This is a genomic window from Candidatus Hinthialibacter antarcticus, from assembly GCA_030765645.1.
Taxonomy (GTDB): Bacteria; Hinthialibacterota; Hinthialibacteria; order Hinthialibacterales; family Hinthialibacteraceae; genus Hinthialibacter; species Hinthialibacter antarcticus.
Genome location: JAVCCE010000007.1, coordinates 1 through 57,671, shown reverse-complemented (window position 1 = coordinate 57,671; position 57,671 = coordinate 1). Strand labels below are relative to the sequence as shown.

The window sequence follows — 57,671 nt, the reverse complement described above, 5'->3', positions numbered from 1 at the left end:
CGCTTTATCTCGATTTGAAAACGGGCGTTACTAAAATACGTTCCCGGGGGGAAGAATACGAAATATGAATCTCAACTTAGACTTCTCAAACTCCAACCATCGTATTCCTGACATGACGTCAAGCGCGAGCCGATTGTTGTCGCTGCTGCAAATGCCGCAAGTCGATCCCGGCGAAGTGGTTCATGAAATCGAAGCCAATTCGCTAGCGCATCAATATGCGTTGCGGGTGGCGCGAGCGTTGCAACCCGCTGGAGACGCCGACGGGCAGTCGCTTCTCTCTGTGATGGAAGCGTATTCGCCTTACGAGTGCCTGGAGTGGGCGCTCGCAGGCGCGTTGCAACCGATGCTGATGCCTGACGAAGACAACGATGTCCTAAGCGACCTCTATCTCCATTCTCTCGCGACGGCGTTTTGCGCGCTCTTATTAGCGAAGGAATGTAAATGCCAAGCGCCCCGTTTTCTATTTCTGTCTGGACTCATGCATGACGTGGGCTTGGCTGTTTTAGTGAGGAACCTCGGCATTGATTTCAACACAACCGTCGAACTTGCCGCTGAAGAAGTGATCTCCATTGATGAAGCCGAGCGCAAGCGACTGGGGTGCGATCATGGCGAGGTGGGGGCGGAATGCGTCTCAAACTGGAGCGGGATTCAAGCCATGATTGATGTCGCCAAATATCACCATCGTCCCGATCAGTATGAAGGCCCCCATCAGCGCATTCTCGATCTGGTACATGTTGCGGATACGCTATCGCGCATGGTCGGCATCGGCATCGGCAACGAAGGGCTGGCGTTTCATACGTCGGTTGACGCCAAAAAGCGCATCAGCTACACGCCCGAGGTCGAAGAGAATGTGGTGTATTTTCTCCTCGCGGGCATGGAAGTCTTGCATGAAGAAATTTGCTAAATTGGCTGATCGTCCGCTTCGGTTTTTGCTGGTGACAGTGTTGGACAATTGGGGTCGTCGCTATTGAGCACCTCATTGTATAAATCAACATACTGCTTGGTAATTTTTTCCATTTCGAAGTGTTCCAGAATACGCTGGCGCCCGGCTTTGCCGATAGCGGCGAAGCGTTTGGGGCAGCGCAAAATTTCGATGGCGCTCTCCGCCAAGCATTGAATATCGCCCAACGGCGCCAGAAACCCGGTGACGCCGTGCTTGATGACTTCGGGAACGCCGCCGACGCTGGTCGCGACCACGGGCACTTCACATGACATCGCTTCCGCAATGGTGAGACCAAACGATTCAGTCTCAGAGGTCGAGAGCAACAGGTCGGCGTTACGCAAGGATTCAACCACATCCTGCTGCGGCCCGGCGAACTCTACTTTATCCACAAGCCCCAGTTGCGCCACTAGCATCTCCGCTTCAGAGCGGTCGGGGCCGTCTCCAACTAACACCAGCCGCGCCTGAATGACGTTCGAGATCAAATCAAACGTCTTGATAACGTCGATCACCCGTTTGACGGGGCGAAAGTTGCTGATGTGGATAATTCGCTTCTCGGATCGTTGCGCCCGGTCTTCTTCTGGGGACGGAGAAAACAAGGCGGAGTCGATTGGGTTATAAATGACATGAATGGGTTTATGAATTTCAAATTGGCGTTCGGTCATATCTTTGAGATAACGGCTGACGGCGGTAACGGCGTCGCTCCAATTGAGGCTGTATTCAACCGCCGGTTTGTATTGCGGCATCTGCCCGACCAGGTCGGTGTCGGTGCCGTGCAGTGTGGTGATGACTTTTAATTTTTCGTTTCTTTTCGAGCAGATCATCTGCTTGGCCAATAGCGCCGAAGTGGAGTGAGGCACGGCGTAATGGACGTGCAGGATATCCAACGGCGCGACGGCGTTCGCTTCGTAGATGCTCGTCGCCAGCGCCAGGGTATAAGGCGGAAATCGAAATAACGGATAAAACGGGATGTCGACGTGATGAAAGTGAAATTTCTCGGTTGCGCCTTCTAATTTGTGAGGCACGTCGTAACTGAAGAAATGAATTTCATGCCCCATGCGGGCGAGTGACTTGCCTAAGTCGGTGGCGACAATCCCGCTGCCGCCGATGGATGGATAACAAACAATACCGATTCGCACGCTTACTCTCCTTGGGCGCTTTGTTGCAACAACTGCATGGACAATTCAAAGCAATGAATGAAATGGTCTAAGAGTCCGGTCATTTCTTCGATGATGCCAGTATATTTGTCGTGCATACAGCGCAAAAAGGCTTTGGGTGATGGATCCGCCGGGCGGACGTGACGCTGTCGGCGGAAGTATAAGTATTGTACCGCATTGCCCAGGCTGGCGTTAAAAATTTCTGGCTCCACCATTTCGATCCAACGCTTGTCGAATGAATTCCATTCGTTTTCAACGAGAGCGCTGTCTAGTTGCGGCTGTTGCAGCAGGCCCGTCCATTGGCGTAGTTGTTCATCGAGTTGTTTGTTTTGTTGTTGCGCTTGTTTGAGTGCATTCAGACATTCGTTGCTGCGCGCCAGCGCGTCTTGGATGGAGATGGACGGCTTATTGGCGCGGTACGAGGCCCAGTGGTTTGAAACGCCCGGTTGGAGGGCGTATTTATTCAGGGCGTCTTGCAATGTCATTTGGACGGCGCCTTCAAATTTTGCGCCGCCTTCGGTGGCGTCGATGATGGTTGCGTCGCATTCTCCGATGGCTTTTTCCAATGCGTGAATGTATTGCTGAAACGGGACCGTTGTCGGGACCGGGTCGCCGTCATAGCCGGGTACCAGCATCATCTTGCCCGATTCTTCCGGCGCTTTGCCTTCTTTGCCGCCGATGTTGATGGTGCCGTCCGTTTGCATGGCGTCGATCCGGCGTGAGACGGCGGCTTGGGCGGCGTGGGTTGTGCCGCCGCGTTTGGGAAACGCATAATCAAAGCCAACCAATATGATGGGGTCGCATCCCAGTAATAAAGCAACATTGAGCGCGATGTGGCCGACGTTCATTTCACGTTCGCAATACACGCCGTCTTCATCCAAGTTGAAAATATGGCTGATTAACGCAGACTCACCGTCATACAACGGCAGCAAATAGGGGTGATGGAGAAATTTGCGCGTGATCTGATGGTTCGCTTCCGGGTGGAAGCCCAAAAATGCGTTTCCCAGCGAACCGATGGTTTCAAAATGGCTGAAATTTAGCGGCGTTGGGTCGCCGGTAATCACGGCGTCGGGTTCAACGCCCAGTTGTTTGAAGGTGGATTGGGCCGTGTCGACAATCAACAGCGCCGCCCGGTCATTGAGTTCTTTGAGCAGCCGCACATTATTGTCTAGAGACGGCCCCGCTGCTGAAACCACCGCCGGGTAGCCCTTCAACAAACCTTGCAGCGGGGGCAGGGCATACCCGCGCACCATCGCAGGAAGGTTCATTAAAATGTTGAATTGGTTGCGGCCCTGGCTCTCAAACGTCGTACGAAGGTTGATCTCGTCATGCGTCAGCGCATCAAGAATTTGTTGACGCGTTTCTTTGTAGTAGTCGCTAAAAATGCGCAACGAAGGATCATGGTTTAGTATTTTGCAATTGTGCAGAATAATGTCCGTCCGCTTTTCGCCGATGAGTTCGGGAATCTCTTTGGGTTCAGCGCCGACAATCCATTGAACGCCGTTGCGCATGAACAGAGGCCGCAAATCCATCGCTGTCATTGCGAGTTTGAGAATGCGCGGGTCGCGCTCAATGATGAATAAAAAACGGATGTCTTGATCGCTTTGTTTTAATAACGCTAACAGATGAAAACCAAGGCCGCAGCCCATCACGATCACGTTTGTGGGGTTTTGAAACGCGATAGATTCCGCCCAGCGCGTTGCTTCGCGCACCGGGTCATATTCACTACAGAGCGGGATGGGACGACCGCCGTCTTGCGCTTGCCATTGAGCGGCAACGGTTTTTGTTTTTGAGATGGAGACTTGAACCGGAAGGTCCTCCATCGGCAATTGACGCAAATGCGCTGCCAATTCAGGGTCTTGTCGTTCAAGTAGGGATAAATTGGATTCAAAATACGTCTGGTTCAAAATGCGCGGCTCCCCTGATTCTGGCTACGATGAGATTCAAAACGGCGGGTCACTCTTCTTCGAGCAGCGGGACGAATTCGCGCTCATCCGGGCTTACTTTAGAGTCGCTGCTGCCTTCCAGGACGCCGGTGATATTCTCAGACGATTGTCCTTGCAACAATACGATCTCAACGCGGCGGTTTAAGGCGCGGTTCTCCGGCGAATCGTTTGGAAAGCGCGGGCGGTCCATCCCGCAGGATTGAAAACTTAATCGTTCTTCTGCGACGTTGCATTGGTCGCGTAAAAATAACATGGCGCCATAGGCGCGCGCTTCCGCCAGCCGCCAGTTGTCTTGAAACGGCAATTCCGGCGGAACCATGGTGTCATCGGTATGGCCTTCAACGCTGATCCGCAGTTTAGGAAAATCATTAAGGATATCGTTCGCCAATGTTTTTAGAACTTTTTGGCCTTCTGGAGACAAGACGGCAAAGCCCTGGTCATACAATACGCGCCCGGTGATGGAAAAACGTACGCCCTCTTTTACGCCTTCGACGATGACTTCTTTCGACGCTTCGTCGGCGACGAGAATCGAGCGCGCGCGCTCCGCGATGGCTTCTTTTGCGCGTTCAACGTCGCGGGTGCGTTGGACGGGTTCCACTTTTTGCGGCGCAGTCGAAGTGGAGGGGACGAAGGACATATTGTACATATTGGGAATTCGCCCTAACGCCCCTTGGATCGAGGAAATGGCTTGGACGAATTTGACTTTTTCCATGGTGGATAGAGAAAATAACAACACAAAGAAGCACAACAACAACGACATCATGTCGCTGAAGGTGCACATCCATTCCGGTGCGCCGCCTTTTTTCTCTTCTGGTTTTCTGCCCGCCATCTTAACTCTCTTCGGTTGCTTCGGGTTCTTGAATCAGCGCAGGGCTGATTAACGGTGTTCTTGGATTCTTTTCGCTTGTATCTTCAAAGGTGGTGCCGAAGCCTTGGTCCGTTTGAATTAATGTAATTTCAACGCGGCGGTTCAGCGAACGACCAATCGCCTGATTGGGGTCGACGTCGGGCAGCGGTTTTGTATCGGAGAATGATTCATACGAAAATCGGCGTTTATCCACCCGGTTTCGCTCGCTGCCAGTGTTGACCAGAAATTCGAGGACGGTATAGGCGCGGTCCGCCGCCAGCCGCCAGTTGTAGTCAGGATCGCTGCGACGTTTTGTGTTGTCGGTGTGCCCGTCGACTTTAATGGGGTTATTCGGAAACTGGCTGATTTCGTCTGCAATAAATTGTAACGCTAAAATCCCTTCCGATAGCAACTCCGAATTGCCTTGCGCGAACGAAAAGTCTCCCGACAGGCGAAAGGTGATGCCTTGTTCCGTGCCCGTCACTTGAATCATGTGGTCCAGGTTTTTTGATTTGACCTTTCGCGCTTCTTCGCGGGTGATTTCTTCTTTGCCGTAAAACTGCTTGCGCACAGGCTGGGCGGGGCGCGACATCTCCGGCTGCGTTTTTTTATCGGGAATGGGCGGAACCACATACGGCGCGGGCATGCCTCCAAACGCACCTTTCAAGGACCCCGACGCTTGGATCAGTTTCTTTTTTTCAATGGTGGAAAGAGAGAACAGAAGCACAAAAAAGCACAGCAACAACGACATCATGTCGCTGAATGTACACATCCACTCAGGAGCGCCGCCTTTTTTTTCTTCCGGTTTTCTTCCTGCCATATTATCTCTTGGCTACCGCTCGCTGTTCAGAATAGGTTTCACTTTCAATCAGCAGTCCTAAATTTTGCTCGAATGAAAAATACCATCATCATTTTACTTAATCTTCACGCGGCGGGCGCATACTCGGCGCCAAAAACGCCAGCAATTTCTGCTCTAAAATTCGCGGGTTGTCGCCGGCTTGAATCGACATGATGCCTTCGATGGCGACTTCTTTAAGTAGAATCTCGTCCGCAGAGCGTACTTTTAGTTTACCCGAAACAGGGATTGCGAATACGTTGGCGATGACCGCGCCGTACATGGTCGTCAACAGCGCCAGCGCCATCGAAGGGCCAATGGCGTTTGGATCGGCAAGATTTTTCAACATCTGCACAAGCCCCATTAGCGTTCCAATCATGCCCATCGCAGGGGCAATCGACCCCATAAAGTCGAGAATTTCACGGCCTCCACGGTGACGGTCTTCAATAAACGCGAGTTCTGTTTGCAGAATGTCTTTAATTAATTCCGGTTCAACGCCATCGACCGCCAGGCGTAGGCCGGTCCCGATAAAATCGTCTTCGATTTCGTCCATTGAGCCTTCGAGCGCCAGGATGCCTTCGCGGCGGGCGCGTTCAGCAAAACTAACCAGGGTGCTGACGGTGTCGAGTGGGGAGAGTTGTTTGAAAAAAAACGCATTCTTCACAACGCCGCCCATGCCCAACACGGTAGGGATGGGGAAATTCACCAGCGTAAGGGCGAAGGTGCCGCCGATAACTGTCAATGCTGAAGGAATATCAATAAACGCTCCGGGCGAACCACCAGCGATCATTGACGCCGCAATCAGCCCCAGGCACAACACCATTCCTACTACTGTTGATAAATCCATCGGTTACTCTCCTGGATGGAAAATTTTTCGTTTATATTCGACGCAAAGCTGTCCAATTTCTTCCAACGATTCTTTTACGATATATTTACGTCCGGTCGCCATGGTGATGACAGTGTCAGGCGTTTCTTCGATTGTTTCAATCAACTCAGAGTTTATGCCAAACTTTTTGTCATTCAATTTCGTAACTTCGATCAAGGCATTACTCCTGACGGGAACACCGGGGATGGCCGCTTGGATCTCTTTGTGCGTAATCGGCTTGGAAAATTCAATTTCCAAATTGTTGCGAATCCGTTGTACGCGCTCGGAATCAATGGGATCTAATACCATTGGGCCGCCGTTTGGCTTCTCCTGAATTTGAGGTTACCATCTATTTGATAAATCGAATGTTACATTCAATTAAGTATTATCGGTCTTAATTTGCGCGAATTGAATAAGAATTCAAAGAATTTTTCTCAGAAGATGAGGCCATCAAGCGCGTCATCTTCTCACTATACCCGCCTTGCGGCAATCTTACTACAATCTGTCTCCGATTTTAGGAAGAAGATCGCCCAAAAAAAAGGAGGGCCTCGAAGACCCTCCCGTTTCTGCTTGTTTCTATTTCACTCTAACTTATTGTTTCAGTCGCAAGGTTTCCTGAAGAATCTGGTCGCCGGTTGTAATGATTCGGCTGGCGGCTGAGTAGCCTCGCTGCGCAACGATCAGGTTGGTGAATTCTTCCGCCAAGTCGACGTTTGAGAGTTCCAATGCGCCGGAATTGATGACGCCTCCCTCAATTTCCGGCTCGATAAAGACTCGCTCGCCTGAGTTTGGCCCCACGGTAAACAAGGTTGCGCCTTCTTGAATCAAACCGCCGTCGTTGGTGACGTCAGCCAATAGAATTTGCCCCAATGTTTGTGAATCACCGTTGGTAAAGACGCCGATCACCTCGCCGTTGCCAGCAATACTCACGTTATCAAGATTGCCCACCGGGCGCCCATCTTGGCTTTGTAACTGTGCGGTTGAATTGGCGCTGAAATATGTGATGCCGCTCAGGTCCAGCCGGAACGCGATGGGATCGACGCCGCCATTGGCTGGATCGGAGTTGTCTGGGTCGAAGGTAATGTTCGGCGTTAAGTCAGTGTCGCCGTACGTGTCAAAACGTCCGCTGGGGTCAAAGATCAATTCGCCGATGGTTTGCGTGGGCAGCGTACGGTTGTCGCTGGGGACGACGGCTTGGAAGTTGACGGTGCTGCGCGTTAAGCCGTCTTTTAAGAGCGTGTTGGTTTCAAACGCGGTGGTGTCGGTCCCACGGGCGACGATGCCCACGGGGACGCCGGATGTACGGTCAACGCCGGTTGTTCCGTCAAAATCGGCTGCAACGCCGTATCCGCGTTGATTGAAGATAGCGCTGAATGCTGTGACTTCAGGGTCAAATGCCTGGAAACCGTCAAAACTCTCAGTCGTTAAGGCGTCGTTGGTTGCGAGTACGCCCGAACTTAACGCGACCAGTTGAACGCCTGAGTCGTCAATTCCTGTTGGAGGCGTGGCGGAGGGATCGCCCGTCGCATCAAAGTTGCCTTCGTAGTCGGTGTTTCCAATGGTGAACGCATCTTGCAGGTTGGTGGCAAATGGATTTGCATTGGCGATAAATCCTGTGATGCCGCCGCCGTCGGTGAAATCGGCATCCACTTTACCGTCTGCGATATCGTCGGTGGCGTCTGCTAAGGTGCCGCGACGGTCGATGGTGCTAACCCGCACCGTCCGGGTCTCGGCGGCGAGATCAAGCACGAGGCCCATCTGTTCCGCGCCGCCCGCCGCTGCGATCAAGTTTGCTGTGATGGTCGGGTCGGTCGAGGCCGAAGCGCCTAAACTGCCGTCTTCACTATTGAATGCAAACGAACCTTCGCTTGTCAACGAAACCGTGATCTGCGGGATATTCGCCGGGATGGCCAGATTCGCTGGAATGCCGCCTGTGAAGCCTGTGGTCAATGGGTCCAGTTGGTCGATATTCGCCGCAACCTGGCGGATGGCGGAATTAATGCGTTCTTCAATATTGTTTCGGATATCTTCTGTGGTTGTGGTTTCAGAAAAACCTGCGTCGCCCAACAAACCGCCGCCTGCATTGCCGGTGCTGGTAATGTTGAGGAATGAATCGCCGGTCACGTCGATGCCTGCTGCGGAAAATTCGGCGCTGACCGCGCCGTCCGCGCCGATTGGAACATTAAACGCGCCGCCGTTGAACGAGATGGCGCCGTCGGTCAGGCGTAGGGCAATGAGGTTGTCATTGGCGTCATTAAAACTATAGATGCCCTGAGTGGCGACCATGTTACTGACCTGGCTCGCGGTAAACACGGCTGTGTTCGTGGCCGAATCAATGATCGGGTCGCTATACACAACCTTGGGCGGAACCACACCGCCTTCAAACATAAACTGTCCGTTTGAATCGCGCAGTTGACCGACTTGAGTCAACGACTCTGCGGGCGGGTTTGCGGTATCAGCGGCGAGACCCACATTAATGGTGTGTGAGGCGCCTTGCGAGTCAAACACGTCAAGAGAAGTGGTTTGATCGGCCTTGCGGATCGAATTGGTTTGAATGGTTTCGCCCGCTTGCACGTTTAGCGTTTTGGTGTAATCAGGATTGTCAGAATCGAAAGAGTTAATAAACAAATTGCCGACGGCGCGGTTAGCGTCTTCCGGCGGTTCGTTTTGGCTCAGACGTTCGCCGACGCCCATACGGATTCCCGCTAGAGTATTGTTGCCGAAATTATTAAAGATGAACGAACCCGAACCGGTGTCGTACGTTACTTTGATATCAGCGGACTTGGTCGGATCGATATCACGCATCACGGTTTCAAAATAGTCATTTAATGCGGTTTCGACGTCTTCGATTGTTGTGGTGCTGGTGACGCTCATCAAAACGCCGTCGCCGAAGCCGATGTCTTGTTGAGTCAGATTGACCGGGCCGTCTACATCATTCGGCGGGGAACCCAATTCAAGAAAACCGGTTTCAAAGCGAATGGTATCGCCGTTGATAAGCCCGAATGGTTGACCGACGTTATCGAACAACCCTTGTAAGTTTGTTGTTTTTTGTGCGAGTTGAATGTCGATGTCTTCATTGGGGTCGCCAATGCGTTTGTCGAAGTTGCCGGACGCGATCACGTTTTCGGTTTGCTTCGCCAGCGACTTGCGGTCGAAATCAATGTTTAATTCGCCGGGCGCTTCGGTTGTTTGCAACTGACCGTTTTCGTCCGACGAGCGTCCGATGAGACGAAGGCCTGTTCCTGGATCGACGATGAAACCTTCGTTGTCAATCGAGAAGTTTCCGGCGCGGGTCAGAAATTCTTGCCCGGAGCCGTTGCGCAAGACGAAGAACCCTCGGCCTTCAATCGCCATATCGAGCAAGCGCCCGGTAGTTTGAGTGCTGCCTTGCGTAAAGATGGTGTCGACGCTGCCGACTTTGACGCCAAGCCCGGTTTGACGCGGGTTGATGCCGCCCCGGTTGCCAGTGGCGCCTGCGCCCGAGAACATGGTGTTGTAGAAGATATCGTCGAAGGCGACGCGGCTGCCGCGAAACCCGACGGTGTTGACGTTGGTGATGTTATTGCCGATTACGTCAATATTTCGGCTTTGTGCGTTAAGGCCGGTAAGCCCAACAAATAGCGAACGTACGGTCATGATTCAAGACCTCCATGTCTTTGGTCTACGACTTGCCGGTCCATCCTGGACCGTCTGGCTGCACAGTGGTTTGGCGATTGCCAAACGAAATAAATTCAATATAAATTCGCGAAAGAGCGAACCCTCGCGCGTAAATGCCTTTTTTATCCGTTACTGGGTTCTGGCGAGAATACGGCGTACACGTTGCCCATCTCGACTGGTTGTCCGTTTATCATCAAGACGGGCGTACCGTCGACAAAATTCACGCCTTCAATTTCACCGCGCAGATAACTGGGCAGAGCGGTGGTGGTTCCATCTGTACCGGTCGATGCGCCGATTTGAATTTGATACACGCCGCCTGCGAGTTGGTCGCCGCTGGTGTTGGTTCCATCGAAGGTGTAATCATGCTGTCCGGCCCCATCAACCGAAACCAGGTCCGTAAACACAACGCGTCCCGTTTCAGTGATTGCTTCAACGGTATAGGTTCCCGCGCCGGGCGTTTCAAAGATAAATTCCAATTCATTGCCGGGTGAGTGATAGATGTAATCGGATTGCACCGCCGCCTCTTTGCCGATCATCGAAAGCGCTTGAGTGGTGGCGTCGCCCGTTTGCGATGCCACCAGTTGTTCGAGCAAACTGGTTTGATTGGTCGATTGTTCCAGCTCGCTAAAGACGGCCAATTCAGAGACGAACTCCTGGTTCTCCATCGGGTTTAACGGGTCCTGGTGCTGCAATTGAGCAACCAGCAGCGATAAAAAATCGTCGCGGTTGACAATGTCAGAGCCGATGGAACTTGTAAGCCCGTTCGCGGCGGAACTGCTATTGACTGATGATGCGGCTTCGATAACCATGTTCGTTTCCCTTTATCGCTTGTAAGCGCCCTCTATGTGGTTTGACGCCAGTTGTTCCAAGTGTTCCAGTATTCGTTCCAGTTCCAGCGCTGCCCGTTTGGATTGCGTTTGCTGCCGGATTGTGGATTGTCTTGCGATCCTTTTTGTTGCGCGCTGCGTTCTTCTTGTGAGCGTTCGCGTTGTTGATCGCTTTGCTGACGCGCATCGCCCGGTTCGCGGATAATATTGATACGTTCTACTTTGATGTTGTTGTCGTCTAAGGCTGATTTCAATAAGTGGATGTTCTTTTCTAACATGGCCTGAGTCGCTTCTTTTTGCGCACTCAAGTTGGCGGTCAAATGTCCATGGTCCATCACCAGTTGCACCGAAACGCGGCCCAGCGATTGAGGGGTCAGGCGAATGGTGACGTCGCTGCGCTCAGCGCTGATGGCCCCTTTGACGCCGCGCACGATTTGTTGGTTCGCGGCTTGTTGGACTTTGTCGACGCGGTCTTGGAACGCGCTAGTGGTTGGGCTGGCCGACTTCACCGGCGCTTGGGTTTCGACCGGGCGGCTCTGCGCGGCGGTTTGCGTCATGTTGGACTGTTCAACGCGGGCGTTGCTTTCAGCCTGTGAGGCGCTGCTGGCTTTTGGCGCCGCAGTGGGCTTGTCGGACATCGCCTGTAAAGCGCCTTTGTCGAGTTCCGCCTTGGCTGCTTGTTTAAACGAACCATTTTCTTTTTTAGATGATTTATCTTGTTGCGCCTGACCGTTCGAAGCGTCGCTATGTTGCTTGGCTTGCGCATCGACTTTGACGACTTGGGCGTCTTTCAATACTTGGCTGGCTTTGGGTTCAAGTTTCGTCTCTTGTTTTGGCTCAGATTTATCTAGCAATATGCGTAACGCGGCGTCATTCAGCACGCCTTTGCTGGTGTCACGCAAGTCGTAATGGGTATTGTCGTTGGACGCCAGTTTTACTTCCGCATTGATAACCGGCTTGGCGATTGTCTCTGCATTGGTTTTTGTTTTCGCATCTACCGTCGATTGTGATTGCTTTCCTGTGATTTCAGACGGTGCGTTGCGTTGATTTTTTAACTCGCCCTGGAACAACTCTTTTTTGATATCAGCGGGCGTGCGGGAGAGGCGGCTTTGTTCAATTTTAGAATCTAACGCTTCGCGTCCCGATTGAATTTCGCCTTCTTTTCTCATCAATAGCGCTGAATCGGTTTGGTTTAAGCGCGTTTTTAAAGACTCAATGCTTTCATTTTCTCGTTTGCTTAAACGGGTGACCGCCGCCTCAACATTTTTTTCGCTTGAAGTTAACAAGGCGTCAGTTTTTTCGTTGCCTGTCAACAAGGCTTTGCCTTCAGCGGCGAGCGGTTGTTGTTTAGAAGTAGTTGTATGATCTGTTTGGATTTTTGTTTTCGTTGCTGTTTCTGTTTCGGCTTTTTCTAAAGCAGACTGAATTTGCAGCGCATGAAGGCTCGCGTTTGTGTTGTTCGTTTGGTTTGGCGCTGGGGTTAATACGCCCTTGCCGTTCTGTACTGACAGCGTAAACAGGTCACCATTTTCGGAACCTTGAATGAGAAGTGACGCCAGCGAAGTCTCGCCTTTTTCAATTGCTTTGGCTTGCTTTGCGTCGATCAGGCCTTGTTTTTGGGCTTCGCTGAGCAGTTCTTTCAGGTCTTCCAAAGAGAGGATGAAGTGACCGTCTTTATCTTTTTTTAATGATTCGAGGGGGATTTTTAAATCGCCGATGGCGAGAACCGGTTGAGAATCCGAGTCGTCTTTTGTATTGCGTTTTGCGGACGTCGCTTTTAGCGATTCCGAAAACAGATCATGAAATGAGACGCCGCCGTCTTTTGAATCGCTTGACGGTTTCGGCGTCGATTCTGATATAAGCCCCGTTTGTATTGGCAACAATTGGGGGGCTGCTAACTGTTCCATATCAACCATCCTTGGTTTCATTCGAGGCGGCTCCGGCCTCGCCAATACACCTAATGAATCCCATAAGAATGCAATCACGGCGCCAATGGCGCGATCAAAATTCAATTTGGGAAGAAAAAATGGCAACCTATTGATTTTTAAATGGTAAGTGAACGGTTTGCATAATTGGGAAAGAGGCGCTAAAAAAGAAAAAGGAAAATTGTTCCCCATTGGTTTGAACCAAGAAGGGAAAATTTTCCGTATGAGTGCAGTAGTCGTAAGACCGTTAATTCGCTGTGCATTATGAGTTATCGTATTCGCAACCGAAGACTTTAGACATAAATGAAAAAAAAGTGAAAACATCTTCAAAACAGACCGCCCATAGCCAAAAGCCTACGCCCGACGAGAAGCGGGGACTTGAGACCCCTGTGCAGTTTTGCCCCGGCGTCGGGCCGGGCCGCGCAAAAGCGCTTGAGAACATGGGCGTCTATACCGTGCGCGACCTGTTTTGGCATTTGCCGCGCGGTTACGAAGATTTCGTCCATGTGACGGACATCGCCAGTCTGCCGCCGAATGGCATCGCGACGGTGGTCGCGACGGTGACGTATGTTGAAAGCCGAATGCCGCGCGGACGCAGCCGCGTACGCCACATCTTGAACGCGACCGTCAAAGACGATAGCGGCGAATTAGAAGTGGTTTGGTTTAACCAGTCGTATTTATCTGAGCAAATTAAACAGGGAACGCGCCTGCGTTTGCATGGAAAAGCCGAAGGCCGCGCGCCCTTTATGAAAATGTCATCGCCGAAATTTGTCGTACTCAGCGATGAAACCGAAGAGGAAGCGGGCGATATCCTCCCGCTGTATCCGCTCAGCGATAAATTGACGCAAGGGGCGATACGCAAAATTGTGAGCAAGGCGATGGAGCGTTTTAGTTTGTATCTTGTGGAATGGATGCCCAGCGCGATTTTGCAAGAGCATGGCTTCCCGTCGCGCATGGAAGCGTTTCGCATTTTACACGCGCCGCAGGCGGGGGAGGGCGCGCCGCTTGATTCGGCCCTGCCGGAAGAGTCGTTGTTATTTAACACGATGGATGCAGACGATGACGAACCGGAAGCGTTGTTACCTGAGGGCGAGATCAACACGCCTTGGGAGAACGCCCGCCGCCGCTTGGTGTTTGAAGAATTATTTCTTCACCAATTTTCGCTGCGGCTTGTTCAAGGCAAACTAAAACAATTCACCGGGATCTCTCATCCCGCGCCGAACCCTGAGCCCTTTGCCGAAAACCTTGACGCGATTGAACTCGAAATAAAACAACCTTGCGCCTGGCCTGCGCGTTTTGTCCAAAACCTGCCCTTCGCCTTAACGGACGAACAGCGGAAAGTCTGCCGCGAAATTCAAACGGACATGCTGGAATCCGCGCCGATGAACCGCTTGCTGCAAGGCGACGTGGGCTCAGGCAAGACGGTGGTTTCGGTTTATGCGATGGTGTTGGCGGCGGCGGGCGGCTGTCAGGCGGCGTTAATGGCGCCGACGGAACTGCTGGCGCAACAACACGCGGCCTCGATCCGCGCATTCACCAAGACCATCCCTGAATTGCAAACGGTCGTGCTTACCGGCGGCATGAAAGCCGCTGAGCGTCGCGCGGTCCAACAAGCGTTGAAAACCGGCGGCGCCCAATTGGTGGTTGGAACCCACGCCTTGTTTCAGGAAGACGTTGAATTCGACCGTCTGGGGTTGGTCGTTGTGGATGAACAGCATAAATTCGGCGTGGAACAACGCGAGCGTTTGGTGAAAAAGGGCGAGCATCCCGACTTATTGGCCGCGACCGCGACGCCGATTCCCCGAACGCTGTCGCTGACGGTTTACGGCGACATGGATATTTCGACCATCGCGACCTTGCCGCCCAACCGCCCTGAAATACGAACGCGCTGGACGCACTGGATTAATGAAAGCAAGGTATGGGGCTTCGTGGATGAAAAGATCGCGCTGGGTCAGCAAGCGTATATTGTGTGCCCCATCATTGATCCCTCAGAAACCCAACCCGATTTGCCTTCAACCGAAGAGGCCTTCGAGGCGATTACGGAAAAGCATTTAACCAACCGCCGCATCGCGTTGTTGCACGGCAGACATTCGCCGCAGGACAAACAGGCGATGATGGACGCAGTCCGCGCGGGCGATCTCGACGCCGTTGTCGCGACCACGGTGATCGAGGTCGGCGTCGATCTGCCCAACGCAACCATTATGGTGATTTTGGGCGCCGAGCGTTTTGGCTTGGCGCAATTGCATCAATTGCGCGGGCGCGTAGGGCGGGGTACGCAAAAATCATACTGTATCCTCATTACGCCGGAACGCTTGTCGCCTTACGCGGAACAACGCATGCGCCTGATGGAAGCAACCCGCGACGGGTTTCGTATTGCAGAAGAAGACTTAAAACTGCGCGGCCCCGGCGAGGCGTTCGGCACCAAGCAAAGCGGGCGTATTCGCTTCCATCTGGCTGACCCCATGCGCGACGGCGAGTTGTTGCAGGCGGCCAATCAAACGGCGCATGACATGTTCCAGAAAGACCCGCGCTTAATCGACCCCGCCCACGACAACATGAAAAATGAAATCCTATCGGCGTATGGGCGAATCGCGCTGCGCCGCCCGTCGTAAATGAATTGAGCATGTAAGAAAAATGGTACTGAACAAAAGAAAGCGCTTGAATTGGCGCCGGATAGCGTCTTCGATATAATGAAACAGAAGCCATTTGAATTCTATTGGCTCTTGAAGAGACGGCGGCGCGTTCATGGATGACCGATTACAACATCTGATTCAACTGATTCGCTCGGGCAAGGCGTCTGAGGCGGAAGCGCTGGTGGAAGACATGCGCAGCTGCCAGGAAACCTTGAAATCGCTGCAATCCCGCACCCAGCAACTCGAAGAAGCCGAGCGTATGCGCACCGAGTTTCTTGCGCTGATCTCGCATGAGTTGCGTACGCCATTGAATGCAATCATCGGTTACAACTCGCTTCTGGATGACGGCGTCTACGGCGATATGAATGAAAAGCAACACAAAGCCGTTCAGCGCATCGACCGAAACGCCGCCCGCTTGCTTTCGCTTATCAATCAACTGCTCGAACTCAACCGCTTAGAGTCCGGCGCGGCTTCTGTCTTTTATGAAGAGACCGACCTGAAAAAAATTGTGGATGCCGTGCTAGACGACTATCAGGTAGTGGCGGAAGAGAAGGGGGTCGAGTTTATCACCGCCTACCCCCGGCGCGACGTCTATGTAATTAGCGACCCCGCCAAACTGGGAGAAATGATACGCCAGCTGGTTTCCAACGCGGTCAAATTCACTCAAAAAGGGACCATTCAACTCAAAATACATCCCAGGGAAACACATGTCACGCTCGAAGTCGCGGATACCGGTTCGGGAATCGACGAGTCAAAACGCGAGAAAATATTCTGTTTGTTTGAACAAGCCGAGCCTATGGTGGCGCGGCCCTGTCAGGGCGCCGGGCTGGGACTGGCGATTGTCCGCCGCGTGGCGGACTTGCTTAAAATATGCGTTGAACTCGAAAGCCGAATCGGCGAAGGTTCAACATTTCGGTTGAATATCCCGGTCAAAAAAGAACAGGTAAAGCCTGCGGCGCAAGTCGAAGAAAAAACGGCGCCCCAACCGACCGAACCTGAATCAGAAACCAAACCCTATGAAGCCGGGAAAGCCGGTTCGGTTTTAATTGTTGACGATGATCCGTACATGGTGGAAGTGTTGTCTGATTTTCTCGAAAACCGGGGGCATTATCATGTCGATAAAGCCTATAGCGGAATGCATGCCATGTTGAAATTGACGGAACATAAACCGGATTTTCTTTTTGTGGATTTATTAATGCCGAATATCAAAGGCGAGCGCGTCATTGAATATTGTACTCAACTTTGGCGCCGTTCCGTCAAGATTGTCGTGATTACCGGCAAGAAACTTTCCAGCGAAGAGCGCGACGCGTTATTGCAAAGCGGTGCGTCAGATATCCTTCTCAAAGGCGATCTTCAACAAGGGTTTGCTGAAACCATCGAAGCCATCATCCCCATTCCGTCAACGGTTTAATGTGTTTCTATTCGACGGGTGGTTCCTTCGGCTCGATCTTCGGGGCTGGGGCTGTTTGAAGAGGTAATTTCTTAACCAATTCTCGATAAGAACGCTGCATCGAATCCAACAAATCATCATTGATTTCAATGCCTGCTAACGAGTAGGCGTATAGCGCTGCGCCAAAAATCGGTTCTAATTTGGGCGGGTTGACAGCGGCGCTTTGAATCAAATACATGATCTTGCGGCGTAAGAGTTGGTTGTAATATGAACTGTGTAACAACAATCCGCCGCCCATCACCACTTGCACATTTTCTTTAAAGTTTAAACGTTTATGCAACGCGTCCACGCCCAGCGCCAGGGTGTCGGCTTCTTGATTGAGGATGGCGTCCGCTGCGGGGTCGTCTTCATTGGCGGCGCGAATCACCAGCGGCGCCAATTCTGCGACGCGGCGCCGGGTGGCCTGGTCTGAGTTGATCCATACAACCAGTTCGTCGATGCCTTTAAGTTCGAGATGTTTGAGTAAGACCGGGCCGAGCGTCGTTTCGCCTTCAACGCCGTCATGGCTGCGCAGCAGGGCGCGGATGGCTTCGATCGCGATGCGATACCCGCTGCCGTCATCTGAGACGGCGGGGCCGTATCCACCGACGCGCCCGGTTTGACCGTGATCGTTCTTGCCGAACACCATGGAGCCGGTCCCGGCCATCACCAGGATGCCGCTGTCAGACATGGCGCCGCTGGCGAGCGCGATTTCGGCGTCGCTCACTAAAACATAAGGCGTCTCGGTGAAGATGTTGTCAAATAATGGAGAGAGGGTTGACTTGTCTTGCTCCCGGGCTGAACCTGCCAGACCGAGGCAGGCGGCCTTACATTCACGGGGACCGGCATGGGCCGCTTCGAGCGCTTCTTTGAATAACTTGCTGATGACGCGGGTGGCTTGTCCGGCGCCGACTTCGTGATAGTTGACCGAAGGGCCTCGTCCGACATGGAGCGTTCTGCCGTCGTCAGTGGTAAGAATCGAACGGCAATTGGAGCCGCCCCCGTCAACGCCAAACACGTAAGGCATGTTTATGAATTTCCCCGAAGCGATTTATTTTCGAGTTGAAGAATCTTCATCTTCATTTCCAGGTCTTTAATCTGGCTTTCGTAATTGGTTTTCATTGACTCAACCTGGCGCTGATATTCTTGGCGTTCTTGTTCGAGTTTGGTTTGCCATTTTTCGGTGATGACCCGGAGTTCCGCCTGAGAACTTTCTTGTGCAGCAGGCTGGAGGGCCGTTACATTGACCGGGGCCGCCGTCAATTTCGCTTCTGGGTCGTTGGGATTTTCAGCGGTTTGAGCGCCGCCCAGAGTGATGTTGCTTAGGTCTTTGGCTTTGCCGGCGAGTGACTCCATACCGCCTTGCATGACCCAGCCGACGATTAACAGTGCGATCACGCTGACCAAACCCAACGTAAACAGCGCATTGCCGCCGCCCGATTCCTGGTTACGGGTTGTTTTGTTGCGTCCCCTCTGATTCATGATCTGGCTCCTCCGTATTGGACGTCGCATCTTCGCTCAGATCAATCTCGATGGTATGCCGGTCAACGACTTTGAAGGGCAAAATCGCGGTAAAGAAATCCATGGGAAACGTCAGATAGGCTGGCGCTTTCAAGTGGACGTCTTCGACCCGGCGGCCAAATTCGGGATGGTCGAGCGTGAGCCGGTGTTTTCCGTACCAGTCGACCTCGAATTCGGTTGGAGTGACGCCTTGGGGCTGGTAGTCATAATGCACCTGCGCTCCAGGCGGCGTGGTTTCTACCCGCACCAGAGTCGTCAAGCATCCCTCAACCGAAATCAAGCAAAACGAAAATACAACTAAAACGAGACTACGACTGGACATCCGAAAGTCTCCGATCATGAGTATTACAGCCGATATAATGTTGCGTGTCAACCGAGTTTCTAGAATTCAGGCTAAAGTTGGCTGTCTATTTTTAACGAAATGAGTCCCATACTTGTTTTATCAATTCAAGGTCATCGACTGATTCGATCCTTACTTTACCGATGCTTTCAGGAAAAATAAAGCGCAATTTGCCCGCTTTGACTTTCTTATCGCGAAACATGGATTCAATCAGCGCATCCGCGTCGATTTTGGGCTTTTCCATTGGGAACCCCGCTCGTTCAATCAAGCGTTGCATGGATTGAGTAACTTCGGGCGGCGTGATTCCGAGTTTTTCGCCAAGCAGCGATTCAGCAAGCATTCCAATTGCCACGGCCTCGCCGTGCAGATAGGTTTCGTAGCCGGTCAGCGCTTCGACAGCGTGACCGATGGTATGGCCGAAATTCAAAATGGCGCGGACGCCGCTTTCGCGTTCATCTTGTTCGACCACATGGGCTTTGATGCGGCAGTTCCAGGGGATGATCTCGCCGTACGCATCGACATCTACGTCAAGCAGAGCGTCAAGCGTTTCATCAACGCGCGCGAACAACGCGGCGTCGGCGATGACGCCATGTTTAATGACCTCAGCCAGTCCAGCGCGAATTTGGCGCTTGTCGAGAGTTTTCAGCGATAATGGATCAATCAACACCGCATGGGGCTGATGAAAGGCGCCGATCAGGTTTTTTCCGCCTGCGTGGTCGACGCCGACCTTGCCGCCAACGCTGGCGTCAACTTGCGCCAGAAGCGTGGTTGGTACCTGAATGAAGCGCAGCCCGCGCAGATACGTCGCCGCGACGAAGCCCGCGATGTCGCCCGCGACGCCGCCGCCCAGCGCGATCACGCCGCCGTCGCGTTCGGGGCGCAAGTTCACCATTTCGTCATAGAGATACGAGACGGTTTCGAGGTGTTTGTGGGTCTCGCCAGCGGGGAAGTAGATCAATTCTGCCTCGAAGCCCGCATTTTTGAGCGAATTTAATACGCGTTCGCCGTAGATGGGCGCGACAGTATCGTCGCTGATGATCGCCAGCGGCGAGTGAAACCCGAGTGATTTGGCGTATTCGCCGACTTGGTCGATGACGCCGGATTCGACGGTGATGGTATAGCTGCGGTCGCCGAGTCCGACCCGGATATTGGTTTGAGACTGTTTGGTTTCCATAATCCTGCTTTGATTAATGTTCATCGGGAGGATTTTTCACTCATGCGAAATACCCGACTTGCGTGTCAATTGCGAGGGAGCATTAGCGACTGCGGCAATCCCTAAGTTTAATGTAAAACGAGATTGCTTCGCTTCGCTCGCAATGACACAACGCGAGTCCACCCTATCAATTACTGTCTATTTAAGATGGAAGGGAGTATATCACCGGGCGCGGTTTCATTCACCCTGCGTTGCATTTTTCATCTGCATTCATTTATGATACAATGTTGAAAGCAAGTTGACGGGCGCCCAATGTTCGATTAACTTGCCATCCACGTGGACTGTCCGCGCAGTATCTGCACCGGCCTAAGTTTTCCCCCGGTTGTTCTTTCTTGCGCTTACTGTATTCCGCGAAATCCGGTAAAGGGGTTTTATCATTATGTTCGTTCGTACCCATTCAGCCGCATTGCTATTCTGCGGACTGCTGGCGCTTGTTTCCATGCCGTTTGGATACAGCCAGGCAGACGCGGCCCAGCCGCGTGAAAATATTGACGTTTGCAAGGTCAATGGCAAAGCCATTACCGAAGCCGAAATCATGGACGAAATTGATCGTTTCATGACGACCAAAGGCGGTCAAATTCCGCCGCAACTGAAACAGAACGCCTATGTGATTTTCTACGAGGAATCCGTGAAACGATTAACCCAAATGACGCTGCTCGAACAAAAAGCCAATGAACTAAAGATTGAAGCGCCCCAAGAAGAAGTCGACGAGTTTATCGATAGTATTAAAGAACAAGCCAAAACCGAAGACGCTTTCCAGGCGATGCTCGCGCAACGCGGCGCCACCGAAGAAGAACTGCGCAAAGATTACGCTCAACAACTGGTTTACCAAAAAGTGCTGGAATCAGAAGTTAAAGAGCCTGCAGAGCCGACCGACGAAGCCTGCAAAGAATTTTATGATTCCAACTCGCAATATTTCCAAACGCCCGAACAGGTGCAAGCCTCTCACATTCTTCTGATGGCCGATGAAAAAGCCACCGACGAAGATCGGGCCAAAGCCAAAGAGCAATTGACGGACATTCGCAAGAAGATCGAATCGAATGAGATTGCCTTCGCCGATGCGGCAAAAGAGTTTTCCAAATGCCCCAGCGCGCCTCAGGGCGGCGATTTGGGATGGTTTGGCCGCGGTCAAATGGTGAAGCCGTTTGAAGAATCCGCATTTGGCATGAAAGAAGGCGAAGTGAGCCAGATCGTCGAAACTCAGTTTGGCTATCACCTGATTCAACTCAATGGCAAGCGCGAAGAAGGCGTCACGCCGATTGATGAAGTGAAACCCCAAATCTCAGCGCATTTGAAAAATACTGAAATGCAAGCGAATGTGCAAAGCTATATCGAATCGCTGGAAAAAGACGCCAAAGTTGAAACTGTTATGAGTGATGACGATTGGAAAAAACGCCACGCGGCAAAAGCCGATCCTAACGCGAGTTCCTCTCCGACGATTCAACTCTCACCAGACGAACTGAAGTAATGTCTGAATTCAAATTGATGACTAAAGGGCGCAGCATCTGCTGCGCTCTTTTTTTGTGTTTAAGGGCGTGACTGAGCCAATTAGTCTGACAGAAAGCGGGCGTTGGCCCAGTCGGCGTGGTCGTGGTTGGGCGAGTCGCCGCCGTCGGTCGCAATTAAACGCAGTTCGGCAATGCCTTCGACATTGAGATACACGCGGCGCGGCGGATCAGTCGCGACCATCATGGGGCTTTCGTACAAGGTCGCGCCGTCGCCGATAATGATGAATTGTACGCTGGACGGGACTTCTTCGCCGACCTCGTCATCTATGCCGATGTACGTGATAAACGCCTTCGCTGTTGAAGGGACGGGCACTTTCAATTCCGTGGCGGCATGAACGCCGTAACCGCGCGCAAACCACCGCTCACCGATCATCAGGCTGTTGCCGTCGGTCGAAGCGTCCCGCTGGGGTTCGGCCCAATACCAACTGACGACTTCAACCTCCAAGTCGGATATAAAGACATCCTGCGGCGGAAGCAGGCTCCAGGCGCCGACCAGGGCGAATGCTGCGAGAACGGCTAAGAGGGGAGACAGTGCGTTTTTCATAACGCGAATCGTATGAGTAGATCGCGTAAATGGTCAAGGCGCGCGCATTCAATCTGGTGCGGGCGCATGGTATTCTTACTGTTGAAGTCTCAAAAAAAACGTCATTGCCTATACAGCAACATCACAAAGATGGGGGGAGGGCGAGTCTCCCGACGAGCCGCTTTGTTTCGAGGCATTTTCTATTATCGCGGCTCACCAGGAGGTTCGCCCTCCCCACGCTTTGGTCGCTAATTCTTCCTTGCAAAGACAATGATGAAGTGCTGGAGATTGACATGAACGTGAAAACCAAGGGCTACGTCGCCCGCCATAAAGACGATGTCATCCCGACGCCGTGTCCGTGCGGCAGCGCGACGCGAATCATTACCCGCGACGATACCCCGGTCGCAGGATTTCATATCACCCACATCCAGGATTCCAAACGGCATTACCACAAAAATACGACTGAGATTTATCATATCCTCGAAGGCAAAGGCGTATTGGAGATTGGCGATGACGCCGTTGAACTGACGCCCGGCGTCACCGTGCTCATTAACCCGGGGACGCCGCATCGCGGCTACGGTGATTTCAAAACGATTGTCGTGCCGGTTCCGGCGTTTGACCCCGGCGACGAATATCTTTGCGACGAGACCGAGTCGTAATCGGTATGGACGAACGCCATTTTGAAAATGGGACTTTGCTGCATTGCTCTTGCGAACATCTGGCTGAATTGCCGCCGGATGAAATTGCGCTCACCGTAACCAGTCCGCCTTACTGGAACGCCATTGATTACGAACAGCATTCCAAAGACCCGTCGCAATGGTATCGCACCCGCGATGGAGGCCCTTACGAAGGCTACCTCGATGAAATGCAGGGCGCCTTCGAGGCGGTATTGCGCGTGACAAAACCCAGCGGGTTCTGTGCCATTATCATCGGCACGGTTTTACACGAAGGCAAACATTATCCCGTGCCCTCTGACGTAACCTCGCGGCTTCAGCAAATTGGTTGGGAGTTCCACCAGGATATCACCTGGAACAAAGTCACTGGCGGCGTGAAGCGCGCGCGGGTGACCATTCAGCATCCATACCCCGGTTATTATTACCCAAACATCATGACGGAAAGCATCTTGGTTTTCCGCAAGCCCGGCGAGCAACCCATCTACCGCAATCGCAGCAAAGAGGAACAGGCCGCCAACCAGATTGAGATTGATGATGTATTTAAACGCGACATCGCCAATAATGTCTGGCACATTGCGCCGATTCCGCCCAATCAAGCGGTGCATCCATGCGCGTTTCCTGAGGAGATTCCCTATCGGTTAATTACGTTGTATTCGTATCGCGGCGATACCGTGTTAGACCCGTACATGGGCGCTGGAACGACGCCGAAAGTTGCAAATGCGTTGGGGCGCAAATTCATCGGTTATGAAATATCCGAGCGCTATTTTTCCATCTGCTGTCAGCGAATCGGTGATCCGTTGCAGCTCCGAAAACTGCAACTGGTCGCGAAATTTGACAAAATCCCTCATGCAAATCACTTACCCGATCAGGCCGAATTGTTCTCCATTGATGAAACAAAAAAGGGAACATAGCAAGCTATGTCCCCTTATGGTTTGGTTCTTTTATGAATTGAAACCGGCATGAAAACGCTGCAGCCGTTCGGATGCGGTTCCTTTACACTTTTCCGTCTTCAACCAATTTGACCAGTTGTTTTTGTACGCTGACCGGGTTGGCGGAATGATGTTCAAATAGACGCTTGTTATTCTCTTGGGCGTAATTCACTGCTTGTAAGATGCCCGGGTCAGAAAGCGCGTCTCCTGAAAGGGTGAGTATCAAATCGCATTGGTCGACCAGTTCGGTAATTTCTTCAGGGCTCATTCCATTCAATTCGCCGTGCCACTCAGCGGCGCCGCCGACTTCTTGAACGATGCGTTGGTAGTCTTCGCTGTGGTCGCTTTCTCCGCCCAGTAAGAGAATCTTTTCTCCATTGAACACTTTATGCGGGGTAAAGTCGTCTTCGCCGCCTTCGTCGAGTTCGCTCAATACATCTAGATCAAGCGCATCGCCGATGGCGCTGTCGTCTTCTTCATCACCCTCGCCGTCTTCGTCTCCCATGTCGAGATCTAAATCGCCCAGTTCTGATTCGTCGAATTCAAGACTTTCTTCGCCGTCTTTACTGTCTTCACCGAGTCCGAGTTCACTCAGCGCATCATCTGTCAGCGAATCGTCGCCGAGAGAATCGAGGTCTAAGTCGCCTAGATCATCGAGACTAACATCTTCTTCTTCGCTTTCGGTCGGTTCCGTTTCAGCGGTTTCGGTTGTTGCTTCATCGGGGCTTTCTTCCTCGACATCAGCGTCTAAGTCGAGTTCGCCCAAATCGAGCGAGTCGAGGTCAAGTTCTTCTTCGGTTTCGTCTGAAGCGGTTTCTTCTTCCGGTGCTGCGTCAGTTTCATCCCCTTCGCCATCGACGAGGTCTTCGAGGGCGCCTAGGTCTAGCGCGTCATCTTCCGGTTCTTCTTCGGCGTCTACAGCGACGTCTTCTTCGATTTCGCCAAGGTCGGATAACCCGATGTCATCATCTTCGTCATCATCGCCTTGCAAGGCGATGGCGGCCATCAGATCGTCTTCATCAATGTCTTCGGTGACAGGTGATAATTCTTCGGATTCTATTTCATCTAACGAAATGGTTTCTTTTGAAAGGCTTTCTTCCGGTTCCGGTTCGGGGGCCGGTTCAGGCTCTGTTTCGATTTCCGGTTCGGAGATAGGCGTCGGCGCTGCTGCGACAGGCTCTGCCATGACCGGAGGCGCTGCTTCCAATGCGCTCAGGCGTTCTTCCAGTAACTGAATGCGGTTTTGCAATTCGACCGCTTCCTGACTGGTTGCGGTTGGTTCAGCGGCGGCGCCGTCTTCATCGACCAACACTTGCATGCGCGGGTGTTCGTACATGCCGATGCCAATGGTCTGGCCCGCAAACACAACGATGCCTCGCGAAAGTAACTGCGCATCAGGAACAATCTCGATGTTTTCGCCGTGAATCGTCGACAGAGCGGATTGTAAACTCGCCGGAGACACAATCACGGGAGCATCGCTAGGAACAAAGTCTTCATCCGGGGCTGTAATGGCGCAGCTCGGCCCTTGCAACACGCGGACGCCGCATTGCTTGCCGACCACAACAATTTTATCGTCGCGGGTCAGCGTTTCATCAATCACCAACTCGACCGGTTCTTGAAAAACGCGCTCACACGCCTGCTGCAACGCGCTTAACGGAATCGGGACGCCGCCTAGTTCGACGCTTACGCTTGAATCAAATTCAAGCGGGCTATCGCTGTCGGTTGCGTCAATTTCAAACTCGCTATCGTCAGCCTGACTGATTTCGTGTTCTTGAAACGAAGCGATCAGCGAATCGACGTCTTCAAGCGTATGAATTACATCATCATCTTCGTCGTCATCTGAAACGGCTTCGCCCATAATATCAAACGAGAGGTCGCTTTCGTCTTCTGCTTCTGGAGTGATTTCATCGACCACTTCTTGATTTAAGGCTTCTAAATCAATATCGCTAAACGAAAGGCCTTCGGAATCGTCGTCTTCTTCAGAAACATCAAGGATGGTTTCCGTTTCATCATCTTCAAGATCAAACGAATCTAAAACAATGTCACCATCGTCGTCGTCTTCTTCAATTAATTCTAATGAGGGGTCATCTTTTAACGAATCGATCAGTGAATCGACTTCGCGGGAAATTTCTTCTTCCGAAAGAATGTCCTGTGCGTTTTTTTGAGGAACCTCAGGCTCCGGTTCAACTTCTGGTTCTTCGGGGTGTGGATGGCTTAAATCAATTTCGGGCTCTTCAGGCGCGGTAATATCTGATAAGAGTTCACTGACGGCGATCGGCACGTCAATCATCTCAGATTCGGCGCTATCGGATTGGTCGTCTTCGGGTTCGTCGAATTGCTGCACCAGAGAATCAGCCATGGTTTTCGCAGCGATTCGGTCGTCGCGCATCAACGCCCATACGGTGTGCGCCAGTGTGCGTCCCCGTTCCATAAACTCAAACGCGACGCCGCTACGCAACTCTTTCGCTGACATCGAGCGCACTTTTCGCCGTTGTTTCAGTGACGCGCGGTCTAGTTCATCCAAGACGGACAGGCCGTCTTCATCTTCGTTCAGAATTGCCTCAACGGCGGCCTCGTAAGGGTCCTCGGAGGGAGAAACTGTACGCAGTATGCGCCGCATTTCATCAATAGCAAAGCAATTGCGAAGCACGAATTGGAGTTCGGCCGTTTGCATGATTCCACCTCTGTTTCGTTCTCCCTAAAACGTGATCCCTCGGCACGCTTAAAGATTCACTTTTTCTCTTTAGATTGGCGCGTCGCTGCGCTGTGTTCCACCGCTTTTTGAACGCGAGGGTGCGCTAAAACGATGATTGCGCCCACTTGTAATGCATTCACAAAAATAAATAAACCGGGGCTTGTCATGTGCCGGGCTTGAATCTCTGTTTGAGTAAACAACGCAAACGCCAAGGGCCAACACAAAATAAGCACGGTAACAATCATATCCAAACTCAGTAATCGCCGCAGATTGTGCAACGCCCACATTCGGCGCCGCAGCATCCAAATTGCACAAATGATTACTGTGTTCCAAACAATTATATTATAGAGGGTAAAACCCAATGTTCGTACTGGATAATTTTGAAATTCATTAAAAGTCTCTTGCCAGGCAGGGCTTTGCGTGGGATCAGCCATCCCCAGCGAGAACGCGAGATACGAATATAAGCCAAACAAGCCGTCAATTACGCTCACGGCGGCGATATACAAACACAGCATTGCTGTGATCTGCATTAAAAAATAAGGGCCTTGATGGTCTGAATCTTCCACGTATCTATCCTGTAAATAAACGCCTTCCGCTGTCGCCAGCAGAGCAGCGTCTCCTGATAAGCAACCGAAATAGCGCTCAAATCGTTTCATAACCATTGTAAAACGTTCAAGCTGCGGATTCCATACCACGCCGCAGCTAAATCGAGAAAATAATAGTCCTTACCCTGTTGCATTATCGGACTAAAAAATACAATCTTTAAAACTGACTTGAACAAAATTACCCGATCATCACAAAAATCAACGGTCCAGAACGTCTGCACCGTCCTCTAAGGAAGCAAAATGAAGGTTGGATTGGCCATCACTGGAGCAAGCGGTACGATTATTGGATTGCGCGTGCTTGAAGAACTCGCGGCGCGGCAAATTACCGTCCATTTGACCATTTCTCCGAATACTGTACACGTCGCCCGCCTCGAACTGGGCGTCGATATTGACCTGGAAACCGGGCATATCCAGGGATTCGACGACAAATTTTACGAGTGGATCATCTATCATCATCACACTCACGTTGGCGCGGCGCCCGCTTCCGGTTCGTATGATTTGAACGCGGTCGCCATCGTGCCATGCAGCATGGGGACGATGGGGCGCCTGGCGTCGGGAACGTCGGAAAACCTGATCGGGCGCATGGGCGACGTCGCGCTGAAAGAGCGCCGCCCGCTGATCCTGGTTCCACGTGAAACCCCATACAGCACTATCCAATTGCAGAATATGTTGACCTTATCGCAGAACGGCGCCATCATCTTGCCGGCCAGCCCCGGGTTTTATCATCGCCCTCAAGCCGTGAACGACATGGTCGATTTTATCGTCCAGCGCGTGTTGCAACATCTCGGCGTTGAAGCCAAGACGCTGATCGGCGGAGGCTGGGGCGAACTCGACCCCATTTCAACCAAGACGCATTTGCGAACAGGTCAGGATGCTGATTAACAAAATAAGCAATTACTTAGGCATGGTGCGTTTTTCGCACACCATTTTCGCCCTGCCGTTCGCCTTGATGAGCGCATTCGTCGCCGCAGACGGCCCGCTGCAATGGAGCGTCGCGGGGTGGATTTTACTTTGCATGGCGTCCGCCCGCACCTGTGCGATGACCTTCAACCGCATGGTTGACGCGAAAATTGACGCCCAGAATCCCCGCACGAAAGATCGGCATATCCCAGCGGGCGCTGTTTCAATGACCGAAGCGGGTGTGCTGCTCATTATCTGCGTTGCGTTGTTTTTCTTTGGCGCGTGGATGCTCAACCCATTGGCGCTCTTGCTTTCTCCCGTCGCGCTGGTGATCGTTTGTGGATACTCCCTGTTTAAGCGTTTTAGCGCGTTCTGCCATTTTGTGTTGGGGCTTTCGCTGGCGATTGCGCCCATCGGCGCTTGGATCGCGGTGACGGGCGGGTTTGCGCTGCCGCCAGTCTTGCTGGGCGCGGGCGTCTTGCTGTGGGTGGCGGGCTTCGATGTGATTTATGCGCTGCTGGATGAAGACTTCGACAAAAAGATGGGCTTGCATTCCATTGTGGTGCGCTTCGGAAAACAAAACGCCTTGCGCATCGCTTTCGTTTTGCATGTCTTCAGCGTGATTTTTATCGGCGCATTTGGCTGGACAGCGAATTTAGGCGGCTGGTTTTTTCTGGGCGAAGCCGGGTTTGCGGGCTTGATCTTGTTTGAGCATCTGCTGGTGCGTCCCGATGACATCGGCCGAATCAACATGGCGTTCTTCAATGTAAACGGCGTTATCAGCATCGGGCTGTTCGGCTTTACCTTGCTGGACTTATTTCTTTGATCGCTGCTGGCGTCTCCGCGTAAAAATTTTCTGCTGACCAACCGCTTTCCATTCTTGCATACTCTGATATTGCGCCCGTTTGCGCGACGGCGGCGACGTGCGTTGTACGCCGAGTTTACCCAATCGCGCTCGCAAGTTGCGGCGGCGATTTCGTGTACGCGCATCGACCTTGGGTTGAGTTGCGTGAAGTTGTTTTGGTTTTGACTTTACCGGAGAACTCTCGCCCTCGTCTTGCGAGTTTGTGAGTATTTTCTTTTCAATTGCCGATAGTTTGCGCCCGTCGCCGACGAACAGCGCGTATGGCGCGTTTTCTTCGAGAAGTTGCGCGATGATAACGGTCCCTTTGGGAAACTCGCGCCATTCGTCCGTCGTTTTAAAAATGCACAAATCGCGCTTGTTGCGAATCGCGCCTTCTTCGACTGCAAGGCGAATGGGGATATCGGTCACCGGTTCCAAGTCAAAGGAGATGCACGGCGGCAGGTCCGCGTCAAAATGGCCGGATAACCAGCGGCGCTGTTTTTTCTTAAATTCAAAATTGTCTTCGGCGTTTCCGCCGAATATTGATGTTTCTTCTGTCATTCAATCTCACCGTTTTATTGAGCAATGGGCGACGCAACGCGCCGCCCATTGGGTTGATTCATTTTATCGTTTCATGGCCCATCACAAAGCCATGCGGTATGATGGAGTTATTTCACGGCTGATTTTTCGACCTTGACGCCTTTGATGCTGATGTTGTCGATGCAGCCGGTGTCGTCAAAATTGCCAAAACCGATGCGCCCTGCTTTGAGGGTGTCGTCTTTGGCTTCGAGCACGGTGTTTTCCATATCGTCAAAGTAAACTTTAATCGAGCCGGATTCCGTATCGCGTACTACGCGAATGTGATGATAGGTGTCGTCTTTCCATTGCAAACCCGGATTGGTCTTGGTGCAAATGTTTTTACGCGGCTCGCCGTTCACGATCATAATCTTATTGGCGTTGGGATCGGTCGGCGGCGCTGGCGCCATGTGGACGTAGTAAAAATGGCTGGAATCTTGTTCATTAAAGAAGACGCACATATCGCGGTGGCCGTAGTTGCGCCCGGTTGATTTGAGGCGCACGTCAATCACGCAATCGGATACATACAGGTCTTTGATCCAGGCGATGTTGTGCGGCGAGCGCACCGGCGGTTCATATTCGCTCATTTTAAATTGGCAAAGCACTTTGCTGCCGCTATCGTCTTCAACGCGCCAAGCGCTGGAATCGGTAAACTCCCAGCCGTCAGCGTTGCCGTCTTCAAAGTCTTCCGTATAAATCTTCGGCATGTCGTCAGCCGCAAAAGCGCTAAACGAAACCAACGCAACAACAGCAAGCATCCCTATCAGTTTGAAGGCTTTCATTACAATATCCTCCCGCTAAATTTTAAGGTTAAACGCACACTTAACAATATCATATTTCGTGAATCCTTCGTAGGCGGGCGGCGATAACGTGCATTTTTGATGCGAGCGGATATAATCCCATCTGCAAGAAAATTGAACGAAACGAAATTGAGACATGACGGATAAAAGCGTTTTACTTTTGATGAGCGGCGGCGTAGACAGCAGCGCGGCGGGCGCCATGCTGTTGGAGCAGGGCTTCCGAGTGGTCGGCGCCACCATGAAGCAACTTGACGTAGAGCCGACCCGCGAAATGAGCGGCGGCTGTTGCTCGTTCGGCGATGTGCGCGACGCCAAGCGTGTGGCGTCGTCATTGGGCATCGACCACTACACCGTCAACACGGCGCCGGAGTTCAACCAGAAAGTCATCATCCCCTTTATTAAAAGTTATGAATCCGGTTTCACGCCGAACCCATGCGTTCGCTGCAATAGTTTCGTCCGGTTTGAAGAAGCCTTCGACCTCGCCAAGCAATGGGATTGCGACTATGTCGCCACCGGGCATTATGCGCGTCTCGAAGTCGACGCCGAGGGCGAGCCGCATCTCTCCCGCGCCGCCTACCGGGAGAAAGACCAGAGTTATTACCTCTACGGCGTTCGCAAAGATTTATTGAAGAGGATCCGTTTCCCGCTGGGAGAATTGACCAAAGCCGAGGCGCGCGGTCATGCCAAAAAACTTGGGCTGGTCACTGCCGACAAAGAAGAAAGCCAGGAAATCTGCTTCACGTTGGGGCGTTCGTATAATGAATTCCTCGCCGAGCATATCGAAAGCGAAGAAGGCCCGATCTTGAATCAGGACGGCGCCGAACTCGGTAAGCACAAGGGAGTCGCGTCATACACGGTGGGGCAGCGCAAAGGCCTGGGGCTGTCGGGCGGGCCGTTTTACGTTACGGCGGTCGACCCCAAACGAAACGCCGTCATCGTTGGTTCAATGGAAGACTTGGGTGAAAGCGCCGTGACCGCAACCTCAACGCGTTGGATTCACGAGCCACAAGTCGGCGAGAAACTTCAGGCTAAGATTCGCTCCCGCCACGAACCCGCGAACGCTGTGGTGAATGAATGCGGCGGCGGCTTCGTTTCAATTGAATTTGAAGAGCCGCAATACGGCGTTGCGCCCGGACAAGCATTAGTGTTATTTCGCGATGATGAAATCCTCGGCGGCGGCATGATTATCAAAAAATAATCATTGCTGATCGTTGATTACGAGGCCGCAGGGAAATGTAGGGTCGGCTTTTTGTCCTTTCCTATTGCAATTCTTTACTTCTTTGGTCAAAATTCACGCTAAATCCATTCTAGGGGAACAGGCCTTTGAAATCCGCCTTCACACTGATTGAACTTTTAATCGTCGTCGCCATTATTGGAATTCTAGCGGCGATTGCGGTCCCTAATTTTTTGAACGCTCAAGTCCGCGCCAAACTCGCGGCGACGTACGGCTCGATGAAATCCATCCAGACGGCGATCGCCGCTTACCAGGTCGATAACAACAATGTCCCCGTTGATTACGGCCCTGATGCGCAAACGGGACAAACGTATTATGCGCTGACGACGCCGGTCGCGTATCTTTCCAGCATTGATCCCTTTCGCGATATTTTCAAAAGCCATAATGAAGAAGACGACGGGCAGTATTTCGCTTACGGTTCCGGCGTCCACATCGGCAGCCTGGGCGACGCCGAGCGATTGGCAAAATTCAAAAATGCGGGCGTTGAGTATTTTCTGTTTGGCTGGGGGCCGGACCGTGAACCCAATTGGCCCTGGGCGCTATTAGCTGAAACGCTGGTTCTCTTGAAAGACCCTGCTCACGCCGGGCCAAATCAAGACGGCGGTATTTTTTATTCGACCACCAACGGGCTGGTTTCCTCCGGCGATATTATTTCCACCAACGCCCGCATCTATCAATAACCTGGGGAGCCTCTCATGTGGAAGCATTGTTTTTTGGGAGTATTTTTTGTCGTCGTATTTGCTCACGCCGGATTTTGCGAGTTGAACGTCAAAGACCACGAATGGCCCCTGCATTCTCGTACGCATGAAGGAACCCGCTTCTCGCCGCTCGATCAAATCAATAAAGGCAACGTAGCCAAACTCGAACGCGTCTGGACGTATCGCACTGGCGACTTCGGCGAGGGGCGTGGGCATTATTTTGAATGTACGCCGCTGATGATCGACGACACCGTCTATGTCATAACCACGCTGTCGCGGCTGGCGGCGTTGGATGCAGTCACGGGTGATGAGAAGTGGATATTCACGCCTGACCCGCCGTTATCCGTACATGAAACCGGCGCGGGCGGGCTTGCCAGCCGGGGCGTCGCTTATGGCGTCTGGGGCGACAAGCAGCGCATCTTTCATCCCGTCCGCGATGGGCGCATCTATTCCATCGACGTAGAAACGGGCATACCTGATAATACGTTTGGGACAAACGGATATATCAATCTTCGCGCTGGGATGCCGGACGGCGGCGGCTATTTGTTTTTGAGTTCGCCCCCTGTCATTTACGGCGATTTGATTATTCAGGGCTTCGGCGTCAACGACTCCAGCAAGAAGTTGCCGCATACGCCGCTCAAGGCCTACAACGCGCATACCGGAAAACTCGCCTGGACGTTTAACACCGTTCCACAAGGCGATGAACCCGGCGTCGAAACTTGGGAAGGGAACTCCTGGCAAGGACGCGGCGGCGCCAACATCTGGTCGATGATGAGCATCGACTATGAGCGCGGTATGTTGTTTCTGCCCGTGAGTACGCCCAACCAGGATTTCTACGGCGGCGACCGTCCCGGCAAAAATTTATACACCGATAGCGTGGTCGCGCTCGACGCCAAGACAGGCAAACACATCTGGCATTACCAGACGGTTTATCACGATCTTTGGGATTACGACTTGGCGGCGTTGCCGGTTTTGGCTGATCTGAATATTGATGGCAAGAAGGTACCTGCGGTCGTCATGGCGGGCAAGACGGCGTTCATTCATGTCTTGAACCGCTTGACTGGCGAGCCGTTGTTTCCCGTCGAAGAACGCCCGGTCCCCCAGGGCGGCGTTCCCGGCGAAAAGCCATGGGCGACGCAGCCGTTTCCATCGAAGCCGCCCGCTATTTCACGCCAGATTATGACCGAAGATGATATCAGCCATTTAGACGAAGCGACTTATGACCATGTGAAATACCGCTGGGAAAAGTTCGACCACCGAGGCATCTTCACTCCGCCGTCAGAGCAGGGAACCATCGTTTTTCCCGGACTGCACGGCGGCGCGAATTGGTCGGGCGCGGCGGTCGATCCAAACGGTATGATGTACATCAATTCAACCGAACTGCCGTGGGTCCTGATAATGAATGAAAACCCTAATCCTGACGCGCCGTTTCGCTATCGCTTAAAAGAAGCCTTTGCGTTTCGCGACCAAAACGGGTACCCCGCCGTTACGCCGCCTTGGGGCGAATTAATCAAAGTGAACCTGAACAAAGGCGAGTTCGTATGGCGCAAGCCGTTGGGCGAATTTGATGAACTGACGAAAAAGGGGATCCCCATCACTGGCCAGGAGAACTTTGGCGGCGCGACCGTGACCGCTGGCGGTCTCGTTTTGATCGCCTCCACGATGGACGGGCGCATTCGCGCGTTTGATGAAAAGACGGGCGACGTCCTATGGCAAGACCAAATGCCCTGCGCGGGTTATGCGGCGCCGATTACCTACTTGGGCGCTGACGGAAAACAATACGTTGTGATTTGCGCGGGCGGCGGTGGAAAAGTCGGCTCAAAGATTGGCGACTACGTCATCGCGTATCGTCTGAAATAGGCTTCGGCGTCTAAGGGCCTTTACGGAGAATGTCGCCATCAGAGATGATGCCGTTGGTCGCATCGTAGACGAGTATGTCTTCCGGTTTGCTGGAGGCATTATCAAAATCCTGGTCCGGGCCGAAGCTGAAAATGAAGTATGCGTGAGGGTTGCCCCGGTGAAGCACTATGTTGTCTTTGGTCGTGTAGACGTAAGGAAACGGCGGGCGATCCTGAAACAGGCGCTTCACCAATGGATCGTTAATCTGCGTCTCGCGCGTATGGAAAATGTCAGAGAAAATTTCTGAAATATACGGAACCGGCGTGGTCAGCACGGATTGAATGCGAATCTGATCGTAGAGCGATTCGTCCCGTTCAAAGTAATCGTTTCCATCGAGTGGATAGCTGTTGTTATCAGTCGAGTAGGCTTCTAACGCGGTGACCAGGGTTCGCATGTCAGCCAATGCGCGGGTGGTTTTGGCTTTGATTTGCGCGTGTTGAAAGTTCGGCATCGCAATCGAAGTCAAGATGCCGATAATGGCGACCACCACCAGCAATTCAATTAATGTAAACGCCTGAGTCATTGTCTTCATTGCGCGGACCCGTTCTTCGAGAAGTAAAAACTCTCTCTACTTTAACAATAGTCGATTCAGCCCCAAATGCACAAAAATTATTCGAGGTTTCTACAGCGGCGCACGAGTTCCGCGACTGGCTGTATATTTGTTATGCGCTCAATTTCGTCGCTATATTTTATTGAGACCAGCGTCAATCCGCATCCCGGCAGCGTGGTTCCGGCTTGATTGCGGTCTTTTGATTCGAGTATATCCCGCATGGATTCCGGCGTGCGTTTTCCCAAACCGACATCGAGCAGCGTCCCGGCAATGATTCGCACCTGATGGCGAAGAAACGCCTCTCCGACGACCCGCAGCCGAATCAAAGGGCGCTCATCAAAAAATTCGAGGCGGCGTAAGGTCCGAACCGGGTTGTCTGCATCGCAATGGAGACTGCGAAAGGCGTTGAAATTATGATGGCCTTCGAGCAGAGAGGCCGCTTCGCGCATGGCGTCCAAATCAAGCGGTTCACGCACCCAATGGCTATGCTTGCGCCAAAAAACGCTGGGGAATTGGTCGTTATAGATTCGGTAGCAATATTCGCGCTCGCGCGCGTCATGGCGGGCGCTCCATTCGAGCGGCATGTCATGGATGGCGTAGATCAAAACATCGCGCGGGGTGATGGAGTTGACGCCGCGAATGATATTGTCGTGAGTCAGCGTGGTGTCCGAGCGAAAGTGCGCCACGTGTTGTTCGGCGTGAACGCCCGAATCCGTCCGGCCGGATGAATATAGCACAATGGTGTGATTGATGATGCGTTCGACCGCCTCTTTCAGCGTTCGTTCGAGCGAGGGGTGGTTGGGTTGGAATTGCCACCCGCAGTAATTGGCCCCATCATATTCTAGATCAAGACGTATGTTGCGCATTCGTTTCCCGCTTCGCCTTTAACTGTCGGCGAATTCGACCACAATACGAAAATGTTATATTGGACTTCGCTCAACCGTTGTTCATTGAGTGCGTTATTCTGGCAACCACTATAAAAACTACTATAAGGCTGATTTAAGCAGAGGTGAACGTGTTGGATTACCGTAAGCGTCAATCAGGCGCGATAAATTATCTGTACGGGTTATCTATTTTTGTTTTCTATGCAGCATTTTGTTTGTTGTCTTCAAATGCGGCGGGCCAACAAATTGCGCCTCCGGTGGGGGCTTCGGCGGCTTCAGCTGCATCGGCGTCGGTGACGTTTTTCGTCAACACCCAACAATACGAATTCTCAAACCCGGCCCTTGATCCCACGCCGGATTTCAAAATAAAAGTTTCAGAACCCCGCGTTATGATGGGGCTGATTAGCGTCCAGAGTTTTATCACGACGATGCGAACCATCCCGGTGTATCAAGGCGGTTTCTGGGTGCAAAACGCGACCGGACAAATGTTTAGCCCGTTGCAAATCGCGGGGTTGGGTGAATGCAAGATGGTGCGTCACGCCATCGAAGGCAACCGCCTGGTGTTGGAGTATGAAGAAACCGTGTTCGGCGCCGTATTGCGCAAGCGCTATGAGTTCCGCCTGCTGGGGCGGTCGCTGGAGATCGCCCTGACGGATGTAGGAGGCCCTCAGCAACAAGCGCGGTATATCGGCTTTTCGTTTGGGCCGACGCGCTATGTCGGGCGCCCTAAATTTGTGTCTTTTCCCACCTCGCCGTTGCCAGCGCTGCAATCACTGGGGCGCTTTTATTTATCGTTATACGTTGATCCGTTTCGCAGCAACGTGAACCGCTTTACCTATTCCGCCCGCCGGGAAAATTCACGCAGCTTTTACGCCTCGAATACCCCGGCATGGATCGAGACCAACGAAGGCGAAACCGCCGAGCCGCTCAAAGTGGTCGGCTATGTGACGGTAAGCGAAAACCCGCTCGACGTTGCGCCGATGCGGCCTGCAACGCTGACCCCGGATTCACGCGACTTGCGGCGGCGCATCGCCTTGGATTGGAGCGAGACGCCTTTTATTCCGCTTGACCGGGGGTATGTGACCCAAATTCGCCGATGGTCGGCGCCCACCTCCGGGCCGGTCGAACTGAATGGGACCGTGAAACTTTCCGGCGGCGATCAAGCCCTGTTTGAAGTGATTCTAGAGCGCCCCGGCGACGCGCCGCGTTTGTTGTTCTCTCAAATGTTGGATGCTAAAACAAAACCCGCTACGGGTCTCAAGGGGACGTTTCCTCTCGCGCAAAACGATCAACTGCTGTTCGCTTGCCAGTCGCCTGCCGTCATGCAAGGCGGCGTTGTCGATTTGCGCGTTCAAATGCAACAGGGAAGCGCGCGCTATGACAGCATGGACGATTTTTCTTCCACACAGGGGCATAACGGCTGGTACTACGAACAAAAACACAAACAAGGCGCGTCGCTTCTTCTCTGGAACCCGACCGTTCAAGCGTGGGAAAGCCCTGACTCGCGTTCCACGCAAGGCGCATTCTCAATGACGGTGCGCTCCGGCCCCAAGGGCGATGCGTTCCCGACGGCGGCGCAGTTTCTCTCACGCCTCAATGATGTCGGCATACTCAATCCGATGTTCGTTTTGCGCGATTGGGACGCTCATGCCGTCGATGCGATTCAAGATCACGAAATGAGTGAAGAAAAATGGGGATCGAACAGCGTCCTGCAAAGTATCGACGCTGCGTTGACCGCCTCTCAAGTGCGGGTGGAGTATCAATGGCCGCCGCATCCGCTCAAAAATTTTAACACTTTGAGCCAGTTGACTATTGTCGACGCCAACGAAGGCAGCGACCTCGCGGCGTTTCTAGTGTCTGACGACGAAGAAGAGGCCGAAGCGGAACCGGAAGCCGAAACGCCTTCGGCAAAACCGACCGCGAGCGTTCCCCTTCTCGGCGCTCCCGCTTCTTCTGCAACGGCAGAGGCGGTTCCGGCTGCCGATGAGCGTTTTACCCGTGGGTTGTACCGGTTTGTTGAAAACCGGGAACATGCGCCGCTGCTGCCAAGCGTGGCGCCGTTGCTGGTGGATGACGCTCTTCGCAATCAACGTCCCGCCCGCCCCATCGTTGGGTTTGGCGGGTATGCAAAATTTTTAGGCGAGGATGACGGCGCCGCCTGGCAGGACGAGCGCTTTTTTCCCTTTGATGAATATTTGACCGCAACGGCGGCCTTTGGCCGGGTCCCGCATATTTCAGACCGTTTGTGGAGTGCGGGAGGCGGACCGAGTGACGTTTTGCGCCGTATGATCGAAGCCGCCTCGTTGATGCAGCCTGTGATGAATGAAATTCTCGACCCGCTCAATGCGGTGTTGAGCATCCAGTATTTCAACGATAAAGACGAGGCTTTGGATGTACAGCAGCTGCTCTATCTGCAAAATTTTTCCAAAGCGGGTGAATACAACCGCATCCATATCCAGTACGTAAATGGCATGAACGTCTATGCCAACCGAAGCGACGCCCCTTGGACGGTCAACGCGCCGGGACTCGGCGTCGACGCCATTGCGCCGGGCGGTTTTCTCGCCCGCAACGAACGCACCAGCGTGGCGTCGCTGATTGCCTTGCGGGGTGAACGCACATTTTCCGTCTGCGTTTCGCCGAACGCTTATTTCATCAATAGCCGCGACGGCGCCTTGCTGCGGGTTGGTGAGTTTGCAGGCGACGGCTTGTGCAAACTGTCTCTCAGTCCATTCAATTCTCATTGGGACGTGGCGTTGAGCGGCGCCCATGAAATATCGAATTCCGAAACGCTATTGCCAATTCTCCGCGCCAACCATCGCGTTGACGCAGCGATGAAATGGACCAGCGCTTCGACCCTAACGCTCAACCTGCATGAAGCCGAAGATGAAGTCTGCATGATTGAGTTGTTTGATTTGCCGCAAGACAAAATCGAAAGCGCTCATGCAAAAATCCAGCGTCTTTCAGGCGAAGAAATAGGCGTTCCCTTGGATGTCGTTTCCAGCGGCGGTCAGCGCGGGTTGCGCATCGTCGAAGTGGCGCCGGGCGACCGCCTGGTCATTTCGTTTGAGTGACGCAACGGATTTCTATAGCCTAATGGGCTGTATTTGCATTAGAATGACGGTAGTCAAAAACCGGAGGGGAAATCGGCAGTTGAACGCCCATCGTTTCATTTTGATTTTTGTGTGTGTGATTGCGTTTGTCGTGGGCGATGCCGCATTCGCGAAGACGGCGCGTGTGATTACGCCGCTGTCGCCGCCGCCCGCGCCTGTCGAAGCCGGGATGCGCATCCTCCAGCGTGTGTTGGTCGCGCAAGGGTGGGATGTTCAATCGGTGCAGGGGCCTGCCGCCGCCACAGACTCGCCCGCTCTTGAAATTGTCGTCTCGCCGTTCAATGAGCAACTCTTTCCCGCTGAGCAGGTCAATTCCGTCGGACAGGTTGTTGATAGCGCGCCCGAATCATTCCATGTCATGCGCTTTGAGCGTGAGGGCGGGGTTCGCATTTACGCCATCGGCAGCGACGATGTCGGCGCGTTGTATGCGGCGCTTGATCTGGCTGACCAATTCGAGACCCACGCCGAATCGGATGACGTGGCGTCCCGCGTACAAGAACGACGGGCAACCACCTCGGCGCTTTCGCGCGGCGTTGCGGCGTCGATTCCGCGCCAGGCGTTAGAAGACGCGTTTTCCTGGTTTCATTCAGAAGCCTATTGGGACGGCTTTTTCGAGCGCATCGCCCGGTGCCGTTTTAATCGTTTGGCGCTGCGCGGCGTGGTTGATGCGCAACAAGGCCCGTCTGATCTGTTGCCGTATTTTCAATCGTCTTCGGGGCGGGTGGATGACGCAATCGCGCAACGCAACCGTACCAGCCTCAATCGCATTATTGATATTGGCCGCGCATACGGCGTTCGCATTACCTTGGAGTCGTTTATCGCGCCGGGCGAGTATCCTACTGCAAAATTAAAAGAGATGGTCAGTACGTTTTTGAAAGCAACGCCAAATCTGGCGGGCTTGGGCTTTGCTCCGGGTCAGGATTCTCCGCAAGCCCGCGAAACTTACGTGGCGTTTTTAGAAGGAATGATTGACGCGGGCGCGAAACTGCCATTGACGATTTCGACCCACAACGCCGACTTCAATCTTGCGCAGGCATTGACCCGCGCCTACCCGCACGGGACCGTCGCGCATGTGGCGTTGAATGCGGTCAAACTGGGATTGGATTATATCTCGCCGAACGCGAATTCAACCTGGAACTATATCGCGCCGCCGCGCCGCTATTCGTTGCTGTTTCACGTTCAACCCTACGAACTGCATCAACTGACGCCGTGGGCGGACATCCGGCTGATGCGCCGCGTTATGCAGGCCGCGCATTTTAACGGCGCCAACGGCTTTCTGATCGAAATCGAAGCGCCCGCCGCGCCGCATCGCGCCCCCGACGCGAAAACTGCGCCGCCGGATTTACGCTACGCCCAATGGATGCACGACCGCGACTGGTACGCCTATGAAATCTGGGGCAAACTCGGCTACAACCCCGACGAAGAAGAGGCTGTTTTCGTCCAGGCGTTTCAACGCCGGTTCGGTGCGCAAGCGGGCGGCATCCTCTATCAAGCCGCGCAAAAAGCCAGCAGCGTCTTGCCTGCGGTTCGCAAATTGTTGCCGCCGAATTACAGCGCGGTTCAAACAACGCCGCTGGCGATGTCTCCGCCGCCGTCGATTACTGCTTGGTTAGAGCGCCCCGTTTCAAATTCATTTGCTGTGCGTTCGTTGCAAGAAGAAGTTGAGACGCTCGCCTCCAAACGCATTGATGGCCGCGCTGCGCCGCGTACCGAACTGGTGCAGGCGCTCCAATCCGCACAAGAGGCTGTCAAACTCATCGGCGACGCTGGACAATTGTTAAACCCGCAATCCAAACAGTCCGACGGCCTACTCAGCGATGTGGATATCCGCCGCTATCAGGAATGGCGTTCTTGGCAATTGGATTTTGAATTGACCGCCCGGCTCGCGCAGTGTTGGCTCGACCAACTCGACGCCGCCGTTCAATATGGGCTGTATGGCCTCACTGGCGACGCTGCCGCGCTGGTGGTTGCAACCGAGAAAAATACCTCCGCCGAAACGGCTTGGCGCGACTTGCAGGCTTTCACTCAAAAGAACTACCGCTTTGTTCCTGTTCCGGGGTTAGAAGGGCTGCACGAAACCCACTGGAGCGCACAAGACGGCCCCTTTCAAGCAGACCGCGACCTCATCACCCAGCGTTTCACTCAGTGGTCAGAGTTAACCTCCTGGAACGGCGCCTTGGGGCATTGGGCGGTTCGGCGGACCCCCCCGCATGAGCCCTTTTTGGTGACGGCGTCTTTCCCGCCCAAGGCCGGGTTGGAGGGCGTCAATCTCGCCTATCGAAACAGCGCGGGCGTGACCCGGCAAATTACGATGGACCCGACCCGGGTTAGCGGCGTGTACTATGCGCAGATACCATCCGACCTGGTGGTCGCGGGCGGCGTGCAGTATTTTTTCGTTGGAAAGGCGGCGGGGCAACCGTTTGAGTGTAACAACCCTGCGACCGGTAAGCCTTACATCACTGCCGTATCGCATGACGACCAGCCGCCAAAATTAAATTACCTGCGTCATTCGATGAATCCTGAAAAGACCCAAGTCACGGTGATGGCTGATCTGCTCGATTTAATGGGCATTGCGGAAGCCGCGCTGCTGTGGAGACCGGCTGCGGGTTCCAGCGATTGGCTGCGCGTCCCGATGGAGCGCGACGATCCGCAGTTTTCCGCCTCGTTTCCGTTGACGGGCGCGGGAGCGCTCTATGCGGTTGAAGTCATCGACGTGCTCGGAAACGCCCGCCGTTATCCCGCCTCGCCCAACACGCCCTACAACATGATCGAACCCTTTGTGGAGTGACCTTAACCGGTTGAAAGGCGCTACTCTTCTTTTTCGCGGCGGTCCATCGAGGCCATGCGGTTTTTCTTTTCGGGGTCTTCTTTTTCCTGCGGCTTGGGCTTGTCTTCAACAAACAATCCACTTTTGAACGACTTGTGCACTTCGCCGTGCATGGAGCCTTCGCTCTCAAACTTCGTCAACGACGATTCAATCATCTTCTGTTGAACTTCGACCAGGCTCTGTTGGCATTTGAGAACATCAAACGATTTGCGGCGCTGTTCATATTCAGTTTGCAGGGTCCGTTTTTGTTTGACGAGTTGTGAGGAGCGCGGGTCGTTGGAATCAACTTGGGCCGACTTTGTTTCAATTTCGACCATCATGCGTTCATACTCGCCAATGAAGCCCGAAAAATCTTTTTCAAGCACTTCGCCTGTGTAAGACAATACCTCCATCTGAAACTTCAGTATCATCTCTTGTTTTCTAATCATTGCCTGCTGCATCGGCGGCATACGGCTAAAATCAAACGAAACCACCCGCTTGGCCTGGTTGTAGGCTTTCATATTGTTGTTAATGGCGTGTAGAATTTCAGGCGCGTATTTAGGTTCGACAACTCCAAAGCGGATCAAAATTAACGACCGAATCATGTTGGGAACGACCGCTAAAACCGGATACTTGCTCATGTGTCCGTTCAGGATGACTTCAAGTTCACGATATTCATTGGCTGTTCGGTCCAGGGCGCGTTTATTTTTCGCGAAGCGCTCCTTAAACACGGCGACTTCTTCGCCATTGCGTTTTTTCTCTAACTGCATGATGAAATAATTGGCAATTTCAAGCAAAAGATAACTAGAGGTTTCGTTAAACTGGTTGGCGTCGAATGCTTTGTCTAACACCCCCATGAAGAAGTAATAAAGCGGGTTTGTCTTCTCCATGGTTTCAAGACATTTCTGCATCGCCCGAATTTCTTCCGGGGCGTATATCATCGAAATTTCATGATAAAAAACAGGCGGCGGGACGTGATTTCGCGTCTGTGGAATATAGTCAATCAGGCGAATCCTGACCGAGATGACGCCCTGGGTGCTGTGAATGTAGAGTTGGTTGTATATGTCGAGAATGGATGAAAAGAACGCCGCAATTTCTTTTGGCGACTTGCCGCCGATATGCTCGTCGAGGTTCTCCATGATCTGATGAAGTTCATCGCGCTTTGCCTCAATCAACCGCGCCGCGTCGTCAAATCCATCATTCGGACTGTCTTCGTTAAATTCATCGAGGTCTAAAGACTGGTATGTATGAAACAACGCTTCACGTAAGGTTTCCTGTACGTTTGCGTTTTTCTGTATCCGTTGATATAAATCGCCGAGTGTTTCCATCGTTGAAGGCTTCCTGTTAAAGTCAAATATACAAACATATCCTACATGCGGCGCACACGATTACACAGGTTTTATATTGGTATAAAAAACGGAGCTTGATCGCTCAAGCTCCGTTGAAGGTAAGATTGTTGATTCGGTCTTTTTATCTATTATGAACGCCCAACGCGGACAAAATTAAATCGCCCGATGAAACCAGTCCGTTTGATGCGTCATAGAGAAATGTAAGCCTACTGCCTTCCATGCTTTTCAACGCGTCCATTGAGCCTGCGTTCCATCCCATATCAAGGTCGCGGTCAGGACCAAAACTGATTACCACATATCCAACGCCCGACTCGGCGATGTATGGCACTTGGCCATAATCATAAAACGTCAGGTCGCACGCCGCGCCAATCGCACCCTCCGCGCCTTCATTGGTGAAAAAGTCGCGGAACATTTCCAAACTGCTGACGTACGCGATTGGCGTTGTCAGTCTGGCGTATGCTTGCCAGTCTACGCAGGGGCCGCCCGGATCGGGAGGGTGGGCGTTGCGATCCAATTGATACATCGAAAATCCCGTGCTGGCGGTACGAAAATCAGCCTTGACGCGAGTGATTTTCGCCCGCATTTGCGCGTTCAAAAAGTTAGGGACGGCGATCGCCGCTAGAATCCCGATAATAGCTACAACGATGAGAAGTTCAATCAGCGTAAATGCTTTTTTCCGATTCATGGCTTACCTCGCCTGGATAATGTAATGTTCACAAATTAAATATAGTTCAGCCTACTGATAAATGAAGCCGAACATGTTGTATTTATCTTCGTTTACGATTTGAGATTCAGTGGAACATTCAATTGTGTGTTATAAAATACAGGCGAGAGAAATCTCGCCTGTATAGGTCAATCATGAATATTCTATAGCAATTAGTTGATTCTCTGCACGTTCTCGTTGTTGGTGCCGCTGTTAAATAAGAAGATTTCGCCAGCGCTGGTGATTCCATTTGACGGTTGGTAGGGTTCAAGCGTGTTGGTCGTGTTGTCCGTTCCAGCCGAGGGGCCAAAGGTAATGAAAACGTAGCTCCAGGGAGTAAAATTACTGACATAGTTTGATAGCGCGGCGAGGTTCCAGTCATTATGATTATTGCCGGCTGGTTCTTTGATTTCAGGGTCATTGTCCCAATAGGCGTAATACTGGTTGCCAATTCGTCCGTAGGCTTCATTGTTTCCACCGCTGATTGTGAACAAACTGGAATTAACAAATGGTGAAATCGGTAGGCTCCCCATATAGGCGACTGGGGTCGTTAATGGAGACAATACGGCTAAGTTATTTCGGTTGCCGCCGCCGCCGTTCCAGCCCACGCCGGAGAATTCTTCCTGAATGCGTTTTTGTCCAATATCCGTATCATCGTCACGGATATCAACCAGCATCATGCCTCGATCCGTATTAAAAATAGCCACCGCCGTTGATGTCGCCCGCATGTCAGAATAACTACGCGCGACTTTGGCGCGAATCTGCGCATTCAAAAAGTTGGGAACGGCGATTGCGGCCAAAATTCCGATAATGGCAACAACGATCAGTAGTTCAATCAGCGTAAAACCTTGCTTTTTTAACATCAAAGTATCTCCTCAGAATAAACAGAATCGAATCAATTTATAATAAATGCGATTCATCAATATAGTATTATTAAAACCCTGAGTCCAGTAAAAATTTTAGGGATAAACCGATTGTATTTATGGGAAATAAAAAACGGGCGGGAGAATTTCTCCCGCCCGGTCTGTAGTCGTCTTAATAACTGCTTGAATTAGAAGGTAACGATGGTGATGCCCAAAAATTCGGTGGTGAAGAAACTGTCTTTGAAGACGTGGGCGCGCCAGATGTCGCCATTTGAGGTGACGCCGTTTGAGGGGTTATAGGCTTCGGCGTTACGGTCGATCCAGTCGCCGTGGTCGCCGTCAGGGCCGGCGGCAAACATCAACCAGTGGTTGTTGCGTCCTTCGCCGTTCGCGCAGTCACGGTCTTCGTAACCGTAAAACATGCCGTTAGCAAAGGGATCGGTTGGAATGGAGCCCATGTAGTTCACTGGGGTCGTCAATTGCGCCCAAATGCGTCCATCAAAGAAGTTATCGCCAATTCCATTGCAAACCACATTGGAGTTTCCGCATGTCTTGCCGAATGCTTGACCAAGATGGCTTGGGTATTTGCAGCCTTCTGGATTGATACTGTCGCCAGAGTCGTTTCCGTCGATCAACCAAAGGCCAGTGTCTAATTGGCGAATGCTGACCTGGTCATGCAATGTGCGGAGGTCAGAGAACGTACGGGCCGCTTTGGCGCGAATCTGTGCGTTCAAGAAGTTCGGTACGGCGATTGCTGCGAGGATGCCGATGATGGCGACGACAATCAGAAGTTCAATTAATGTAAACGCTTTCTTCCCCATGTTTTTGCCTCTTCTATGTTGGATGGTATATTGTTAAGCCACTTAGGATTTTAACCAAAAAATTCCATATATCAATTGGACTGTTAGAATTTCGACCGTTTCTCATGTAAAAAGTTGTCATTATAGGCCATATTTATTCTTCAGCCCTGTAGGGGCGCAACGTGTTGCGCCCGAATCCCCCTGGCGCTTTCAGCGCCGTCCCCCCTTAAAAAAGGGGGCTAAAAAGCCGCCCGCCAGGTATTCGCGCTGCTTATCATTCGTGCGGGGAGGGCGAGGCTCCCGCCGAGCCGCGAAAATGAGAAAGGCGTTCGGTATTATCCGGCTCACCAGGAAGTTCGCCCTCCCCATGACCAATGAAGTTTATGCTCTAAGGGGGTGGCGTCGCAGCGAACGGGGGGATTTCATATTAAAGAAACAAAATTCCATCTCATCGCGAAGCAATCTCCCCGTTTTTGACATCTAGGGCTATATTGGGTTTACGTTTTTTTGTTTGATTTTTTTTATACGGTTAGGATCGCCATGCAATCCATTGTTTTTTATATCTCCTCGCACGGTTTCGGTCATTCAACCCGGGCGATGGAAGTCATAGCCAATATTCCCGATCATGTGGGCGTCGCCATTGTGACTGCGGCGCCGGAATGGCTGTTTCGTCACTATTTAAAGCGCTCGTTTGAATACCGCAAACTCGATCACGATTGCGGCGTGGTCCAGCCCGACAGCCTGGGAATCGACGCCTCCGCAACGCGGAAGCGCTGGGAGGCGCTGCTGGAAAATTACCCGCAGATGGCGCAAGACGAACGGGCATTTTTAGCAGAACAAAACGCCTGTTTGATCGTGGGCGATATTTCGCCCTTTGCGGTTGCGGTCGCGCAAGCGGCTGAGTTGCCCTGTACGATCATCGCCAATTTCTGTTGGAACTGGATTTTCGAAGAATACCTTGATGACGACTCAAAATTTGCGCCCATCATCGAAGCGATTTCTAATTATTACAACAAGACGGATTGCTTGTTGCGTACGCCGCTTTCAGGCGATTTGTCGGTTTTCCCGCGTATTCTTGACATCCCCATGATTGTGCGGACGGCGAAGAAATCCCGCCAGGACATGCGCAAAGAATGGGGCGTCTCAGATGAACAGCCCGTCGCGCTATTGTCATTTGGCGGTTTGGGCGTCAATGGCGTCAAACCGGAAACGCTTTCGCGCTATCCGCATTGGAAATTTCTGACCTTTGACGCAATTTTTAAGGGTGTTGCAAACGCTGTTTATCTCGACCCACAAGCCATTTATCACCCCGATTTGGTCAACGCAGCCGATTTAGTGATCGCAAAACTGGGGTATGGCCTCAATACCGAGTGCATCGCCCATCAAACCCCGATGGCCTACGTTCCCAGAGATGGCTTCCGTGAATATGGCGTTCTCGAACAGCAAACCGCCCTGCAACTTCCTATGTTAAAAATCGAAACAGACCTGTTTTTTCAGGGAAATTGGGACACAATTGATGATTTTTTCGCTGCCTGTTCCATGCGGAATTCGCTCTCGGGTTCGCTGTTGGCGTGTAACGGCGGGGAGATTGCCGCCCAATGGATGACAGAACAAATTGATGAAGTTTCGGGTCGGGTGGTTCAATCCGCTTGACCGATTGCAAGTGGGGAACCATAATTTTCTGCTATTCTATTTGAATACTGTATGCAGACCAGAGAAGCCCCTGCGGGCTTTTTTTGTGTTTAACGAATTTTGGAGCGTTTGATGAGTAAGGCAACCAAACCGATATCGTCAATCATACTGGCCGCCGGCGACGGCACCCGTATGCGCTCTAAGCAGCCCAAATCGCTTCACCGCGTTTGCGGCCGCCCCATGATCGTCCACATCCTGCGCAGCCTGGATGGACTCATTGACCGCAAGAATGTAGTCGTCATTGGTTTCGCGAACGAAATGGTGCGCGACGCCTTAAACGGCTTCAACGTTGACTTCGCCGTCCAGGAAGAACGCAAAGGCACCGGACACGCCGTTCTCTGCGCCAAGCCGCTTTTAGATTTAAAAGAACAAAGCGACGTGATGGTCTTAGTGGGCGACGCTCCATTATTGACTCGCCAGACCATTGAAAAAATCGTTGACCGCCACCGCCACCAGGACGCATCCGCCACGGTGTTGACCACCGAGATGGATGACCCCTCTGGCTACGGACGCATATTGCGCAGCGGCGACAACGCCGTCATGTCAATCGTCGAAGACAAAGACGCCAATATGTATGAGAAGAAGATCAATGAGATCAACACGGGAATTTATATGTTTGATTCTCAAGACCTCTTCTGGGCGCTCGATCAAATCAAGCCGGACAATAACCAAGGCGAATATTACCTGACCGACGTCATTCATATTATGGTCAAAGAAAAAAAACGCGTCGAAGCCTGGGTGACCAAAGACCCGTCAGAAACCATGGGCATTAACAACCGCATCCAGTTTGCGCTGGCTGAGCGCATCATGCGCAGCCGCATTCTTGAACGGCTGATGTTGTCGGGCGTGACCATTGTCGATCCGTCCACCACGTTTATCGACGACAGCGTTAGTATTGGCATTGACACCATCATTCACCCCAATACATTTTTGATCGGCAAAACCCAAATCGGCCAGGGATGTGAAATTGGTCCATTGACCCAGGTGGAAGAATGTGAAATCAATGACGGCTGCCGCATCAATAGTTCGTATTTGCGTGGATGCACCATCCCGCGCGGCATGAGCATTGGGCCGTTCGCCAATTTGCAGCACAATCAAGTGACATACCCAAATGACATAAAAAATGAAACAGAATAACGATAAAAGCGAATCGCAAATTGCGATGTTTCGGAGGTCATCATGAAACGCATGGAATTGCCCGTTCAATTACGGGACCGAGTTGGTAAAGGCGGCGCCCGCAGTACGCGTCGCGCGGGGATGTTGCCTGCCGTGGTCTACGGCGGCAGCGAAGAATCAATGGCGGTGTCGGTTGATCGCCGCGTGCTTGAAAAGTCATTACATGGCGCCGAGTCAGAAAACATTCTGGTCAATCTGAAATTTTCAGATTCCGGCAATGAGACCTTGACGCTGTTGCGCGATACGCAACACCATCCACTGCGCGGTTCGCTCGACCATGTCGACTTTTTGCGCATCTCTATCGACAAGCCGATTACTCTGACCGTGCCCGTCGCGACGCTTGGCACAGCCAAGGGCGTCAAAGAAGGCGGCGTATTCGAGTTGGTGCAGCGCGAAATCGATATCGAATGTTTGCCGTTGGATATCCCCGACCACATCGAAGTCGATATCTCCGACTTAGCGGTTGGCGATACCTTGCACGTGTCGGATATCCCTGAGAACCCCAAATACACAATCTTGACCGCGCTTGAAGATGCTCTCGCGACAGTGACCATCCCGGCTGTTATGAGCACGGAAACCGATGAAGAGGGCGAAGAAGGCGAAGAAGGCGTCGAGGGTGAAGAAGGCGACGCCGAAGGCGAAGACGCAAAAGAAGAAGCGTCCAAATAACCGGGCGGAGAATTCTTTATGTGGTTATTCGCGGGGTTGGGAAACCCTGGCGCCGAGTATGAAAACACCCGTCACAACGTCGGGTTCGATTTGGTCGATTTGCTTTCGCAACGCTGGAAAGTCCCGGTCGATCAAAAAGGCCCGACGTTTTTATTTGGCACGGGTGAATTTCTTGACCAGCCGGTTGCGTTGGTCAAGCCGATGATCTATATGAACCGCTCAGGCGTTGCTTTGCGCCGCTTGCTCAACGAGCCTGAGTTCTCCCTGCAAGAAACCCTGGTGATGTACGACGAAGTCCATCTACCGCTCGGTACGTTGCGTATGCGCCGAAAGGGAAGCCACGGCGGGCATAACGGCCTGCGTTCGATTATTGATAACTTGCAGACCGACGAGGCGCCCCGGCTGCGAATCGGTGTGGGCGAGCCGGTCGGCGATTGGGCGGACTATGTGTTAAGTCCGTTCTCAAAAAAAGAGCGCGAAGTGATCGACGACGCTCTCATCAACGCAATCGACGCCGTCGAAACGCTGCTCAAAGACGGCATCGAAAAAGCCATGAACCAATTCAATCGTTAAGCATGAAAAGCCATCTATCGTGGGGAGGGCGAACCTCCTGGTGAGCCGCATGAGAGCGAAACTGTTTTTCATGATCGCGGCTCGTCGGGAGACTCGCCCTCCCAAGGCTTCGGTCGTTTCACTCTCTCGCATGATAGGCTTTTAATGACGAGTTCTAAAAAAACCAATTTTAAATCGCGCTGTCTTTCTTCGACTTGGCCTGGGTTTGGTTACAATAGTTGCTCATTCATTTTTATCATTCAGATTTGAGGAGTTCAGTTGATGGCGGACAACGACGCGCCCCGTTCCAAAGATTTTATCCGGGAAATTATCGAAAAAGACCTTGAAGCAGGCAAAAATGACGGGCGCCTGCAAACCCGCTTTCCGCCCGAACCTAATGGATATCTCCACATTGGTCACGCCAAGGCAATCAGCCTTAGTTTCGGCGTGGCCGAAGAATACAAAGGCGTTTGCAACCTGCGCTTCGACGATACCAACCCCGAAAAAGAGAAAACCGAGTTCGTCGAGGCGATTCAAGAAGACATCCAATGGCTGGGCTATACCTGGGGCAATGTGTTTTACGCCTCCGATTATTTTGACCAGTTGTATGATTGGGCCGTCCAACTCATCAAGGCGGACAAGGCGTACGTCTGCGATTTGACCGAAGAAGAAGTGCGCGAATATCGCGGCACCGCCGGTTTCAGCGAAGACAAACGCGAAACCCCGGCGGGGAAGAACAGCCCCCACCGCGACCGCAGCATCGAAGAAAACCTCGATCTGTTCGGGCGTATGCGCAACGGCGAGTTTCCCGACGGCGCCAAGACGCTGCGCGCAAAAATCGACATGGCGCATCCAAACCTCAACATGCGCGATCCGGTCATGTACCGCATTCTGCACCGTGAGCATTTTCGCCAGGGCGACAAATGGTGCATCTACCCCACTTATGATTGGACGCACGGTCAGTCGGATTCGATCGAAGGCGTGACCCATTCGCTCTGTGATACCAGTTTTGAAAACCACCGCCCGTTATATGACTGGTTTTTGGATGAACTGGGCGCGTTTCATTCGCGGCAATATGAGTTTGGCCGCATGACGCTGACCTACACCATTTTGAGCAAGCGCTTTTTGCGCCAGTTGGTCGAACAAGGCCATGTTTCCGGTTGGGACGATCCGCGTATGCCGACTCTGTGCGGGTTCCGCCGACGTGGGTTTACGCCGGAAGCGGTCCGTGATTTTTGCGCTCGCTTGGGATACAGCAAAGGCGACGGCGTGGTGGACCTTCAATACTTGGAGCAGTGCCAACGCGAACACTTGAACAAAATCGCCCCGCGCGTGATGGCGGTGTTAGACCCGATCAAAGTGGTCATCACCAATTACCCCGAAGACCAAGTCGATGAACTCGAAGCAGTCAACAACCCCGAAGACCCGTCCGCCGGGACGCGCACCGTGTTGTTTTCGCGGGAACTCTACATTGAGCGCAGCGACTTTATGGAAGACCCGCCCAAGAAATTTTTCCGCTTAGGCGTCGGGCGTGAAGTGCGGCTGCGTTATGCGTATTACATGACTTGCCAGGAAGCAATCAAAAACGACGCGGGAGAGGTTATCGAACTGCGCTGTACCTACGATCCTGCCACCAAGGGCGGCGACTCGCCCGACGGTCGCAAAGTGAAGGGAACCATCCACTGGGTCTCTGCTCAACACGCAATCAAATCCCAGGTGCGGCTCTATGAGTATTTGTTTAAAGACGAAAATCCAAAACCCAAGGACGGCGACTGGGTGGACATTCTCAACCCCGAATCAGTGACGGTTTTGGAAGAAGCGTATATCGAGCCGTCGATTGCTGACGCGCCGGTTGGGTATCGTTGCCAGTTTGAGCGCAATGGATATTTCACCAAAGACAAAGACAGCACGCCGGAACAACTGATATTCAACCGCACCGTCGCGTTGAAAGATTCATGGAAGAAAATACAAACCAAAAACAGGTAGCGCTTAGAATCGCCAATATGTTGTAAGCATAAGTTTAAAAAGTGAAGTTGCGTATTTGAAACCTTATCTAAACCATCAGGTTAGAGAATGATAAAAATATCGTCCTCTGACCTGTGCGCCTCAACGTGAGGCGGTTTATCAACTATACTGTTTGGAGATTTGCATCTATCGGCCTACGCGCCGTAGAAATAACACATCCGAGGCTATTTACTATGGATATGGTCATTATCGTCAGTGGAATCGCATCAATTGTTGCGCTGGGTTTTGTTTGGGTGCTAGCGCAAGGCGTGATTAAAATGGATCCGGGCAACCAGCAGATGCAAGACATCTCAGCCATGATTCAAGAGGGCGCCCGCGCCTTTTTAAAAAGAGAATACCTGTGGGTGTTTTCTTTTGTGTTGGTCATTGCCGTCCTGTTTTCAATTATTCCCATGTTTAACACAGAGGTCGCATTGGGTTGGCGGACGGCCTTGGCTTTCGTGCTTGGTTCGAGCATGTCGGCCCTGGCAGGCTACATTGGCATGTCGATCGCGACCAAAGCCAATTGCCGCACTTGTAATGCGGCGATGACCGGCGGCCTCAGGGCGGCCTTAGGCGTTGCGGTTTCCGGCGGCGCAGTCATGGGGCTTTCGGTGGCCAGCCTTGGTTTACTGGGCATCGCCATCGTCTATTACTTGTCCGGCGGCGACTCCGTAATCGTTAATGGATACGCCATGGGCGCCAGTTTGATGGCTCTCTTCGCCCGTAGCGGCGGCGGCATCTACACCAAAGGCGCTGACATGGGCGCTGACCTCGTCGGTAAAGTCGAAGCCGGCATCCCCGAAGACGATCCGCGCAACCCGGCTGTTATCGCTGATAACGTCGGCGACAACGTCGGTGACGTCGCGGGTCTGGGCGCTGACTTGTTTGAATCCTATTGCGCTTCGATTATCGCGTCAGTCGCGATTGCAGCGCAAATCAGTTTGATTGCAGACGCGAACACAAAACCCGGCTTAATTGCCCTGACCGCTATTCCGTTCAGCATTGCCGTCATCGGTTTGCTTTCTTCGATTATCGGCATCTTCTACGTGAAAATGTTTGGCTCCAACAAACCCCAAAGCGCGTTGATGATGGGTACTTACATCGCCGGTCTCATCACCATTATCGGTACGGGCATCCTCGTCTCCATTATTGGAACCGAATGGACCGGCGTTAGCGGTGTTACTTATGCGAAACTCGCTCCATTTTACACTTCCGTTATCGGTGTCGTTACCGGTATGATTATCGGCTTTATGAGTGAGTATTACACATCGACCGATTATAGCCCCGTCAAAAGATTGGCTGAAAATTCCCAAAGCGGCCCCGCATTGACCGTAACTGACGGTATTGCGATCGGCATGGAAAGTACCGCGATTCCCGTCATTGTTTTGGCATTAGCGGTTCTTGGTTCCTTCTGGTTGGGCGGTTTCTACGGCGTTGCCATGGCGGCGCTGGGTATGCTGGCTACGACAGGTATGGTCGTTGCGGTTGACTCTTACGGCCCCATCGCTGACAACGCAGGCGGTATTGCGGAAATGGCTGGCTTGGACCCGGAAGTTCGTAAAATCACCGATAACTTAGATTCCGTCGGCAACACCACGGCGGCGATTGGAAAAGGCTTCGCGATTGGCTCGGCTGCGTTTGCAGCGATTGGCCTGATCTCAGCCTTCCTGATTTCTGCGGGACTTGAACAAGCGGAAGTCTCCCTGATTAACGTAAAAGTTTTGGCTGGCTTGATGTTAGGCGGCATGTTGCCCTATTACTTCTCGGCGCAATTATTCCGTGCGGTCACCAAAGCGGCTTATAAAATGATCGAAGAAGTCCGTCGTCAGATGCGTGAAATCCCCGGTCTGATGGAAGGCACCGGCAAACCCGATTCCGCTCGTTGCGTTGCGATTAGCACCCAGGGCGCGATCAACGGTATGCTGCTTCCCGGTTTGATGGCGATTGTTGTTCCGCCAATCATCGGCTTTGGCCTTGGGCCAGAAGCATTGGCTGGCGTCTTGATCGGTACGCTGGTCTCTGGTTTGGTGCTGGGCATCCAATGCGCCAACAGCGGCGGCGCGATGGACAACGCCAAAAAGTACATCGAAGAAGGCCACTTCGGCGGTAAAGGTTCCGACACGCACAAAGCGGCGGTCGTGGGCGATACCGTTGGCGATCCATTGAAAGACACCGTCGGCCCTTCAATCAACATTCTCATTAAGTTGATGGCGGTTATTTCGCTGGTCTTGGCCCCATTGATGATCTGATCGAAGTAAACAAAAAGCGATCACAGCGCGCCGCTTTCAATCGAAGGCGGCGCGTTTTTCTATCTTCGTCCCCCTTGTTGATTTCGCTCTTTGTCGGTTTAATACTTGCTTGCTCTGCCAAATACGGCGGACGCCATCGTTGTTTTCAAATGTTCGTTGGATTCTGCGTAGTAAACATAGGTTCCGAACGGGTTTATGAAAACACATAAAACTTTTGCTTCCATCTTTCGTGGTGGAAGCCGCTTAGACCTTAGGAGGTTTGTATGACTGAAGCATTATCGCGTCTGTATGAGATTTTGTATATCATCGACGCCAGCCTGCCCGAAACCGATATTAAAGCAGCCGAAGAAGAAGTCAAAAAGACGATTGCGAATAGCGGCGGCAAGATTACCAAAGAAAATATCTGGGGCAAACGGCAACTCGCTTATCCAATCAAAAAGAAAACGCAGGGCTTTTACGTCGATCTCGAATTCCAAGCCACGCCGGCGACCCCGGTTGAACTGCGTGAACTGTTTCATACGCGTACATCAATTTTGCGCAACATGATTATGCAGGTTCCTAAAGCAAAATTGATTCAAGAAAAACGCGACGCCGACCGTTTGCAACGGCAAAAAGATAAAGCGGAAAAAGAACGCTTGGCCGCTAAAGCAGCCGAAGAAGCCGCTGCTCAAAAGGCCGCAGAGCAAGAAGCCGAAGCCGCTGCTGCAGCCGCTGCTGCTCCTGCAACGGAAGAAGAGCCTGTTGAAGCAGCGCCCACAGCCGAAGCGGCTCCGGTCGCGCCTGAATCAGCGCCTGCGCCCGCTCCGGTCGAAACAGCGCCAGCGCCAGCCGAAGCGGCTCCGGTCGCGCCTGAATCAGCGCCTGCGCCCGCTCCGGTCGAAACAGCGCCAGCGCCAGCCGAAGCGGCTCCTGTAGCGACTGAACCAGCGCCTGCACCTGCTCCGGTCGAAACAGCGCCAGCGCCTGACGCGGCGACTGAAGAACCAAAAACCAGCGAGTAAGACTAATGCTAAACAAATGTATCCTGATTGGACGTTTGGTTGCCGACCCGGAAATGCGCTATACCCAAAGTGGGATTGGCGTGGTCAATTTTCGCATCGCAATCGACCGGAATTATAAAAGCGCCAGCGGTGAAAAAGAAACCGACTTCATCAACATCGTTGCATGGAGAAAACTGGCCGAACTCGTGAATCAATACCTGGGCAAAGGGCGCCTGGTTGCAGTGGAAGGCTCGCTGCAAATGCGGCGCTATCAAAGCAAAGAAGGCGAGAACCGGACGGCCTACGAAGTTGTAGCCGATAATGTTCAGTTCCTTGACCGGGGCGACAAAGGCGGCGGAAGCCCCCGTAACGATTCGCCCCCGCCCGGCGACGATAATGCGCCGCCCCCGGATATGGGCGCGCCCGATTCAGCGCCGAACGATGACGATTTACCATTCTAAAAAAATTCAAGGAGTACTTATATAATGAGCGAAGAGTCAAACAGACACTCTAGCGGTTCCACAGGCGGCGGTTCCGCGCCTCAATCTTCCGGCGGTTATGGCGGCGGTCGGCCGAGTTCTGGCCCCGGCGGTCGTCCGAGTTCCGGTCCTGGCGGGCGCCCCTCCGGTCCCGGCGGACGTCCCTCCGGCCCTGGTGGTCGTCCTGGTGGTCGTCCCGGCGGTGGTGGTGGTCGCTTTGGCGGCGGCGGTGGAGATCGTCGCGGCGGCGGCGGTCGGCGTCGTTTTCCCCGGCGCAAAATTAGCCGTTTCACCATCGAAAATACAGCGTTTATTGATTATCGCAACTATCGCGTCCTGAAAGAATTTTTGACGGAACGCGGAAAGATCATTCCTCGCCGTATTAGTGGAAACAGCGCCCGCCATCAACGCATGTTGACCCGGGCCATCAAACGCGCGCGCTTTATGGCGTTGTTGCCGTTCACTTCAAGAGACTAGAAAGACGGAGCGAAATTATGCCGAATCATAGAGCGACATCAAAAAGTTTACGCCAAAACGCAAAACGCCAAGTGCAAAACGTACATGAGAAATCCAGAATCCGTACGTTGGTAAAAAAAGTGAAGGCGTCGGTTAAAGTCAAAAACGTTGAAGAAGCCCAAACGGGAATGCGCGTCGCGATTTCAGCGATTGATACTGCTGCCAAAAAGCGCGTCATTCATCCCAATAATGCTGCTCGCCACAAATCAAATTTGATGAGAGAAGTCGAAGCGCTGAGCAAGGTGTAAATTGAACCAAGTGCGTATCAAAAAGGCCCCTATGTCGGGGCCTTTTTTTATTCAAAAGAAACGCTTCGTGTATTTGAAAATTTTGTGCGTTAAGTGCGCCCGAAGGGCTTAGCGATAAATGTCGATTACAGAGACTCAATCAGAACATGATTCTGGCAATCACGACAAAACGGTTGCGGTGGTTGTCGTCGCCGCAGGAAAAAGCCGACGCATGGGCGGCGGACGTAATAAAGTTTTGAACCATTTGGCTGGACGCCCGATTTTGTCTTATTGTCTCAGCGTCTTTCAAAGCCACCCCGCCGTCACCCATGTCGCGATTGCGGGCCGTGAAGATGACCGCGAAGAAATTCTGTCTATCGCATCCCAATATTGTCCGAAAGCCGAAGGGTTATTCACGCCCGGCGGGGCAGAACGATTTGATTCCGTTAAGCATGGCCTGGAAGCCTTAGTCGAAGTTACGCCTGACGTCGTGCTCATCCACGACGCCGCGAGACCATTCATTCAACCGCAGTTTATTGATGCGTCTCTTGAGGCGCTGCAAGAGGTCGATGGATGCGTCATTGGCGTCCCTCTCAAAGACACGCTCAAAGAAACCGATGAGAAAATGGGCGTCGTCCAAACTCATGACCGCAGCAAATTTTGGTTGGCGCAGACGCCGCAATCGTTTCGCTATGCTATGATTTTAGATGCGTACCAGCGCTTAACCCCGCCTCCGTACCCGACGGATGACGGCGCTGTGCTTGAAGAAATGGGCGAAGCGGTGACAATGGTCATGGGTTCTTATCTCAATATGAAAGTAACGACGCCCGAAGACATCACGCTCGCAGAGGCGATAGCCGCGCGCCAGGAATAACACAATGGACATTCTTGACCGCATCCGACTTGCATCGTATGCAAAAGTGAACCTGTTCCTTAACATCACCGGCGTTCGTGATGATGGCTATCATGAATTAGACATGGTGAATGCAAAAATATCACTGCACGATGATATTATATGCAGTTTAACCAATGCGCCCGAAATCGAATTGGTGTGTTCGGAGTCGACGGTTCCCGCTGATGAAACCAACACCGCCTACAAAGCCGCTGAACGGTTTATATTACAAACAAAGGTCACGCCGGGCGCTCGCGTACATATCCGTAAACGTGTTCCTCATGGCGCCGGTTTAGGCGGCGGCAGCAGTAATGCCGCAGCGACACTGATTGCGCTCAATCAATTAGCCAAATATCCACTCTCTATGCCGGAACTTTCTAAAATTGCCGAAGGCATTGGCGCTGACGTGCCTTTCTTTTTAGAACAAGGGTGTTGTTATGTGGCGGGCGTTGGCGAGCGTGTAATGGGTCTTGTCGCCGCCAAGCGGATTGATCGCATGGGCGTTGTGATCTGCTCGCCTGCCGAAGGCGTTGCCACGCATGGCGCTTATGGGCTGTGGGACAAGTCGGGCAAGATTGAACAAAAATCGCCCAAGCCGCTCATGCAGGCGCTGGTGAACGGCGACTGGGACACGATTCCTAAATTATTATACAACGCATTTGAACCTGTCATTTTCGACGCATACCCAGTTGTCGCAAAAGCATACAAAGATTTCAAAAAAATCTCTCCTACCAAACCATTGCTGAGCGGATCAGGATCAAATCTATTCAGTATTCACCCTACTTTAGATGAAGCGGAGCCTATCGCGCTGGCAATGCAAAAAGCGGGATACGACGCCCACGCTTACGAATTGATTTTGTAATTGAACTGATTTAAAGTTTGGTTTTAACACGTAGGGGCGCAGCGTGCTGCGCCCTTTGCTTTCTGGATCAAGCGCCCGATCATTCATAATTATGATTCATCCGGTAAGTGAGTATTTGCATTGATGGATGGTCATGATTTTGATTACAAAAGCGTGTTCCGGCGCATCAAAAATTGACAAACCAAATCAGGCATGGGTGCAACTCTGGGAGCGCCTGTGCATAAGGGCCTGAAAGCCCGCACTGAAGCGAGCAGAGCTGTACCCATGCCACATGCAGCGAAATCT

General features: G+C 52.5%; 49 protein-coding genes and 1 pseudogene (1 of these 50 running past the window's edge). 26 read left to right on the top strand and 24 right to left on the bottom strand.

Annotated features, from left to right (window positions below; genetic code table 11):
* Both P9L94_01830 and P9L94_01825 read left to right on the top strand, forming a co-directional pair.
* Positions 1-68, top strand: partial view of a chemotaxis protein CheD gene (locus tag P9L94_01830; protein ID MDP8242790.1) — the 3' end only. The gene continues 454 nt to the left of window position 1, outside the view; 68 of the gene's 522 nt are visible here — the last part of the coding sequence; its start codon lies off the left edge, out of view; its stop codon occupies positions 66-68.
* Positions 65-904: an HDOD domain-containing protein gene (locus tag P9L94_01825; protein ID MDP8242789.1), complete on the top strand. Its 840-nt coding sequence runs from the start codon at positions 65-67 to the stop codon at positions 902-904. The genes P9L94_01830 and P9L94_01825 overlap by 4 nt, the downstream gene beginning before the upstream one ends.
* Here the strand turns inward: P9L94_01825 and bshA are convergent.
* From bshA to P9L94_01780, 9 genes are all read right to left on the bottom strand, one after another.
* On the bottom strand, positions 901-2,079 hold the full coding sequence (bshA, locus tag P9L94_01820; protein ID MDP8242788.1) for an N-acetyl-alpha-D-glucosaminyl L-malate synthase BshA: 1,179 nt from the start codon (positions 2,077-2,079) through the stop codon (positions 901-903). The genes P9L94_01825 and bshA overlap by 4 nt on opposite strands.
* Positions 2,080-2,081: 2 nt before the next feature.
* Positions 2,082-4,004 (bottom strand): DUF115 domain-containing protein, encoded by a 1,923-nt coding sequence (locus tag P9L94_01815; GenBank protein ID MDP8242787.1) that lies wholly within the window; start codon positions 4,002-4,004, stop codon positions 2,082-2,084.
* Positions 4,005-4,053: 49 nt separating this feature from the next.
* Entirely contained in the window at positions 4,054-4,872 is an 819-nt protein-coding gene (locus tag P9L94_01810; GenBank protein ID MDP8242786.1) for a flagellar motor protein MotB, read from the bottom strand.
* Between the two features lies 1 nt (position 4,873).
* Positions 4,874-5,710 (bottom strand): flagellar motor protein MotB, encoded by an 837-nt coding sequence (locus P9L94_01805; protein ID MDP8242785.1) that lies wholly within the window; start codon positions 5,708-5,710, stop codon positions 4,874-4,876.
* A 97-nt stretch (positions 5,711-5,807) separates the two neighbouring features.
* Complete coding sequence (locus P9L94_01800; GenBank protein MDP8242784.1) at positions 5,808-6,572, bottom strand: motility protein A; 765 nt, start codon at positions 6,570-6,572, stop codon at positions 5,808-5,810.
* 3 nt (positions 6,573-6,575) lie between these two features.
* Complete coding sequence (locus P9L94_01795; protein MDP8242783.1) at positions 6,576-6,899, bottom strand: flagellar FlbD family protein; 324 nt, start codon at positions 6,897-6,899, stop codon at positions 6,576-6,578.
* Between the two features lie 282 nt (positions 6,900-7,181).
* Positions 7,182-10,226 (bottom strand): flagellar hook-basal body complex protein, encoded by a 3,045-nt coding sequence (locus tag P9L94_01790; GenBank protein MDP8242782.1) that lies wholly within the window; start codon positions 10,224-10,226, stop codon positions 7,182-7,184.
* Positions 10,227-10,369: 143 nt separating this feature from the next.
* The gene (locus P9L94_01785; GenBank protein ID MDP8242781.1) at positions 10,370-11,056 is read right to left on the bottom strand and encodes a flagellar hook assembly protein FlgD; all 687 of its coding nucleotides are present in this window, start codon (positions 11,054-11,056) and stop codon (positions 10,370-10,372) included.
* Between the two features lie 32 nt (positions 11,057-11,088).
* On the bottom strand, positions 11,089-12,981 hold the full coding sequence (locus tag P9L94_01780) for a flagellar hook-length control protein FliK (protein ID MDP8242780.1): 1,893 nt from the start codon (positions 12,979-12,981) through the stop codon (positions 11,089-11,091).
* 332 nt (positions 12,982-13,313) lie between these two features.
* Between P9L94_01780 and recG the strand changes: the two genes are divergently transcribed.
* Together recG and P9L94_01770 are read left to right on the top strand one after the other, a co-directional pair.
* Positions 13,314-15,611, top strand: a complete 2,298-nt coding sequence (gene recG / locus P9L94_01775) for an ATP-dependent DNA helicase RecG (protein MDP8242779.1) — start codon at positions 13,314-13,316, stop codon at positions 15,609-15,611.
* Positions 15,612-15,744: 133 nt separating this feature from the next.
* The gene (locus P9L94_01770) at positions 15,745-17,043 is read left to right on the top strand and encodes a hybrid sensor histidine kinase/response regulator (protein ID MDP8242778.1); all 1,299 of its coding nucleotides are present in this window, start codon (positions 15,745-15,747) and stop codon (positions 17,041-17,043) included.
* A gap of 7 nt (positions 17,044-17,050) precedes the next feature.
* Here the strand turns inward: P9L94_01770 and P9L94_01765 are convergent, their stop codons facing one another.
* From P9L94_01765 to aroB, 4 genes are all read right to left on the bottom strand, one after another.
* The gene (locus tag P9L94_01765; GenBank protein MDP8242777.1) at positions 17,051-18,088 is read right to left on the bottom strand and encodes a BadF/BadG/BcrA/BcrD ATPase family protein; all 1,038 of its coding nucleotides are present in this window, start codon (positions 18,086-18,088) and stop codon (positions 17,051-17,053) included.
* Between the two features lie 2 nt (positions 18,089-18,090).
* Positions 18,091-18,543 (bottom strand): hypothetical protein, encoded by a 453-nt coding sequence (locus P9L94_01760; protein ID MDP8242776.1) that lies wholly within the window; start codon positions 18,541-18,543, stop codon positions 18,091-18,093.
* Positions 18,509-18,904 (bottom strand): PEGA domain-containing protein, encoded by a 396-nt coding sequence (locus tag P9L94_01755; protein ID MDP8242775.1) that lies wholly within the window; start codon positions 18,902-18,904, stop codon positions 18,509-18,511. The genes P9L94_01760 and P9L94_01755 overlap by 35 nt, the downstream gene beginning before the upstream one ends.
* Before the next feature lie 91 nt (positions 18,905-18,995).
* Positions 18,996-20,096 (bottom strand): 3-dehydroquinate synthase, encoded by a 1,101-nt coding sequence (gene aroB / locus P9L94_01750; GenBank protein MDP8242774.1) that lies wholly within the window; start codon positions 20,094-20,096, stop codon positions 18,996-18,998.
* Between the two features lie 418 nt (positions 20,097-20,514).
* Here aroB and P9L94_01745 point away from each other — a divergent pair, with 418 nt between their 5' ends.
* Complete coding sequence (locus P9L94_01745) at positions 20,515-21,603, top strand: peptidylprolyl isomerase (GenBank protein MDP8242773.1); 1,089 nt, start codon at positions 20,515-20,517, stop codon at positions 21,601-21,603.
* A gap of 80 nt (positions 21,604-21,683) precedes the next feature.
* On the opposite strand, the gene P9L94_01740 is transcribed toward P9L94_01745, so the two are convergent.
* Positions 21,684-22,187, bottom strand: coding sequence for an NPCBM/NEW2 domain-containing protein (locus P9L94_01740; GenBank protein ID MDP8242772.1), 504 nt, complete (start codon positions 22,185-22,187; stop codon positions 21,684-21,686).
* A gap of 272 nt (positions 22,188-22,459) precedes the next feature.
* Here P9L94_01740 and P9L94_01735 point away from each other — a divergent pair, with 272 nt between their 5' ends.
* A complete protein-coding gene (locus P9L94_01735; GenBank protein ID MDP8242771.1) occupies positions 22,460-22,825 on the top strand; it encodes a cupin domain-containing protein in 366 nt (121 codons plus the stop codon).
* Positions 22,804-23,751 (top strand): site-specific DNA-methyltransferase, encoded by a 948-nt coding sequence (locus P9L94_01730; GenBank protein ID MDP8242770.1) that lies wholly within the window; start codon positions 22,804-22,806, stop codon positions 23,749-23,751. Before P9L94_01735 ends, P9L94_01730 begins: the two co-directional genes overlap by 22 nt.
* 82 nt (positions 23,752-23,833) lie before the next feature.
* Here P9L94_01730 and P9L94_01725 read toward each other — a convergent pair whose 3' ends face one another.
* A complete protein-coding gene (locus P9L94_01725; protein ID MDP8242769.1) occupies positions 23,834-26,443 on the bottom strand; it encodes a hypothetical protein in 2,610 nt (869 codons plus the stop codon).
* A gap of 56 nt (positions 26,444-26,499) precedes the next feature.
* Entirely contained in the window at positions 26,500-27,126 is a 627-nt protein-coding gene (locus P9L94_01720; GenBank protein MDP8242768.1) for a hypothetical protein, read from the bottom strand.
* Between the two features lie 183 nt (positions 27,127-27,309).
* Between P9L94_01720 and P9L94_01715 the strand changes: the two genes are divergently transcribed.
* Both P9L94_01715 and P9L94_01710 read left to right on the top strand, forming a co-directional pair.
* A complete protein-coding gene (locus tag P9L94_01715; GenBank protein ID MDP8242767.1) occupies positions 27,310-27,951 on the top strand; it encodes a UbiX family flavin prenyltransferase in 642 nt (213 codons plus the stop codon).
* The gene (locus tag P9L94_01710) at positions 27,941-28,795 is read left to right on the top strand and encodes a UbiA-like polyprenyltransferase (GenBank protein MDP8242766.1); all 855 of its coding nucleotides are present in this window, start codon (positions 27,941-27,943) and stop codon (positions 28,793-28,795) included. Before P9L94_01715 ends, P9L94_01710 begins: the two co-directional genes overlap by 11 nt.
* On the opposite strand, the gene P9L94_01705 is transcribed toward P9L94_01710, so the two are convergent.
* Entirely contained in the window at positions 28,784-29,374 is a 591-nt protein-coding gene (locus tag P9L94_01705) for a hypothetical protein (GenBank protein MDP8242765.1), read from the bottom strand. The two genes, P9L94_01710 and P9L94_01705, sit on opposite strands and share 12 nt — an antisense overlap.
* 107 nt (positions 29,375-29,481) lie before the next feature.
* Positions 29,482-30,171, bottom strand: coding sequence for a hypothetical protein (locus P9L94_01700; protein MDP8242764.1), 690 nt, complete (start codon positions 30,169-30,171; stop codon positions 29,482-29,484).
* A gap of 154 nt (positions 30,172-30,325) precedes the next feature.
* On the opposite strand from P9L94_01700, the gene mnmA reads away from it, so the two are divergent.
* From mnmA to P9L94_01685, 3 genes are all read left to right on the top strand, one after another.
* Positions 30,326-31,387 carry a tRNA 2-thiouridine(34) synthase MnmA gene (mnmA, locus tag P9L94_01695; GenBank protein MDP8242763.1) on the top strand — a complete coding sequence of 354 codons (1,062 nt, stop codon included), beginning with the start codon at positions 30,326-30,328 and terminating at the stop codon, positions 31,385-31,387.
* 125 nt (positions 31,388-31,512) lie between these two features.
* The gene (locus P9L94_01690; protein MDP8242762.1) at positions 31,513-32,103 is read left to right on the top strand and encodes a type II secretion system protein; all 591 of its coding nucleotides are present in this window, start codon (positions 31,513-31,515) and stop codon (positions 32,101-32,103) included.
* Between the two features lie 15 nt (positions 32,104-32,118).
* Positions 32,119-33,981: a pyrroloquinoline quinone-dependent dehydrogenase gene (locus P9L94_01685; GenBank protein MDP8242761.1), complete on the top strand. Its 1,863-nt coding sequence runs from the start codon at positions 32,119-32,121 to the stop codon at positions 33,979-33,981.
* 10 nt (positions 33,982-33,991) lie between these two features.
* On the opposite strand, the gene P9L94_01680 is transcribed toward P9L94_01685, so the two are convergent.
* Both P9L94_01680 and truA read right to left on the bottom strand, forming a co-directional pair.
* The gene (locus P9L94_01680) at positions 33,992-34,552 is read right to left on the bottom strand and encodes a prepilin-type N-terminal cleavage/methylation domain-containing protein (protein MDP8242760.1); all 561 of its coding nucleotides are present in this window, start codon (positions 34,550-34,552) and stop codon (positions 33,992-33,994) included.
* A gap of 77 nt (positions 34,553-34,629) precedes the next feature.
* Complete coding sequence (truA, locus tag P9L94_01675) at positions 34,630-35,436, bottom strand: tRNA pseudouridine(38-40) synthase TruA (protein ID MDP8242759.1); 807 nt, start codon at positions 35,434-35,436, stop codon at positions 34,630-34,632.
* 233 nt (positions 35,437-35,669) lie between these two features.
* Here truA and P9L94_01670 point away from each other — a divergent pair, with 233 nt between their 5' ends.
* Both P9L94_01670 and P9L94_01665 read left to right on the top strand, forming a co-directional pair.
* Positions 35,670-38,525, top strand: a complete 2,856-nt coding sequence (locus tag P9L94_01670; GenBank protein ID MDP8242758.1) for a hypothetical protein — start codon at positions 35,670-35,672, stop codon at positions 38,523-38,525.
* Positions 38,443-41,352: a hypothetical protein gene (locus tag P9L94_01665; GenBank protein MDP8242757.1), complete on the top strand. Its 2,910-nt coding sequence runs from the start codon at positions 38,443-38,445 to the stop codon at positions 41,350-41,352. The genes P9L94_01670 and P9L94_01665 overlap by 83 nt, the downstream gene beginning before the upstream one ends.
* Before the next feature lie 20 nt (positions 41,353-41,372).
* Here the strand turns inward: P9L94_01665 and P9L94_01660 are convergent, their stop codons facing one another.
* The 4 genes from P9L94_01660 to P9L94_01645 form a co-directional block, all read right to left on the bottom strand.
* Positions 41,373-42,698: a hypothetical protein gene (locus P9L94_01660; protein MDP8242756.1), complete on the bottom strand. Its 1,326-nt coding sequence runs from the start codon at positions 42,696-42,698 to the stop codon at positions 41,373-41,375.
* 142 nt (positions 42,699-42,840) lie between these two features.
* On the bottom strand, positions 42,841-43,404 hold the full coding sequence (locus P9L94_01655) for a prepilin-type N-terminal cleavage/methylation domain-containing protein (GenBank protein MDP8242755.1): 564 nt from the start codon (positions 43,402-43,404) through the stop codon (positions 42,841-42,843).
* 191 nt (positions 43,405-43,595) lie between these two features.
* Positions 43,596-44,285 carry a prepilin-type N-terminal cleavage/methylation domain-containing protein gene (locus P9L94_01650; GenBank protein ID MDP8242754.1) on the bottom strand — a complete coding sequence of 230 codons (690 nt, stop codon included), beginning with the start codon at positions 44,283-44,285 and terminating at the stop codon, positions 43,596-43,598.
* A gap of 188 nt (positions 44,286-44,473) precedes the next feature.
* A complete protein-coding gene (locus P9L94_01645; GenBank protein ID MDP8242753.1) occupies positions 44,474-45,106 on the bottom strand; it encodes a type II secretion system protein in 633 nt (210 codons plus the stop codon).
* Between the two features lie 519 nt (positions 45,107-45,625).
* On the opposite strand from P9L94_01645, the gene P9L94_01640 reads away from it, so the two are divergent.
* The 12 genes and pseudogenes from P9L94_01640 to ispE all read left to right on the top strand — a co-directional run bounded on the left by P9L94_01640 (position 45,626) and on the right by ispE (position 57,386).
* Positions 45,626-46,738, top strand: a complete 1,113-nt coding sequence (locus P9L94_01640; GenBank protein ID MDP8242752.1) for a hypothetical protein — start codon at positions 45,626-45,628, stop codon at positions 46,736-46,738.
* 111 nt (positions 46,739-46,849) lie between these two features.
* The gene (gene glmU / locus P9L94_01635) at positions 46,850-47,914 is read left to right on the top strand and encodes a bifunctional UDP-N-acetylglucosamine diphosphorylase/glucosamine-1-phosphate N-acetyltransferase GlmU (protein ID MDP8242751.1); all 1,065 of its coding nucleotides are present in this window, start codon (positions 46,850-46,852) and stop codon (positions 47,912-47,914) included.
* Positions 47,915-47,956: 42 nt separating this feature from the next.
* Positions 47,957-48,622, top strand: a complete 666-nt coding sequence (locus tag P9L94_01630) for a 50S ribosomal protein L25 (protein MDP8242750.1) — start codon at positions 47,957-47,959, stop codon at positions 48,620-48,622.
* 18 nt (positions 48,623-48,640) lie between these two features.
* Entirely contained in the window at positions 48,641-49,195 is a 555-nt protein-coding gene (gene pth, locus P9L94_01625) for an aminoacyl-tRNA hydrolase (GenBank protein ID MDP8242749.1), read from the top strand.
* 261 nt (positions 49,196-49,456) lie between these two features.
* A complete protein-coding gene (locus tag P9L94_01620; GenBank protein MDP8242748.1) occupies positions 49,457-51,160 on the top strand; it encodes a glutamine--tRNA ligase/YqeY domain fusion protein in 1,704 nt (567 codons plus the stop codon).
* A 212-nt stretch (positions 51,161-51,372) separates the two neighbouring features.
* Positions 51,373-53,430: a sodium-translocating pyrophosphatase gene (locus tag P9L94_01615; GenBank protein ID MDP8242747.1), complete on the top strand. Its 2,058-nt coding sequence runs from the start codon at positions 51,373-51,375 to the stop codon at positions 53,428-53,430.
* A gap of 263 nt (positions 53,431-53,693) precedes the next feature.
* Complete coding sequence (rpsF, locus tag P9L94_01610) at positions 53,694-54,431, top strand: 30S ribosomal protein S6 (GenBank protein ID MDP8242746.1); 738 nt, start codon at positions 53,694-53,696, stop codon at positions 54,429-54,431.
* Positions 54,432-54,436: 5 nt separating this feature from the next.
* Positions 54,437-54,871 (top strand): single-stranded DNA-binding protein, encoded by a 435-nt coding sequence (gene ssb / locus P9L94_01605; GenBank protein ID MDP8242745.1) that lies wholly within the window; start codon positions 54,437-54,439, stop codon positions 54,869-54,871.
* Between the two features lie 276 nt (positions 54,872-55,147).
* Positions 55,148-55,366: pseudogene (gene rpsR / locus P9L94_01600) on the top strand (30S ribosomal protein S18).
* A 17-nt stretch (positions 55,367-55,383) separates the two neighbouring features.
* Positions 55,384-55,653: a 30S ribosomal protein S20 gene (rpsT, locus tag P9L94_01595; protein MDP8242744.1), complete on the top strand. Its 270-nt coding sequence runs from the start codon at positions 55,384-55,386 to the stop codon at positions 55,651-55,653.
* Positions 55,654-55,771: 118 nt separating this feature from the next.
* On the top strand, positions 55,772-56,506 hold the full coding sequence (gene ispD / locus P9L94_01590; GenBank protein ID MDP8242743.1) for a 2-C-methyl-D-erythritol 4-phosphate cytidylyltransferase: 735 nt from the start codon (positions 55,772-55,774) through the stop codon (positions 56,504-56,506).
* A gap of 4 nt (positions 56,507-56,510) precedes the next feature.
* Positions 56,511-57,386 (top strand): 4-(cytidine 5'-diphospho)-2-C-methyl-D-erythritol kinase, encoded by an 876-nt coding sequence (gene ispE, locus P9L94_01585; protein MDP8242742.1) that lies wholly within the window; start codon positions 56,511-56,513, stop codon positions 57,384-57,386.
* Positions 57,387-57,671: the final 285 nt, after the last annotated feature.

Coding starts and splice junctions, on each gene's coding strand:
- P9L94_01825 (MDP8242789.1), top strand. CDS start 65: ATGAATCTCAACTTAGACTTCTCAAACTCCAACCATCGTATTCCTGAC.
- P9L94_01810 (MDP8242786.1), bottom strand. CDS start 4,872: ATGGCGGGCAGAAAACCAGAAGAGAAAAAAGGCGGCGCACCGGAATGG.
- P9L94_01805 (MDP8242785.1), bottom strand. CDS start 5,710: ATGGCAGGAAGAAAACCGGAAGAAAAAAAAGGCGGCGCTCCTGAGTGG.
- P9L94_01800 (MDP8242784.1), bottom strand. CDS start 6,572: ATGGATTTATCAACAGTAGTAGGAATGGTGTTGTGCCTGGGGCTGATT.
- P9L94_01795 (MDP8242783.1), bottom strand. CDS start 6,899: ATGGTATTAGATCCCATTGATTCCGAGCGCGTACAACGGATTCGCAAC.
- P9L94_01790 (MDP8242782.1), bottom strand. CDS start 10,226: ATGACCGTACGTTCGCTATTTGTTGGGCTTACCGGCCTTAACGCACAA.
- P9L94_01785 (MDP8242781.1), bottom strand. CDS start 11,056: ATGGTTATCGAAGCCGCATCATCAGTCAATAGCAGTTCCGCCGCGAAC.
- P9L94_01780 (MDP8242780.1), bottom strand. CDS start 12,981: ATGGAACAGTTAGCAGCCCCCCAATTGTTGCCAATACAAACGGGGCTT.
- P9L94_01770 (MDP8242778.1), top strand. CDS start 15,745: ATGGATGACCGATTACAACATCTGATTCAACTGATTCGCTCGGGCAAG.
- P9L94_01765 (MDP8242777.1), bottom strand. CDS start 18,088: ATGCCTTACGTGTTTGGCGTTGACGGGGGCGGCTCCAATTGCCGTTCG.
- P9L94_01760 (MDP8242776.1), bottom strand. CDS start 18,543: ATGAATCAGAGGGGACGCAACAAAACAACCCGTAACCAGGAATCGGGC.
- P9L94_01755 (MDP8242775.1), bottom strand. CDS start 18,904: ATGTCCAGTCGTAGTCTCGTTTTAGTTGTATTTTCGTTTTGCTTGATT.
- aroB (MDP8242774.1), bottom strand. CDS start 20,096: ATGGAAACCAAACAGTCTCAAACCAATATCCGGGTCGGACTCGGCGAC.
- P9L94_01745 (MDP8242773.1), top strand. CDS start 20,515: ATGTTCGTTCGTACCCATTCAGCCGCATTGCTATTCTGCGGACTGCTG.
- P9L94_01740 (MDP8242772.1), bottom strand. CDS start 22,187: ATGAAAAACGCACTGTCTCCCCTCTTAGCCGTTCTCGCAGCATTCGCC.
- P9L94_01735 (MDP8242771.1), top strand. CDS start 22,460: ATGAACGTGAAAACCAAGGGCTACGTCGCCCGCCATAAAGACGATGTC.
- P9L94_01725 (MDP8242769.1), bottom strand. CDS start 26,443: ATGCAAACGGCCGAACTCCAATTCGTGCTTCGCAATTGCTTTGCTATT.
- P9L94_01720 (MDP8242768.1), bottom strand. CDS start 27,126: ATGGTTATGAAACGATTTGAGCGCTATTTCGGTTGCTTATCAGGAGAC.
- P9L94_01715 (MDP8242767.1), top strand. CDS start 27,310: ATGAAGGTTGGATTGGCCATCACTGGAGCAAGCGGTACGATTATTGGA.
- P9L94_01710 (MDP8242766.1), top strand. CDS start 27,941: ATGCTGATTAACAAAATAAGCAATTACTTAGGCATGGTGCGTTTTTCG.
- P9L94_01705 (MDP8242765.1), bottom strand. CDS start 29,374: ATGACAGAAGAAACATCAATATTCGGCGGAAACGCCGAAGACAATTTT.
- P9L94_01700 (MDP8242764.1), bottom strand. CDS start 30,171: ATGAAAGCCTTCAAACTGATAGGGATGCTTGCTGTTGTTGCGTTGGTT.
- mnmA (MDP8242763.1), top strand. CDS start 30,326: ATGACGGATAAAAGCGTTTTACTTTTGATGAGCGGCGGCGTAGACAGC.
- P9L94_01685 (MDP8242761.1), top strand. CDS start 32,119: ATGTGGAAGCATTGTTTTTTGGGAGTATTTTTTGTCGTCGTATTTGCT.
- P9L94_01680 (MDP8242760.1), bottom strand. CDS start 34,552: ATGAAGACAATGACTCAGGCGTTTACATTAATTGAATTGCTGGTGGTG.
- truA (MDP8242759.1), bottom strand. CDS start 35,436: ATGCGCAACATACGTCTTGATCTAGAATATGATGGGGCCAATTACTGC.
- P9L94_01665 (MDP8242757.1), top strand. CDS start 38,443: ATGTCGTTTCCAGCGGCGGTCAGCGCGGGTTGCGCATCGTCGAAGTGG.
- P9L94_01660 (MDP8242756.1), bottom strand. CDS start 42,698: ATGGAAACACTCGGCGATTTATATCAACGGATACAGAAAAACGCAAAC.
- P9L94_01655 (MDP8242755.1), bottom strand. CDS start 43,404: ATGAATCGGAAAAAAGCATTTACGCTGATTGAACTTCTCATCGTTGTA.
- P9L94_01650 (MDP8242754.1), bottom strand. CDS start 44,285: ATGTTAAAAAAGCAAGGTTTTACGCTGATTGAACTACTGATCGTTGTT.
- P9L94_01645 (MDP8242753.1), bottom strand. CDS start 45,106: ATGGGGAAGAAAGCGTTTACATTAATTGAACTTCTGATTGTCGTCGCC.
- P9L94_01640 (MDP8242752.1), top strand. CDS start 45,626: ATGCAATCCATTGTTTTTTATATCTCCTCGCACGGTTTCGGTCATTCA.
- glmU (MDP8242751.1), top strand. CDS start 46,850: ATGAGTAAGGCAACCAAACCGATATCGTCAATCATACTGGCCGCCGGC.
- P9L94_01630 (MDP8242750.1), top strand. CDS start 47,957: ATGAAACGCATGGAATTGCCCGTTCAATTACGGGACCGAGTTGGTAAA.
- pth (MDP8242749.1), top strand. CDS start 48,641: ATGTGGTTATTCGCGGGGTTGGGAAACCCTGGCGCCGAGTATGAAAAC.
- P9L94_01620 (MDP8242748.1), top strand. CDS start 49,457: ATGGCGGACAACGACGCGCCCCGTTCCAAAGATTTTATCCGGGAAATT.
- P9L94_01615 (MDP8242747.1), top strand. CDS start 51,373: ATGGATATGGTCATTATCGTCAGTGGAATCGCATCAATTGTTGCGCTG.
- rpsF (MDP8242746.1), top strand. CDS start 53,694: ATGACTGAAGCATTATCGCGTCTGTATGAGATTTTGTATATCATCGAC.
- ssb (MDP8242745.1), top strand. CDS start 54,437: ATGCTAAACAAATGTATCCTGATTGGACGTTTGGTTGCCGACCCGGAA.
- rpsT (MDP8242744.1), top strand. CDS start 55,384: ATGCCGAATCATAGAGCGACATCAAAAAGTTTACGCCAAAACGCAAAA.
- ispD (MDP8242743.1), top strand. CDS start 55,772: ATGTCGATTACAGAGACTCAATCAGAACATGATTCTGGCAATCACGAC.
- ispE (MDP8242742.1), top strand. CDS start 56,511: ATGGACATTCTTGACCGCATCCGACTTGCATCGTATGCAAAAGTGAAC.